52 protein-coding genes and 1 riboswitch (2 of these 53 running past the window's edge) are annotated in these 57,458 nt (G+C 68.6%); of the genes, 28 read left to right on the top strand and 24 right to left on the bottom strand.

The window, feature by feature from the left end:
- On the bottom strand, positions 1-296 hold the start of the coding sequence (locus tag ACIBG5_RS00780; protein ID WP_396389335.1) for a sugar transferase. Its footprint begins 1,195 nt before the window's first position; only the first 296 of its 1,491 coding nucleotides appear in the window; the start codon lies at positions 294-296; the stop codon falls past the left edge of the window.
- Between the two features lie 264 nt (positions 297-560).
- Between ACIBG5_RS00780 and ACIBG5_RS00775 the strand changes: the two genes are divergently transcribed.
- Positions 561-1,244, top strand: coding sequence for a phosphatase PAP2 family protein (locus tag ACIBG5_RS00775; RefSeq protein WP_396389334.1), 684 nt, complete (start codon positions 561-563; stop codon positions 1,242-1,244).
- 15 nt (positions 1,245-1,259) lie between these two features.
- On the opposite strand, the gene ACIBG5_RS00770 is transcribed toward ACIBG5_RS00775, so the two are convergent.
- Genes ACIBG5_RS00770 through ACIBG5_RS00720 form a run of 11 tightly spaced genes read right to left on the bottom strand, consistent with a single transcriptional unit; the run spans position 1,260 to position 12,621 of the window.
- Positions 1,260-2,153: a phytanoyl-CoA dioxygenase family protein gene (locus ACIBG5_RS00770; protein WP_396389333.1), complete on the bottom strand. Its 894-nt coding sequence runs from the start codon at positions 2,151-2,153 to the stop codon at positions 1,260-1,262.
- Positions 2,154-2,207: 54 nt separating this feature from the next.
- The gene (locus ACIBG5_RS00765) at positions 2,208-3,533 is read right to left on the bottom strand and encodes a glutamate-1-semialdehyde 2,1-aminomutase (RefSeq protein ID WP_396389332.1); all 1,326 of its coding nucleotides are present in this window, start codon (positions 3,531-3,533) and stop codon (positions 2,208-2,210) included.
- Positions 3,530-4,078: a dTDP-4-dehydrorhamnose 3,5-epimerase family protein gene (locus tag ACIBG5_RS00760; RefSeq protein WP_396389331.1), complete on the bottom strand. Its 549-nt coding sequence runs from the start codon at positions 4,076-4,078 to the stop codon at positions 3,530-3,532. The genes ACIBG5_RS00765 and ACIBG5_RS00760 overlap by 4 nt, the downstream gene beginning before the upstream one ends.
- Before the next feature lie 8 nt (positions 4,079-4,086).
- On the bottom strand, positions 4,087-5,340 hold the full coding sequence (locus ACIBG5_RS00755; protein WP_396389330.1) for a polysaccharide pyruvyl transferase family protein: 1,254 nt from the start codon (positions 5,338-5,340) through the stop codon (positions 4,087-4,089).
- The gene (locus tag ACIBG5_RS00750) at positions 5,337-6,287 is read right to left on the bottom strand and encodes a glycosyltransferase family 2 protein (protein WP_396389329.1); all 951 of its coding nucleotides are present in this window, start codon (positions 6,285-6,287) and stop codon (positions 5,337-5,339) included. The genes ACIBG5_RS00755 and ACIBG5_RS00750 overlap by 4 nt, the downstream gene beginning before the upstream one ends.
- On the bottom strand, positions 6,284-7,594 hold the full coding sequence (locus ACIBG5_RS00745; protein ID WP_396389328.1) for a hypothetical protein: 1,311 nt from the start codon (positions 7,592-7,594) through the stop codon (positions 6,284-6,286). The genes ACIBG5_RS00750 and ACIBG5_RS00745 overlap by 4 nt, the downstream gene beginning before the upstream one ends.
- A gap of 1 nt (position 7,595) precedes the next feature.
- On the bottom strand, positions 7,596-8,735 hold the full coding sequence (locus ACIBG5_RS00740) for a class I SAM-dependent methyltransferase (protein ID WP_396389327.1): 1,140 nt from the start codon (positions 8,733-8,735) through the stop codon (positions 7,596-7,598).
- Between the two features lie 14 nt (positions 8,736-8,749).
- On the bottom strand, positions 8,750-9,415 hold the full coding sequence (locus ACIBG5_RS00735) for a PIG-L family deacetylase (RefSeq protein ID WP_360456036.1): 666 nt from the start codon (positions 9,413-9,415) through the stop codon (positions 8,750-8,752).
- Positions 9,415-10,281: a glucose-1-phosphate cytidylyltransferase gene (locus ACIBG5_RS00730; RefSeq protein WP_360456039.1), complete on the bottom strand. Its 867-nt coding sequence runs from the start codon at positions 10,279-10,281 to the stop codon at positions 9,415-9,417. Before ACIBG5_RS00730 ends, ACIBG5_RS00735 begins: the two co-directional genes overlap by 1 nt.
- 31 nt (positions 10,282-10,312) lie before the next feature.
- Positions 10,313-11,545, bottom strand: a complete 1,233-nt coding sequence (locus ACIBG5_RS00725) for a class I SAM-dependent methyltransferase (protein ID WP_396389326.1) — start codon at positions 11,543-11,545, stop codon at positions 10,313-10,315.
- Complete coding sequence (locus ACIBG5_RS00720) at positions 11,545-12,621, bottom strand: NAD-dependent epimerase/dehydratase family protein (protein ID WP_396389325.1); 1,077 nt, start codon at positions 12,619-12,621, stop codon at positions 11,545-11,547. Before ACIBG5_RS00720 ends, ACIBG5_RS00725 begins: the two co-directional genes overlap by 1 nt.
- 174 nt (positions 12,622-12,795) lie before the next feature.
- On the opposite strand from ACIBG5_RS00720, the gene ACIBG5_RS00715 reads away from it, so the two are divergent.
- The 11 genes from ACIBG5_RS00715 (at position 12,796) to ACIBG5_RS00665 (ending at position 28,936) form a co-directional block, all read left to right on the top strand.
- On the top strand, positions 12,796-14,118 hold the full coding sequence (locus tag ACIBG5_RS00715; RefSeq protein WP_396389324.1) for a nucleotide sugar dehydrogenase: 1,323 nt from the start codon (positions 12,796-12,798) through the stop codon (positions 14,116-14,118).
- Positions 14,115-15,344, top strand: a complete 1,230-nt coding sequence (locus ACIBG5_RS00710) for a glycosyltransferase family 4 protein (RefSeq protein WP_360456052.1) — start codon at positions 14,115-14,117, stop codon at positions 15,342-15,344. The genes ACIBG5_RS00715 and ACIBG5_RS00710 overlap by 4 nt, the downstream gene beginning before the upstream one ends.
- Before the next feature lies 1 nt (position 15,345).
- Positions 15,346-17,265, top strand: a complete 1,920-nt coding sequence (asnB, locus tag ACIBG5_RS00705; protein WP_396389323.1) for an asparagine synthase (glutamine-hydrolyzing) — start codon at positions 15,346-15,348, stop codon at positions 17,263-17,265.
- A gap of 27 nt (positions 17,266-17,292) precedes the next feature.
- Positions 17,293-19,593: a bi-domain-containing oxidoreductase gene (locus ACIBG5_RS00700; protein ID WP_396389322.1), complete on the top strand. Its 2,301-nt coding sequence runs from the start codon at positions 17,293-17,295 to the stop codon at positions 19,591-19,593.
- Positions 19,590-21,551, top strand: a complete 1,962-nt coding sequence (locus ACIBG5_RS00695) for an alginate lyase family protein (RefSeq protein WP_396389321.1) — start codon at positions 19,590-19,592, stop codon at positions 21,549-21,551. The genes ACIBG5_RS00700 and ACIBG5_RS00695 overlap by 4 nt, the downstream gene beginning before the upstream one ends.
- Positions 21,552-21,628: 77 nt before the next feature.
- Positions 21,629-22,843 (top strand): hypothetical protein, encoded by a 1,215-nt coding sequence (locus ACIBG5_RS00690; RefSeq protein WP_396389320.1) that lies wholly within the window; start codon positions 21,629-21,631, stop codon positions 22,841-22,843.
- Entirely contained in the window at positions 22,840-24,474 is a 1,635-nt protein-coding gene (locus tag ACIBG5_RS00685; RefSeq protein ID WP_396389319.1) for a YveK family protein, read from the top strand. Before ACIBG5_RS00690 ends, ACIBG5_RS00685 begins: the two co-directional genes overlap by 4 nt.
- Positions 24,471-25,718, top strand: coding sequence for an O-antigen ligase family protein (locus tag ACIBG5_RS00680; RefSeq protein WP_396389318.1), 1,248 nt, complete (start codon positions 24,471-24,473; stop codon positions 25,716-25,718). Before ACIBG5_RS00685 ends, ACIBG5_RS00680 begins: the two co-directional genes overlap by 4 nt.
- Positions 25,715-26,917: a glycosyltransferase gene (locus ACIBG5_RS00675; protein WP_396389317.1), complete on the top strand. Its 1,203-nt coding sequence runs from the start codon at positions 25,715-25,717 to the stop codon at positions 26,915-26,917. Before ACIBG5_RS00680 ends, ACIBG5_RS00675 begins: the two co-directional genes overlap by 4 nt.
- Positions 26,918-26,951: 34 nt before the next feature.
- The gene (locus tag ACIBG5_RS00670; protein WP_396389316.1) at positions 26,952-28,562 is read left to right on the top strand and encodes a right-handed parallel beta-helix repeat-containing protein; all 1,611 of its coding nucleotides are present in this window, start codon (positions 26,952-26,954) and stop codon (positions 28,560-28,562) included.
- 5 nt (positions 28,563-28,567) lie between these two features.
- Positions 28,568-28,936 carry a hypothetical protein gene (locus ACIBG5_RS00665; RefSeq protein ID WP_131350811.1) on the top strand — a complete coding sequence of 123 codons (369 nt, stop codon included), beginning with the start codon at positions 28,568-28,570 and terminating at the stop codon, positions 28,934-28,936.
- Between the two features lie 41 nt (positions 28,937-28,977).
- Here the strand turns inward: ACIBG5_RS00665 and ACIBG5_RS00660 are convergent, their stop codons facing one another.
- The 4 genes from ACIBG5_RS00660 to ACIBG5_RS00645 all read right to left on the bottom strand — a co-directional run bounded on the left by ACIBG5_RS00660 (position 28,978) and on the right by ACIBG5_RS00645 (position 32,571).
- The gene (locus ACIBG5_RS00660) at positions 28,978-29,580 is read right to left on the bottom strand and encodes an RNA polymerase sigma factor (protein WP_396389315.1); all 603 of its coding nucleotides are present in this window, start codon (positions 29,578-29,580) and stop codon (positions 28,978-28,980) included.
- A 93-nt stretch (positions 29,581-29,673) separates the two neighbouring features.
- The gene (locus tag ACIBG5_RS00655; RefSeq protein ID WP_396389313.1) at positions 29,674-31,200 is read right to left on the bottom strand and encodes a sugar transferase; all 1,527 of its coding nucleotides are present in this window, start codon (positions 31,198-31,200) and stop codon (positions 29,674-29,676) included.
- A gap of 274 nt (positions 31,201-31,474) precedes the next feature.
- Positions 31,475-31,750, bottom strand: a complete 276-nt coding sequence (locus ACIBG5_RS00650; protein WP_396389312.1) for a hypothetical protein — start codon at positions 31,748-31,750, stop codon at positions 31,475-31,477.
- On the bottom strand, positions 31,747-32,571 hold the full coding sequence (locus ACIBG5_RS00645) for a PspA/IM30 family protein (RefSeq protein WP_396389311.1): 825 nt from the start codon (positions 32,569-32,571) through the stop codon (positions 31,747-31,749). Before ACIBG5_RS00645 ends, ACIBG5_RS00650 begins: the two co-directional genes overlap by 4 nt.
- Positions 32,572-32,736: 165 nt before the next feature.
- Here ACIBG5_RS00645 and ACIBG5_RS00640 point away from each other — a divergent pair, with 165 nt between their 5' ends.
- The 14 genes from ACIBG5_RS00640 (at position 32,737) to ACIBG5_RS00575 (ending at position 46,451) form a co-directional block, all read left to right on the top strand.
- A complete protein-coding gene (locus tag ACIBG5_RS00640) occupies positions 32,737-33,324 on the top strand; it encodes a DUF3043 domain-containing protein (protein WP_396389310.1) in 588 nt (195 codons plus the stop codon).
- A 24-nt stretch (positions 33,325-33,348) separates the two neighbouring features.
- On the top strand, positions 33,349-34,362 hold the full coding sequence (locus tag ACIBG5_RS00635; RefSeq protein WP_396389309.1) for an aldo/keto reductase family protein: 1,014 nt from the start codon (positions 33,349-33,351) through the stop codon (positions 34,360-34,362).
- Positions 34,359-34,568 carry a hypothetical protein gene (locus tag ACIBG5_RS00630; protein ID WP_360456095.1) on the top strand — a complete coding sequence of 70 codons (210 nt, stop codon included), beginning with the start codon at positions 34,359-34,361 and terminating at the stop codon, positions 34,566-34,568. Before ACIBG5_RS00635 ends, ACIBG5_RS00630 begins: the two co-directional genes overlap by 4 nt.
- A gap of 32 nt (positions 34,569-34,600) precedes the next feature.
- A riboswitch (cobalamin riboswitch) is annotated at positions 34,601-34,666 on the top strand.
- A gap of 115 nt (positions 34,667-34,781) precedes the next feature.
- Positions 34,782-35,492, top strand: a complete 711-nt coding sequence (locus ACIBG5_RS00625) for an SCO2322 family protein (protein WP_396389308.1) — start codon at positions 34,782-34,784, stop codon at positions 35,490-35,492.
- On the top strand, positions 35,492-36,580 hold the full coding sequence (locus ACIBG5_RS00620) for an energy-coupling factor transporter transmembrane component T (protein ID WP_396389307.1): 1,089 nt from the start codon (positions 35,492-35,494) through the stop codon (positions 36,578-36,580). Before ACIBG5_RS00625 ends, ACIBG5_RS00620 begins: the two co-directional genes overlap by 1 nt.
- Positions 36,577-38,187 carry an ABC transporter ATP-binding protein gene (locus ACIBG5_RS00615; protein WP_396389306.1) on the top strand — a complete coding sequence of 537 codons (1,611 nt, stop codon included), beginning with the start codon at positions 36,577-36,579 and terminating at the stop codon, positions 38,185-38,187. The genes ACIBG5_RS00620 and ACIBG5_RS00615 overlap by 4 nt, the downstream gene beginning before the upstream one ends.
- Positions 38,184-38,993: an ECF transporter S component gene (locus ACIBG5_RS00610; RefSeq protein WP_396389305.1), complete on the top strand. Its 810-nt coding sequence runs from the start codon at positions 38,184-38,186 to the stop codon at positions 38,991-38,993. Before ACIBG5_RS00615 ends, ACIBG5_RS00610 begins: the two co-directional genes overlap by 4 nt.
- Positions 38,986-39,516 (top strand): bifunctional adenosylcobinamide kinase/adenosylcobinamide-phosphate guanylyltransferase, encoded by a 531-nt coding sequence (locus ACIBG5_RS00605; protein WP_396389304.1) that lies wholly within the window; start codon positions 38,986-38,988, stop codon positions 39,514-39,516. The genes ACIBG5_RS00610 and ACIBG5_RS00605 overlap by 8 nt, the downstream gene beginning before the upstream one ends.
- Entirely contained in the window at positions 39,513-40,334 is an 822-nt protein-coding gene (locus ACIBG5_RS00600; protein WP_396389303.1) for an adenosylcobinamide-GDP ribazoletransferase, read from the top strand. The genes ACIBG5_RS00605 and ACIBG5_RS00600 overlap by 4 nt, the downstream gene beginning before the upstream one ends.
- A gap of 164 nt (positions 40,335-40,498) precedes the next feature.
- On the top strand, positions 40,499-41,686 hold the full coding sequence (locus tag ACIBG5_RS00595) for an ROK family protein (RefSeq protein ID WP_396389302.1): 1,188 nt from the start codon (positions 40,499-40,501) through the stop codon (positions 41,684-41,686).
- 162 nt (positions 41,687-41,848) lie between these two features.
- Complete coding sequence (locus ACIBG5_RS00590) at positions 41,849-42,922, top strand: substrate-binding domain-containing protein (RefSeq protein WP_360456116.1); 1,074 nt, start codon at positions 41,849-41,851, stop codon at positions 42,920-42,922.
- A gap of 111 nt (positions 42,923-43,033) precedes the next feature.
- On the top strand, positions 43,034-43,849 hold the full coding sequence (locus tag ACIBG5_RS00585; RefSeq protein ID WP_360447650.1) for an ATP-binding cassette domain-containing protein: 816 nt from the start codon (positions 43,034-43,036) through the stop codon (positions 43,847-43,849).
- Entirely contained in the window at positions 43,846-45,147 is a 1,302-nt protein-coding gene (locus tag ACIBG5_RS00580) for a sugar ABC transporter permease (RefSeq protein ID WP_396389301.1), read from the top strand. The genes ACIBG5_RS00585 and ACIBG5_RS00580 overlap by 4 nt, the downstream gene beginning before the upstream one ends.
- A 98-nt stretch (positions 45,148-45,245) precedes the next feature.
- The gene (locus ACIBG5_RS00575; protein WP_396389300.1) at positions 45,246-46,451 is read left to right on the top strand and encodes a low temperature requirement protein A; all 1,206 of its coding nucleotides are present in this window, start codon (positions 45,246-45,248) and stop codon (positions 46,449-46,451) included.
- Between the two features lie 44 nt (positions 46,452-46,495).
- On the opposite strand, the gene ACIBG5_RS00570 is transcribed toward ACIBG5_RS00575, so the two are convergent.
- From ACIBG5_RS00570 to gcvT, 6 genes are all read right to left on the bottom strand, one after another.
- Positions 46,496-47,578, bottom strand: a complete 1,083-nt coding sequence (locus ACIBG5_RS00570) for an ABC transporter ATP-binding protein (protein WP_396389299.1) — start codon at positions 47,576-47,578, stop codon at positions 46,496-46,498.
- 19 nt (positions 47,579-47,597) lie between these two features.
- Complete coding sequence (locus ACIBG5_RS00565) at positions 47,598-48,761, bottom strand: ABC transporter ATP-binding protein (RefSeq protein ID WP_396389298.1); 1,164 nt, start codon at positions 48,759-48,761, stop codon at positions 47,598-47,600.
- On the bottom strand, positions 48,758-49,750 hold the full coding sequence (locus tag ACIBG5_RS00560) for an ABC transporter permease (RefSeq protein WP_396389297.1): 993 nt from the start codon (positions 49,748-49,750) through the stop codon (positions 48,758-48,760). The genes ACIBG5_RS00565 and ACIBG5_RS00560 overlap by 4 nt, the downstream gene beginning before the upstream one ends.
- A 97-nt stretch (positions 49,751-49,847) precedes the next feature.
- Positions 49,848-51,608, bottom strand: a complete 1,761-nt coding sequence (locus ACIBG5_RS00555; RefSeq protein WP_396389296.1) for an ABC transporter substrate-binding protein — start codon at positions 51,606-51,608, stop codon at positions 49,848-49,850.
- A 41-nt stretch (positions 51,609-51,649) separates the two neighbouring features.
- A complete protein-coding gene (locus ACIBG5_RS00550; RefSeq protein ID WP_396389295.1) occupies positions 51,650-52,657 on the bottom strand; it encodes an ABC transporter permease in 1,008 nt (335 codons plus the stop codon).
- Positions 52,658-53,038: 381 nt separating this feature from the next.
- Positions 53,039-54,145, bottom strand: a complete 1,107-nt coding sequence (gene gcvT / locus ACIBG5_RS00545) for a glycine cleavage system aminomethyltransferase GcvT (RefSeq protein WP_396389294.1) — start codon at positions 54,143-54,145, stop codon at positions 53,039-53,041.
- Between the two features lie 99 nt (positions 54,146-54,244).
- On the opposite strand from gcvT, the gene ACIBG5_RS00540 reads away from it, so the two are divergent.
- Positions 54,245-55,738, top strand: a complete 1,494-nt coding sequence (locus ACIBG5_RS00540; protein WP_396389293.1) for a leucyl aminopeptidase — start codon at positions 54,245-54,247, stop codon at positions 55,736-55,738.
- Here the strand turns inward: ACIBG5_RS00540 and ACIBG5_RS00535 are convergent.
- Positions 55,727-56,059, bottom strand: a complete 333-nt coding sequence (locus tag ACIBG5_RS00535; protein WP_396389292.1) for a cupin domain-containing protein — start codon at positions 56,057-56,059, stop codon at positions 55,727-55,729. The genes ACIBG5_RS00540 and ACIBG5_RS00535 overlap by 12 nt on opposite strands.
- Before the next feature lie 37 nt (positions 56,060-56,096).
- Positions 56,097-56,414, bottom strand: a complete 318-nt coding sequence (locus tag ACIBG5_RS00530) for a hypothetical protein (protein ID WP_131350737.1) — start codon at positions 56,412-56,414, stop codon at positions 56,097-56,099.
- Positions 56,415-56,569: 155 nt separating this feature from the next.
- Here ACIBG5_RS00530 and lpdA point away from each other — a divergent pair, with 155 nt between their 5' ends.
- Positions 56,570-57,458: the 5' portion of a dihydrolipoyl dehydrogenase gene (gene lpdA, locus ACIBG5_RS00525; protein ID WP_396389291.1), read on the top strand. It continues 500 nt past the right edge of the window; 889 of the gene's 1,389 nt are visible here — the first part of the coding sequence; it begins with the start codon at positions 56,570-56,572; its stop codon lies off the right edge, out of view.

Genomic DNA, 57,458 nt, shown 5'->3' with positions numbered 1-57,458 from the left:
TAGCGAGGGTCGTACCCCTTGGACATGGCGACCGCGCCGACCCAGGCCAGCGGGAGTACGCTGCTGACAATCAGATAACCGCTGCCGACGTGGTAGCCGAACCGGGTCAGCAGAGCGATGGAGACACCGAGCATGGCCGCGAGCAGGTCACCGCCGACGGCGGCCCAGCGGTACACACCGATCCAGCGCGGCTCGGTCGATCGCGATGGGAGCGGGACGATCGCCGGCACCTCGTGCGGAAGCACCCACAGCGGACGGCGGCCGTCAACCGCGTCCGGCGCCTCTGCTCCGCTCACAACGGCCCCTTGCTCCAAGCTGCAAGTGGACGAACACGGTACGTGTCCGTCGCAGCGTGCAGTCTGCCATCAACACTGTCCAACGGAGATCGCCACCCACGGTGACGACAAAGCATGCGTGCCCCACATCCCCAGAAGTTCACCCGCCCGTCGGCGGCGCGACATCGCAGAGTACTACGACCGAGGGCCGTCGGCGACGGCGGCTCAGGAACCCTTGGATAGAATTTGCGTCGGGGTGCGGGACTGGTGGGGTGGGGGTAAGAAATGGCGTCGCAGGATGCTGCTCGGCCGCGTGCAGCCATGCGGCCGGCGTTGGTGCCGGCGGTCCGCGGGCCGGCCGTCGTACTGGCGGTCATCGGGGCGGTGCTGTGGATCGTCCCGGCCGTGCTGTACGCCGGCGACACCGGTCCGAGCCGGCTGGATGTCCGGGTGCAGAACCTGGTCGACGACTCGCCCGCCGGGGTGTGGAATCTCGTCCGCGTGATGGACTGGCTCGGGGAGCCTGCCGGCCGGGTCGTCCTGGTGCTCGTCACCGCCGCGCTCTGCCTGATCGCGGGACGCCAGGCTCTGGCAATCGCCGCCGTCCTCGGCATCGTGACGACCAGCGTGCTCACGACGGCGCTCAAACCGCTGGTGAATCGCCGGATCCACGACGACTTCCTGTCCTATCCCAGCGGACATGTCGCCGCGGCCACAGCGGCGGCGATGGTGATCGGCCTGCTCCTGGCCGACCTGCTGCGCACGGGCCGGATCGCGGGTACGGCGATCCTGCTCGCCGTCACCGTCATCGGCGGTGGTCTCAGCGCGTTTGCACAGATCCACCTGACCGCCCACTACCCCACCGACGCGCTCGGCGGCTTCGGCTGCGGGCTGTTCGTGATCCCGCCGACGGCGCTGGTGATGAACCGGCTCGCCCGGATGCGAGCGGCCCGGCCGGCGTCGGAGTGACGCCGGCCGGAGCAGTCAGGCGATCGCGTGGCTCGGCGTGTCGTACTCACTGACGATGTCGGCCGGGATGTGCTCCAGGTCGCTGACCCGAAGGTAGTCGCCCATCGTCGTACCGGTGCACTCCGAGTCGATGTTCGGCGCCGACCGGCGGTCCATCGCGTCGCCCAGGTGCACGGTCCGCAGGTCGATACTGAACCGCGTCCGGCCCGAGGTGTTCGGCACGCTGGAGTGCAACTGCGCACCGGAGAACAAGATGATGCCGCCCGGCTTGCAGATCGGCCGGATCTGCGGCACCAGTTCCACCTCTTCCTCCGGCACCGGCTGGACCCGGGTGTCGGTGCCGATCTGGGTCGCGGCGATCGTCCGGCTGGTCGCGTTCCACTCCGCGTAGTTGTAGACCCGGGAGCTGTTCTTGACCGGGGTCTGCCAGTACTTCGGATGGAAGGCGAGCCCGTTGTCCGCGGTGATCGGGAAGATCGGCAGCCACCAGTTGAGCTGGAAGTGCGGCGCCGAGTACCAGGTGTCGCGGTGCGGGTGGAAGGCGAACGCGATCCCGGTGGTCAGGTAGTCGTTCGACGTCGAACTCCGCATCCGCGGTACGTCGAAGTAGACCTGCTCGGTGTCGCAGCCGAAGTCGGCCAGCATCGCCTGGATCAGCCGCTTCGACTCCGGGTGATGGATGAAGCGCGGCTTGAGTTCGGCCAGCAGCGCCGCGTAGTCCTCGACGGCCATGTCGAACTGTGCCGTCTCCGGATCGAGCGGTGCGAACGCCGCCCGGGCCATCTCACCGGCGAACTCGGTGAGGGCCAGAGTGGACGGCCGTGGTGAGTAGACGAACAGGTCGCCGTCGTACAACTTCTGCCTGCGTTCGTCGTCACCGAACTCGGCGTCGACATAGATGGAATGCATGATGTAACCCCCCTCTTAGGGAACCGGCCCCGCGCCGGCTCTTCGCCGAACCGTCTACGCAAATCGGCGGAACACCGGCTGGACCGGACGTCCGCCCATCCACCCCCTCGGGTCGTCGGCGTCGAGCGCCTTGCGGTAGACGACACATGCCTGCGCGACCACCTCGACCGTGCGGGCGATGTCCTCGTCGGTCAGGGCCGCGCTCACGACGAACGACGGACCGACCACCCCACCGAGGATCAGCTCACGCAGGAACAGCGTCCGGTAGTCCTGGGACGGCTGCAGGTCCTGGTCGAGGGTCGCGAAGACCAAGTTGCTGGAGCGGCCGCGGGTCACCACGTGATCGCCGACACCGGCCGCCTCGGCCACCTCGCGGACGCCGCCGGCCAGCCGGTCGCCCAACGCGTGCAGCCTGGCTGCGATGCCTTCCTTCTCGTAGGTGTCCAGCACCGCCATCGCCGCGGCCAGCGAGTGGCTCTCGGCGCCGTGCGTGGTGGAGAGCAGGAAGACCCGTTCGCGGTCGTCGCGCAGGCCACCCCGCTCCATGAACTCGCGCTTCCCGGCCAGTGCCGAGATCGCGAAGCCGTTGCCGAGTGCCTTACCGAATGTCGAGAGGTCGGGCGTGACGCCGTACACGGCCTGCGCGCCGGCCTCCGACCAGCGGAAGCCGGTGATCATCTCGTCGAAGATCAGCAGGCAGCCGTGCCGGTGGGCCAGGTCCCGCAGGCCGGCCAGGTAGCCGTCCGGCGGGTCGTGCTGGGTGGCTGCCTCCAGGATCAGGCAGCTGACCTGTCCTTCGTGCTCCCGCAGCAGCCGCTCGGTCGCGGGCAGATCGCCGTACGGGAAGCGGACCGTCAGGTCGGCGGCCGAACCGGGGATGCCGGCCGACATCGCCGTGGTCGAGATGAACCAGTCGTCGATCGAGAAGAACGGCTGGTCCTGGCAGATCGCCACCAGCGGCCGGCCGGTGGCGGCCCTGGCCAGCTTGACGGCGGCGGTGGTGACGTCCGAGCCGTTCTTGGCGAACTTGACCATCTCGGCCGTCTGCACGGTCGCCAGGAAACGTTCGGCGGCATCGAGCTCGATCACACCCGGCCGGACGAAGTTCGTGCCCAGGCCGAGCTGGGTGCGGACCGCTTCCAGCACCGCCGGGTGGGCGTGCCCGAGGCTGACCGCGCGCAGGCCGGATCCGTACTCGACGTATTCGTTGCCGTCGGCATCCCAGACGTGGGCGCCGCGACCATGCGTCATCACCGGCGCCATGTTCTCCGGGTACTGGTCCACCCCCTTGGCGTAGGTGTGCGCGCCACCGGGTACGACGTCCTGCAATCGTGCGTTCAGCTCGACCGAACGGCCGAACGACTTCTCCGTCGGTGTCATATCAGCCTCCTGCTGGCCTCCGCCAGCGACGGTGCGGCCTTGTCCCGCTCGGACATCAGCGTTGCCGGCAGCGGCCACTCGATGCCCAGACCCGGGTCGTCGTACCGGATCGACACGTCCTCCCTCGGGTCGTGGGCCCGGTCGATCCGGTACGACACGTCGGCCGGATCGGTCAGAGCCTGGAAGCCGTGCGCGCAGCCGGCCGGGACGTACACCGTGACCTGGTTCTCGCCGGTCAGATCGAAGTACTCCGTGTTCCGGTAGGTCGGTGAGTCCGGCCGCAGGTCGACCACCACGTCGAGCACGGCACCGGACGAGCAGCGCACCAGCTTGGCCTCGCCGGCCCCGGACCGCACGTGCATTCCACGGACGACACCCTTGACCGAGCGGGAGATGCTGTCCTGCTCGAACGCGTCGGGATCGAGCCCGGCCGCGGCGACCACCGCACGGTCGAAGGTGCGGCAGAAGAAGCCGCGCTCGTCCACGTAGGGCTCAGGCAGGAACAGCAGCGCGCCGGCGATCCTCGGAACCTGAATGACGTCCATCGATCCTCCTACTGGCCGCTGCCTGTCGCCATCGGCCGTCCGGCGCCGAAGAACCGGTCGGACAGTACGGCGAACTGCTGCTCGAGCTGCTCGGCGTACTCGGCGTTCTTCTCCTGCATCACGGCCTCGAGGCCGCCCGCACGCGCCTCGAGCGCCCGCAGCTGGTCCATCAGCCGGGTCACGTCGAGGTCCTTGATCGGCTGCCGGAACTCGGCCAGCCGCATCCCCTCCATCAGGATGTCGTTCTTGACCGCGTAGCTGACCGAGATGGTCGGCTTCGACAGCTTCAGCGCCGACTGCACGTTGTGGTAGCGAGAGGCAACGACCAGGTCGACACTGGCCAGCTGCTCCATCAGTTCGCCGAGCGAGTCCGCGGGTTCCCGGACCAGTCGCTCGTCGACCAGGTCCGGCCGGGTCCGGCGCAGGTCGTCGGAGATGGCGGTGACGACGGCCTCGTCGGCCGGGTCGCCGGTGACGAGCCGGATCCGGTAGCCCTCGTCGACGACCTGGCGAGCGAACTCGACGATCTTGCCGACGTACTCGGTGTAGATCTCGTTCGACCGGGACCGGTCGGTCGATGCGCCGTGGTACTCCATCACGCCGAGGCCGATGGTCCGGCGCGGATCGCGCGACTCCGGCTCCTTGGGTTCCGGCAGCGCGAACGCGAGGTCCGGGTAGACCGCGTCGTTGCTGGTGTCCAGTCCCATCTGCCGCATCGCGTCGCGCGAATAGCTGTCGCGATAGGACCGGTACGTCGCCATCCGCGCGGCGTTGGTGAACAGGTAGCGGATCGACCGTTCGCGCGCGAAGTTCGCGCCGATGCTGACGAACGCGACCTGCGCTCCCACGATCCGGGCCGACAGGCACATCAGGAACAAGGCGTACGGAAATCCCCACGGGTTCAGCTCGAGCGTCGTCTCCAGCACGCCCATGCCCGGCACGATGATCAGGTCGTAGCGGCGCAGCAGCAACGGCATCCGGACCAGGTCGGCGAACTTGCCGAAGATCTTGCGGGCGATCGTGGTCACCCGGGACCGGCCGGGACCGTGGGCCTGGAACCAGGTCATCGCCGTCGCCGGGATGCCGTACTGGCGCTCCAGCGTCTCCGGGCCGGAGCAGACGCAGCTGATCTCCGCCTCCGGGTGGTCGCGCCGGAGGAACCACAGCATCGCGTCGAGCGACCCGTGGTTGCCGAGGTTGCCCGATCCCAGCAGGCCGAAGATGGCGATCCGCGGCGGCCTGCCCGCAACGGCGACGCTCATCCCTGTGCGACCCTCCTCGGACCGGCCACCGCCGAGCTGTCCGGAATCGGCATCGGGGCGCTCGGCGGCGCGCTGTCCTCGATCCGCTGCTTCGATCCGGGTTTGGCCCGGCTGGCCATCCAGCGGATCAGCTGCGCGTAGCACCCGCGCCGCTGCGCGGACGACAACGGCGCCCGGCGGATCGCGCCGACGAAGCCACCGATGTACTCGGCCAGCAGCCGGACGGTGGGATGCCGCAGCCGGCTGGCCCGCCGCGGCTCCATGTTCGCCGAGCGGGACCGGATGGTCGGCTTGGCCCGCTCGGCCCGGTCCGGGTGGTCCCGGCGGAAGAACAGGAGTTCGGGGACCTGGTAGAACCGGCCGTGCAACGCCAGTTCGGCGATGATCGTCCGGTCCGAGTGGTGGTAGCTCGCGTTCAGCGGCGTACGGCGCAACACGTCGGAGCGCATCACGCCGTAGAAGTCGTCGCCGCCGACCGCGGACAGCTGGCTGCGGAACCGCTCGACCGGGTTCGGGTCGTCGGTGGCCAGCGGGTAGTCGACCTTCAGCACGATGTCGCCGTTGCCGTCGATGATCGCCTGGTGGGCGTGCGCCAGCACGATTCCGGGGTCGGCATCCAGCGCTTCGACGCACCGCAGCAGCAGGTCCTGGCCGTACAGGTCGTCGTACGACGCCCACTTGAACAGCTCACCGCGGGACTGTTCGAAGGTCCAGTTGTGATTCGGTGTGGCGCCGATGTTCACCGGCTGCCGGAAGTAGCTGATCCGCGAGTCTCTCGCCAGGTAGTCGCGGCAGATCTCCGCGGTCCGATCGGTCGACGCGTTGTCCGAGATGATCAGCTCGAAGTCGGTATAGGTCTGTCCCAGCAGGGCGTCCAGGGACTCGGCCAGATACTTCTCCCCGTTGTAGACCGGGAGGCCGACGCTCAGCCGTGGTACAGCGTTCATGTGCTCCTCATTTCTGGCATCTCCTGTATCTCTGCGGCCTCGGGAGGCTGGACGACCTCGACCGGTTCGGCAGCCTCGGCTTCCAGCTGCGCCCACCGCTCGCGGATCCCCACCCCGAAGCTCCACCACCACACGATCGCGCCGACGAACGTCGCACAGGCCGCACCCCAGGACGACCCGAGCGCACCGGCGATCGCAGCACCGCCGACACCGCCGATCAGGTACGCCGCCGACGCCCACAACTGGGCGCGGAGGCTCCTCCTGGCCACGCCGAGTGCACGCAGCCCGGCCGACGCACCGGTGTAGAAGCTTGCGAACATCACCGACAAAGTTGCCGGTAGCAACAGTGCGGACGAGGTCAGCCACACCTCACCCAGCAGCGCGTGGCCCCATCCGTCCGGCAGGGCGAACAACAGCGCCAGGCCCCACGCCAACGCGGCGAAGGCCTGTGCCCCACCGAGCAGCAGGCAGAACCACGGCAGCGCCCGTGGCCGCCGGCGAAGGACCCTGGCGGCTTCCGGAACCGCCACCAGACCGATCCCGGACAGCACGATGAAGAACGGGCCCAGCATCATCTCGGCGCCGCGGACGGTACCGACCGCAGCGATCCCGGCGAGGGCACCGAGACCGTACATCTTGAACTGGTAGGCACCGCTGATGGTCAGGTTCTCCGCCAGGTAGCGCAGCCCGAGATCCCGGTGCTGCCGCAACCAGTCGAGCGCCCTGAACAACCGCGGTGCGACGCCTGCCTGCAGACCACTGACCAGCGCGGCGAACGCCCCGGCCACTCCCCAGGCCAGCACGAACCGGGTGACACTGGGGTCCCGCGACGCCAGGTAGAGCAGCGGGACGAGCGCGGTGGCCCAGGTGATGTCGGCGACGAACGCCTTGCCACCCTGGCCGGACGAGAAGAATGCGAACCGCCAGCTGTCCTGCAGCATCAGGCCCGGGAGCACGATCCCCAGCGCGACGAACGCCGCACCCGGCCTGCCGCCGAGCGCGACACCAACGAGGACACAGATCGTGCCCATGATCAGACCGACCGCGATCGCCATCCCGGTCGAACTTGCCACTGCCTTCCGCCACACCGGCCTGGGCACTCCACTGAACCGCACCGCCAACGGGTCGGTGGCGAGGCCGCGGGAAATGTTCACCACGACCCCGTACGTCACCCACGCGAGGCTGAAGGCGCCGAACTCCACGGCACCCAGCGATCGCGCGACGACGATACCGACCACGAAGCTGACCAGGCTGGTCACAGCCTGGTCAGCGAGTCCCCAGGTGAGGCGGCGCAGAACACCTTTCATGTCAGCCCACGACTTCGTGCGGTTCGGGCAGCGGGACCAGGTACGTGGCACCCCAGCCGCCACCGGCTTCGAGTTGGGAGATGACCTCGTCGGCGATGTCCCAGGTCAGTACCAGGACGACATCCGGCTGTGCGGCCCGCAGTTCGTCGATCGGCCGGATCGGGACACCACAGCCGCCGGGGATCCGGCGTCCGTGCTTGCCCGGTGCGGCGTCGACAGTGAACTCCAGCAGGTCGGTCCCGATCCTGCTCAGGTCGAGCAACACCGGCGCCTTCGACGGAGCGCCGTACCCGAGCACTGTGCGCCCGGCGGCCTTGTGCCGGACCAGTTCGTCGTGCAACGCGCCGGCGGCGTGCCACGCGGCCTCCTGCAGGCTGGCCAACTGGACTTCCTCGGCGATGCCGGCCGCGTCCTCGTCCTCCAGCAGTACGTCGACCGATGCGTCCGGCTTGGCATCGTCCGCGTGCCGCAGCATCACCATCAGGCTGCCGCCGAACATGTCGACCTGGCGCACCGACTCGACCGCGAGCCCGTGCAGGGCGGACAGCCGCTTCACCGCTCCGAGAGACAGGTACGACCAGTGGCCGTGCCGGATGGTGTCGAACTGGTTGCCGATGAACAGCGGCAGCAGGTGGTGGAATTCCAGCACCAGCAGACCGCCCGGTGCGAGCCGTTCGGCGCGCAGCCGCAGCATCTCGCCGACCGACGGCTCGTGCGCGATGCCATGCACGTCCACGACCAGGTCGGCTCGTTCGCCGTCATCGGCCAGCCGGCAACCGGCGGCGTACAGGTGCTCGAGCCAGGAGCCACCGTGGTGGCTGGCGAACTCGAAGACCACTCCACCGGTGAGCTCCGGGTAGTCTCTCAGCAGTTCCTTCACCGACGATTCGGCGTGCGCGATGCTCGTCGCCGACTCGACCGCCAGCGGCGGTTCGGGCAGCTGCGGCTCGACCGGGCCGAGCTGCACCAGCGTGCAGTCGCGGCACAGCCACAGCTCCAGCGGCCAGCGCGGATCGGGCCCCGGCGTGTCCGCCGTCGGGAAGTAGTCGGCACACGGCTGTGCACCGAGATCCACCACGGGTACGACGTTCTCCCCCGCGCACCCACGACACTTGAAGCTCGCCTCTTCTTGATCTCGCACTGCATCCCCTCCGGTCACCATGTCAACGTCGCCTTGGCCGTGGTGAACGCTTCGGCGTACCGCGCGCGGCACTCCATCCCGCGCAGCCGGGCCAGTCCGGCGAAGACTTCTTCGTCGAACCAGTCGTGCGGGACCTGGGACGGGTAGGCCTTGCGCAGCAGGGCGATCTTGTCGCGCAGCTGCTCCTCGGTCAGTTCGACGTACAGCCACGGCCGGCTGATGTCGCCGTCCCACTTGGGGATCTCGTAGTGCAGCACCAGTTGGTCCCGCCAGACCGTCGGCGCCAGCTCGGCGATCAGGCGGTGGTCCTGGTGCGCGTCGGTGCGGCTCGGCGCCAGCACCAGGTCCGGGCGCCGGGACGAACCGGTCTGCGCGGCCCGAGCCGTTGCCTCGAGCAACTCCTTGGTCTCGTTCCAGTACGACGGCAGCCGGCCGTCCGGCAGCTCGGCCGAGGTGACGGTCACCTCGCACTCGGGCAGGAACAGCTCCGCCGCGCGGCGGGCCTCCTCCAGCCGGAGTGCGGACCCGGTCGCGATGACGAACTCGGCGGTCAGCTCCGGCACCGACTCGGCCAGCTTCAGCAGCGTGCCGCCGCAGCCGATCTCGATGTCGTCCGGGTGGGCGCCGAGGGCAACCAGATGAACCGGTCCGTCGATCAGGCCGAGCTGGAACGGCAGCATCAGATCGCCACCACTACAGGGTCGTCGCCGACGGATCCGGCCGGAGCGTCGAAGCCCTTGTCCATCACCTGACCACGCTGCGCGCGGGCCTCGTGGCTCCACAGTGCCCACGGCTTCTTGCCGGACCGGTACAGCTCCTCGAGCTGACTGCGCTCCTTGAGGGTGTCCATCGGCGCCCAGAACCCGTGGTGCGGGATGGCCTCGAGCCTGCGCATCGCGGCCAGCCGCGGGAACGCGTCGCCGACCAGATCCTCGTCCTCGTGCAGGACGTCGAAGATCTCCTTCTTGATGACGAAGTAACCGCCGTTGATCCACGCGTTCAGGTCGGCCGCCGACCGCAGCCCGGTGACCCGGGCGTCGGTGCCGAACTCGACCACGTGGAAGGACGCCTGCGGCGGCACCGCGAGCAGGCTGGCGGTGATGTCACTGGTCATCACGTGGTCGACGATCTTGTCCATCGGAGCGTCGGTCAGCACGTCGCCGTAGTTGGCCAGGAACGCGTCGTCGTCCTCGAGGTACGGCCGGACCCGGCGCAACCGCTCACCGATGCTGGTGTCGATCCCGGTGTCGACGAAGGTGATCTTCCACTCGCTGATGTCGGAGTCGAGCAGCTGGATCCGTTGCCCGCCCTTCGACATCACGAAGTCGTTGGAGACCGTCTCCTCGTACCGCAGGAAGTACTCCTTGACCGCGGACCCCCCGAAGCCCAGGCACAGGATGAACTCGGTGTGGCCGAAGTGTGCGTAGTAGCGCATCACGTGCCACAGGACCGGCCGGTCGCCGATCGTCATCATCGGTTTCGGCGCGGAGTCCACTCCACTGCGCATCCGCAGCCCGAACCCCCCACAGAAGATCACGACCTTCATCGCGCTGTTCCTTCCCCCCACTGAGTGCTTGTCAGATCACTTCGAGACGCGGGATGGGTACGACGAACTTCGCGCCCCACTCCCGTGCGTAGCCGAGCTGGTGGACGATCTCCTCCCGCAGGTTCCACGGCAGGATCACGATGTAGTCGGGGCGCGTCTCGGCGAGGCGCTCCGGGGCGAAGATCGGGATGTGTGTGCCCGGCAGGTACATGCCGTGTTTGTGCGGGCTGCGGTCGACCGTGTACGGCAGCAGGTCCTCGCGGATGCCGCAGTGGTTCAGCAGCGTGTTGCCCTTGCCGGGTGCGCCGTAGCCGGCGACCGACTTGCCGTCGCGCTGGGCCTGGATCAGGAACTCCAGCAGGTCGGACTTGATCGTGAAGACCTCGGTCGCGAAGCCCAGGTGGCCCTCGACCGTGTGCAGGCCGGCGTCCGCCTCGTCCTGCAGGACCTTCCCGACCAGCTCGGTCGGTTCGCCCGCGGTCTCGATCGGCGTCGACATGACCCGCAGCGAACCGCCGTGGCTGGCCAGTTCCTGCACGTCGACGACCTTCAGGCCGGCCTTCTCCAGCGCCAGCGCGGCGGTCTTCAGGCTCAGGTACGAGTAGTGCTCGTGGTAGATCGTGTCGTACTGGCGACGCTCGATCAGCCGGAGCAGGTGCGGGAACTCCAGCGACACCAGGCCGTCGTCCTTCACCAGCGCGCGCAGGCCCTTGGCGAAGTCGACGATGTCCGGCACGTGCGCGAACACGTTGTTGCCGACGACAAGGTCTGCCTGTCCGTGCCGGGCCGCCGCGTCCTTGCCGGTCTCCTCGCCGAGGAAGTAGCTCTCGGTCCGGATGCCCTTCTCTCCTGCGATCGCGGCGATGTTCGCGGCCGGCTCGATGCCGAGCACCGGGATGCCGAGCGCCGTCGCGTGCTGCAGCAGGTAGCCGTCGTTGCTGGCCGCCTCGACGATCAGGCTCTCCGCGCCGAGGTCGAGCCGCTCCTGCATGTCCACGACGAACCGGCGGGCGTGCTCCACCCAGCTGGTCGAGTACGACGAGAAGTACAGGTAGTCGCTGAACACGTCGTCGGCCGCGACGTACGCCGGGAGCTGGACCAGCAGGCAGTTGTCGCAGATCCGGACGTTCAGCGGGTAGAAGGTCTCACCGCTGTCGATCTGGTCGGCGCGCAGGAAGCTCTCGCACGGCGGGGACATGCCCAGGTCGACGAACGTCCGCGTCAGTGTCTCGCCACAGAGGCGGCAGGCGACTGATTCCCCCATCAGTGCTTCTCCTTGAATAGTGCGTCCCCGGGACCGGGGAACTGCTCGTCGGTCTGGCGGCGCAGCTGGTCGTCGACCAGGCCGGCACCGAGCAGCTGCTGGATCCGGCGCAGCCGGACGAACTGCGCGGAGTTGAAGTCCTCGAGCGTCAGGCCGTGCCGCTCGTACGCGGCGGCCAGTTCGTCCGCGCCCCTGCGCACCGTCCACGCCAGCTTCAGGTTCGGGAAGGTGTCCTTGAGCTTGCTGAAGTCGACCTTGTAGTTGCGCAGGTCCGGTCCGGCGCCGTCGGCGATCGACAGGGTCGAGCCGGGCACCGCCTCGCGGACCATCTCGGCGATGTCGCGGACCTGGACCACGTCCTCGGACCGGCCGACGTTGAACGCCTGGTCGTGGATCACCTCGCGTGGCGACTCGAGCACCGTCAGGAACGCCCGGCTGATGTCCTCGATGTGCACCAGCGGCCGCCACGGCGTCCCGTCGCTCTCCAGCCGCACCTGCCCGGTCGTCATCGCGATCGCGGTCAGGTTGTTCACCACGATGTCGAGCCGTAGCCGGGTGGACACGCCGTACGCGGTCGCGTTGCGTAGGTAGGTCGGGCTGAAGGTGTCATCGGCAAGCTTCGACAGTTCCTTCTCGGCCAGCGCCTTGGTCTCGCCGTACGGCGTGACCGGGTACATGTCCGCGTCCTCACCGACCGCCTCGGAGCCGGCCGCGCCGTACAGGCTGCAGGAGGAGGCGAACAGGAACCGCTCGATGCCGGCGTCCTTGGCCGCCTGGGCCACCTTGAGCGTCCCGTCCAGGTTCACCGAGTACGTCGCGTCGCGGTTCAGATGACCGAGCGGATCGTTCGACAACGCGGCCAGACACACCACGGCGTCGTACCCCTCGAGCTCGGCCGCGGTGACGTCCCGCATGTCGCGCGGTCTCCGGTTCCCGATCGGATCCGGTCCTCCCAGCAGGTCGCACCCCTCGTACAACCCGGTGTCCAGCCCGTCCACCTGATGCCCGGCATCGCGCAGGAACGGCACCATCACAGCGCCGATATATCCCCGGTCCCCGGTGACCAGAACCCTCATCCGTCGCTCCCTCACCCCAGCACTGGTCTGTCGCCCAATACAGATCGGCGACCGGGCCGCCTGATACACGCAATTTCTTCCGGCGGTGTGTATCAGGGGGCGGCCGCGGCTGCTCTTCTCTGCGCTGCTGCCGTACGTGGGGGATGCCCGCGTCATGAGCCTGTGGGGGGCGTTATGAAGGTTGCCGTATTCGGCTTGGGCTATGTGGGGTCAGTGACGGCTGCGTGCCTGGCTGCCAACGGCCACGACGTCTGGGGCGTCGATGTCGATACTGCGAAGGTCGGTCCGATCACCGGGGGACACAGCCCGGTGGTCGAACCGGGCCTGGACGAACTGGTGGCGGACGGAGTCACCGCGGGAAGACTGCATGCGACCACCGATCCGCGACTCGTGCTGGAACGCGCCGACGTCTCGCTGATCTGTGTTGGGACGCCGTCGACCGCGGCGGGCAGTACCGACCTGACCTACATCCGGCGGGCGGTCCGCGACATCGCCGAGGCGGCGCATGTCGCCGAACCGCCGGAATCCGGGTTCCACAGCATCGTGGTCCGGAGCACGGTCCCGCCGGGAACCGTGGACGAGGTCGTCGCGCAGGTGCTGGCCGACGTACCGGTCGCCGAGGGTTTCACCTTCGGTACGGCGATGTGCCCGGAGTTCCTGCGGGAAGGATCCGGGCTGGCCGACTTCTACGATCCACCCTTCGTCGTCGTCGGGACACGCAACGCGAAGGTCGGCACCGCCCTGACCGACCTGTTCGGGTTCCTCGGCGTCGACGTTCAGGTTGTCGACGTCCGGACCGCTGAGGCGCTCAAGTACGCCTGCAACGCGTTCCACGCGACCAAGGTGTCGTTCGCCAACGAAATGGGCCGGATCTTTCGGTACTACGGCGTGGACTCGCGCGAGGTCATGCGGATCTTCGTCCAGGACACCAGCCTCAACATCTCGCCGTACTACCTGCGGCCTGGGTTCGCGTTCGGCGGCTCGTGCCTGCCGAAGGACCTGCGCTCGGTCCTGCACCTGGCCCGGGTCAACGACACAGACCTGCCGCTGCTCGCCGGAACGCTGGCGACCAACGAGCTGACTGTCCGTGACGTCGTCGATCGGGTCGTGGCCGGCCCGGGACGCGAGATCGCACTGCTCGGCCTCAGTTTCAAGCACGCGACCGACGATCTGCGCGAGAGCCCGAGCGTCGAGCTGGCCGAACGGCTGATCGGTAAGGGCTACAACCTGCGTATCTACGACGCGATCGTGAACCCGAGCCGCCTGGTCGGCGCGAACCTACGGCACGTGACGTCGAAGCTGCCGCACCTGCAACGGGTGCTGACCGACGACCCGACCGCGGCGCTCGCCGGCGCGGACCTGGCGATCGTGTCGGCGACCGACACCGCCGCGATCGACGCCCTGCTGAGCACTCCGCCTTCCCGGACCATCGACCTCAGCGGCCGGCTCGGCAACGCCGTCGAGGCGCTGCCCGGATACGAAGGAGTCGGCTGGTGAGCGGTCCGCGCGTACTGATCATCATCCAGAACCTGTGGGTGCCGTTCGACCGCCGGGTCTGGCTGGAGTGCCAGGCCCTGGTGGCGTCCGGGTACGAGGTGACCGTCGTTTGCCCGAAGGGCCCGGGCGACCCGTCGTACCAGGTCATCGACGGGGTGACCGTGCACCAGTACAAGGCCTACTCCCCCGGCGGCAGCAAGATCGGGTTCGTCGCGGAGTACGCGTACTCGTTCCTGGCGACGCTGCGGCTGGTGCTGCGGGCGCGCAAGGCCGGCACGTTCGACGTACTGCAGGCGTGCAACCCGCCGGACATCTTCTGGCCGATCGCGATGCTGCTGCGCCGGCTGGACCGGACCAAGTTCGTCTTCGACCACCACGACCTGTGCCCGGAGCTGTTCCAGTCCCGCTTCGGCGGTACGACGAGCCTGCCGTACAAGGGACTGCGGTTCCTGGAGCGGATGACGCACCGCAAGGCCGACCACGTGACCTCGACCAACGATTCCTACCGCCGGATCGCGATCACGCGCAGCGGCAAGGCGAACCACGACGTGACAGTGGTCCGCACCGGGCCCGACCCGGACAAGTTGCGCCGCGGCGGGGTGGACGAGTCGCTGCGCCGTGGTCACCGCTACCTGGTCACCTACATCGGCGTGATGGGACCGCAGGACGGGGTCGACATCGTGGTCCGCGCGGCGGATCACATTGTCAACAATCTCGGCCGGACCGACATCGCGTTCACGCTGATGGGTGGCGGTGACTCCTTCGACGACGTGGTCGCACTGCGGGACGAGCTCGGCCTCGCCGAGCACGTCGAGTTCACCGGCCGGGTGCCGGACGAGACGGTACGCGCGGTCATGTCGACCGCGGACGCCGGCCTGTCGCCGGACCCGAAGAATCCGCTCAACGACGTGTCCACGATGAACAAGACGATGGAGTACATGGCCTTCGAGCTCCCGGTCGTCGCCTTCGACCTGATCGAGACCAAGGTCTCCGCCGAGGACGCCGCGGTGTACGTCGAGCCCAACGACGTCGCGAAGTACGGGCAGGCGATCGTCGACCTGCTCGACGACGAGGTCCGGCGCCGCCGGATGGGCCGGCTGGGCCGCGAACGGGTCGAGCAGGTGCTCGCCTGGAAGCACCAGCAGAAGGCCTACCTCGAGGTGTACGACGGCCTGACCGGTCACGTCAGCGAGGTCGGCGACGTGGCCCGGGCCACGGGGTCCTGAGGTGTGCGGCATCGCCGGCTGCTACCAGCAGCACGACGGCTTCGCGCTGGCCGAGACGATGAGCGACCGGATCGCGCACCGCGGTCCGGACGCCGACCATGTCTACCGGTTCGAGGACGGTGACGTGCGGGCGCACCTCGCCCATCGTCGATTGTCGATCATCGACCTGTCGTCGGGCGCGGACCAGCCGTTCACCAAGCGCGGCCTGACGATCTGCTACAACGGCGAGCTCTACAACTACAAGGAACTGCGCGCCGAGCTGTCCAGGTCGGGCGTCGCGTTCCGGACCAGCTCGGACACCGAAGTGGTGCTCGAGGCGTGGCGGCGCTGGGGTCCGGCCGCACTGTCGCGGTTCCGCGGCATGTTCGCGTTCGCGATGCTGGACGAGGACAGCGGCAGCATGTACCTGGCCCGCGACCCGCTCGGCATCAAGCCGCTGTACTTCCTGCGCCGCGAGGGCGGCGTGGTCTTCGCATCCGAGCTGAAGGCGCTGGTCGCCGCGGTCGGATCGGAGCTCCGCACCGAGCCCGGCGCGTTGATCGCGTCGATGCTCTATTACTGGCTGCCCGAGCAGTGCTGCGCGATCGACGGCGTGGAGAAGTTGCCGCCGGGTTCGTGGGCCGAGTTCCGGCCGGACGGCAGCAGCCGGCACGAGACGTACTGGCGCGTGACCGACATCGCGACCCAGGCAGCCGCCGGGCCGCGGGCTGATCTGCGGACGGTGATCGAGGAGTCGGTCGCCGCGCACATGGTTGCCGACGTGCCGGTGTCGACGTTCCTGAGTGGCGGCCTCGACTCGAGCCTCGTCACCGTGCTGGCGAAGCGGCTCGATCCGGGTGTCGACTCGTACACGATCACGTTCCGCGCGCAGGACCAGCGGCTCGAGGCGATGCCCGACGACGCGATCTACGCGCGCAAGGTGGCGCAGCAGTTCGGCATCGACCTTCACGAGATCGAGATCGCTCCGGACGTGGTCGACCTGCTTCCGCGGATTGTCGACACGCTCGACGAGCCGATCGGTGACCCGGCCGCGATCAACACCCTGCTGATGTGCGACGCCGCGCGCGCCGCCGGTGTCAAGGTGCTGCTGTCCGGGATGGGCGCCGACGAACTGTTCGGTGGCTACCGCAAACACCTCGCCTGTGTGATGGGAGCGCAGTACCAGCGGCTCCCCGGCGTACTGCGGAACGGTCTGATCGGCCCGGCAGTACGGCGGATGCCGGTCACCGTGAACGGTCGCGGACTGCGATACGCCCGCTGGGCGAAGCGGTTCCTGACATTCGCGGACCTGCCGGAGGAGACGGCGTTCCGGCGCAGCTACACGATGTACGACGGTGACCAGCTGACCGGACTGCTGAGCCCGGACCTGGAGCCGTACGTCGGGAAGCTGCTGTCGGAGCACAGCGACATCTATCACGACACGACGCTCGACGATCACGTGAACCGGATGTGCCTGGCGGACTCGCGGATGTTCCTCCCCGGCCTCAACCTGGCCTACACCGACCGGTCCAGCATGGCCGCATCGACCGAGGTCCGGACGCCGTTCGTCGACCCGATCGTCGCCGCGGCGGCGTTCTCGATCCCGGGCAGCGAGAAGATCCACCGCCGGCAGGGCAAGCTCGCGCTGAAGAAGGCGGCCGAGGCCTGGCTGCCGAAGGAGATCATCTACCGGCCGAAGGCGTCGTTCAGTGCGCCGCTGCGGGCCTGGGTCCGCAACGACCTGCGGGAACTGGTCGACGACACCTTGCTCCGCGGCGAACTCGTCGGCAGCGGCTTCCTCCAGCAGGCCGCCGTACAGCGGCTGGTCGACGACGAGCGCGCCGGTCGCGAGGACTACTCGAAGCAGATCTGGCAGCTGCTGACGCTGGAGACCTGGACCCGCCACATGCGCTCCCTGGGCGTGACTATCACCTCACTCTGAAGGCTCCACACTCTCTGAAGGACTGGCATGAAACAGGTTGCACAGAACTACAAGTCCGGCGAGCTCGCGGTCCTGGACGTGCCTCCGCCCACCTGTGCGCCGGGCGGCGTGCTGGTCCGCTCGTTGTACTCGCTGATCTCCACCGGCACCGAGCTGATGAAGGTCGGCGAGGCCAAGCTGTCCATGCTCGGCAAGGCGCGGGCGCGGCCGGACCAGGTCCGCAAGGTGCTGGACTCGGTCGCCCAGCAGGGCGCGGTCAACACCTACAAGAAGGTGATGAACAAGCTCGACTCGTACACGCCGCTGGGCTACTCGCTGTGTGGTGTGGTGGTCGAGGTCGGCGCCGGCGCCGAGGAGTTCAGCGTCGGGCAACTGGTCGCTGCCGCGGGCAACGAGTTCGCGCTGCACGCGGAGTACAACTGGATCCCGGTCAACCTGTGCGTGCCGGTGCCGGACGGCGTACCGCCGGAGCAGGCCGCGTTCTCGACGGTCGGTGCGATCGCGATGCACGGCGTACGGCAGTCGGAGGTGCAGCTCGGCGACACCGCGGTGGTGATCGGTCTCGGGCTGGTCGGTCAGCTCGTTGTGCGGCTGCTGGTTGCGGCCGGAGTACGGGTGTTCGGGATCGACACCGTCGACGACCGGTGCCGGATGGCGGAGAAGGCCGGCGCGCTGCAATGCTCTTCCGCGGACGAGGCGGGGATCGCGTCGCTGGAACGGTCGATCCTCGAGGCTTCCAGCGGACTGGGTGCCGACCACATCCTGCTGGCCGCCGGTGGTCACTCGAACGGTCCGGTGGAGACCGCGGCCCGGCTGGCGCGAGACCGCGCTCGGGTCGTCGACATCGGCAAGACCAGGCTGGACCTGCCGTGGAACGCGTACTACGACAAGGAACTCGACGTCCGGTTCTCCCGCTCCTACGGCCCCGGCCGGTACGACGACCGCTACGAACTCCAAGGCATCGACTACCCCGCCGGCTACGTCCGCTGGACCGAACGCCGCAACCTCGCCTGCTTCGTAGACCTGATAGCCCGCGAACAGATGGACATCGGTTCCCTGATTGCCGGCACCTTCCCGATCGCCGACGCGACAGATGTCTACCAGCAACTCAGCACAGGAGCCCTCCCCGGAGTCGGCTTCCTCTTCGAATACCCGAAGGATGCCGCGGAAACGGCGGAAGGCAATAGAGCGGCGCACAACGCCGGAGCCGCCGCGGCGCAGAACACCGGAGCCAGCGCAGCGCAGAACACCGGACCCGGCGCGGCGCAGAACACCGGAGCCGGCGCGGGAATTGCGGGAACCGCGCCCGGGTCCACGGGTGCTGCGACTACTACCCGCCGGCGGGAGCCGGCCGGGAGGCCGGCTTCCGCCGGCGGAGCACGGCTGGGGTTCATCGGGGCGGGCAACTACGCATCGAGCATGCTTCTGCCGCACCTGCAGAAGAACGAGGATGCGGTCCTGGCTCGCGTCGCGACCAACAAGTCGCTGTCCGCCGCCAACGCCCAGCGCAGGTTCGGATTCGAGAACATCTCGACCGAGGCGAACGCCGTACTGTCCGACGAGAGCCTGGACGCGGTGTTCGTGGTGACTCGGCACAGTAGTCATGCGGAGTTGGCGTGCCGGGCGCTGGAGACCGGGAAGGCGGTCTTCGTGGAGAAGCCGCTGGCGCTGACCACCGAGGACGTGGACCGGATCGTCGCCACGGTCGATGCGACCGGCAACGACCGGCTGATGGTCGGGTTCAACCGCCGGTTCGCTCCCCTGCTCACCGACCTGCGCGACCGGTTCGGCGACCCGGGCGGCAACTACTCGCTGCGCTACCTGGTCAACGCCGGCCGGCTGGACCCGTCCAGCTGGTACCTCGACCAGGACAAGGAGGGCAGCCGGTTCGGCGGCGAGGGCGGTCACTTCATCGACACCCTGGCCTGGTGGCTGAACAGCCCGCCAACCGAGGTGTACGCCGTACCCGGACCGGACGCCGGCGACGTCATCGTCACCCTGCGGTTCGCGAACGGTTCGGCCGGCCAGATCACGTACGTCGGCGGCGGCAACGCACGGTTCCCGAAGGAGACGCTGGACATCACCGGCGGCGGCCGCAACGGCCGGCTGGACAACTTCCAGAGCGCCTCGGTCTGGGCCGGCCGGAAGCCGTCGACCCGGAAGGCCCGCGGCACCGACAAGGGCCAGCGTGCCGAACTCGAACGCTTCGTCGCCGCGGTCAAGTCCGGCGGCCCGATGCCGATCTCGTTCGACTCACTGATCGCCACCACGCGCGCGACCATCGCCGTCGACCGGAGCCTGGCCAGCGGCCGTCCGGAGATGGTGTGAGCCGCCAGCCCTTGGGCTGGTACGTCCGCCGCCTGCGCCGGATGTCCCCCACCGAGCTGGCCTGGCGAACGCGCGACCACGTACGTCGTACCACCTGGGCCTATCAGCAGGTCAAGCCCGGGCAGGACGTGCAGGTGCATCCGCCTGTACGCAAGGAGCTGACCTTCGGTAGGACGCTGCCGTCGCATGCGGCGGACGCCGTACCGGAGGAAGCGCGCAAGGCGATCATCGCGACCGCGGACGCGATCATGGCCGGAAAGCTCGAGGTGCTCGGCGCCGACCGGACGGACCTGCGCTCGCCGGACTGGTTCCGCGACCCGACCACCGGCCGGCGGTCCGACCCGGCGCAGTACACCTTCCGGCTGAACCACCGCAACGAGGAACTGGTCGGGAACGTCAAGCAGGTCTGGGAATTGTCCCGGCACCACCACCTCACCCAGCTGGCCGCGGCCTGGTACCTGACCCTCGACGACGCGTACGCCGAGCGTGTCGCCGAGCACCTGAACGACTGGTGGCGGTCCAACCCGTTCCTGTCCGGTGTGCACTGGGCGAGCGGGATCGAGATCGGCATCCGGCTGATCAGCTGGACCTGGATCCGGCGACTGCTGAACGACTGGCCAGAGGTCACCGACCTGTTCGACCACAACGAACTCGCGCTCCGGCAGATCTACTGGCACCAGCGCTATCTGGCCGCGTTCCGCAGCCGTGGTTCGTCGGCGAACAATCATGTGATCGCCGAGGCCGCCGGGCAGCTCGTGGGTGCTTGCGCGTTCCCGTGGTTCAGCCAGAGCTCGCGCTGGCGCGACGATGCGGCCGCGCTCCTCGAGAGCGAACTGGACGCCAACACCTTCCCGTCCGGCGTGAACCGCGAACTCGCGACCGACTACCACCGCTTCGTCTCCGAGCTCGGCCTGTACGCCGCTCTTGAGGCGGACAAGGCCGGTCATCCGCTGACCGAGAAGACCTGGGCCCTGCTGACGCGCACGATCGACGTGGCCGCGGCGATTGTCGACAACACGCTGCGGCCGCCACGTCAGGGCGACGACGACGAGGGCATGGTGCTGGTCCTGGATCCGCCGAATGTCAGCAATTGGTCGGCGTACCTGTCTCTCGGCGCCGCCGTCGTCGGCCGCGCGCCGTGGTGGCCGGAGGTCCCGGTCACGGCGACCGCGGCCCTCGTCGGTTCACTGGTAGATGGTCGACAATCCGATCGTCCAGCCGAACGACCAGAGCATTTCGAGGATGCGGGCCTCACGATCCTGCGCAGCCGCGACGCAGGGCCGGAGATCTGGTGCCGCGCCGACGCAGGCCCGCACGGCTTCCTGTCCATCGCCGCGCACGCGCACTGCGACGCACTCTCGCTCGAAGTCCGGGTCGGCGGCGTCGACGTCCTGGCGGATCCAGGCACGTACTGCTACCACGGTGAAGAAGCCTGGCGGAACTACTTCCGCTCGACCATCGCCCACAACACCGTCGAGATATCCGGCACCGAGCAGTCCGTCCAAGGCGGCCCGTTCCTCTGGTTGCGCGGGGCAACAGGCCGGGTACGCCGGTACGCCGCTGATGGTGATGTGGCGACGTGGGACGCCGAACACGACGGCTACCAATCCGGCGACAATCCGGTGATACACCGGCGGACCGCCGTACTGGATCACGGAGTACTGCGGGTCGAGGACCGGCTCGACACGGCAGCCGGCGTACGGATCGCGTGGCATCTCGGGCCGGAAGTGACCGTCGACCTGGACGGAGCGACCGGACGGCTGGAGTGGCCGAACGGCTCGGCGGTCGTCGAGTTGCCGGCCGGCCTGAGCTGGTCCGCGCACCGTGGTGACGACGATCCGTTGCTGGGCTGGTACTCACCGCGATTCGGGCACAAGGTCCCGATCACGACGCTCGTCGGTACCGGGAACCTCACGGCGGAGGACCCGGCGGTCAGCACCTTTCGATTCCGGTCTTGACCGGAGATCGGCTGTATCAGCCCTCGGTCACCGCCCTCTATTACAGGACACATTGTGGCGTTCGACTGGAGGGGACTGTGAGCGCACAGCAGCTCGACGTCAAGAAGTCCTGGCGGGCCATTCGTAGGTACCGCCTGATCGTGGCTGCCGTGGCAGCGGTCGGCCTGCTCGGCGGTATTGTCGCCGGGTTCTTGGTGCCGCCACTGCACACCGCCACTTCGCTCGTGGTGCTGCCGCCACCACTGGCAGCCGATCCGGAGAAGGCGACCGGCACGCAGAGCATCGAGACGCAGGTCTTCATCGCGGAGAGCGAGCCGGTGCTGAGGAGCGCGGGGCAGAACCTGTCGCCCGCGCTGTCCTCCGAAGTGGTCAAGGGCAGGGTCAAGGTCACCGCCGTCACCGACGACGTCATCCAGATCGACGCCAAGGGAACGACGGCCGGTCAGTCGATGCGACTGGCGAATGCTGTCGCCGAGGTCTACCTGGTCTTCGTCACCACGGACCAGAAGCTGCCCGGCGACCTGGGGAAGAAAACGGGGGCACGGGTCTTGGAGCAGGCGACTACCGCACGCGGCGGGAATCTCGCGATTCACTTGGGAATCTTCGGGTTGCTCGGCGCACTGATCGGCGCCGTGGCCGGCTCGATCGGCGTACTGGCGAAGGTCCGCGGCGACCGGCGGCTGCGGCTGCGGGACGAGATCGCGGACGCGGTCGGACTTCCGGTGCTGGCGTCGGTTTCGTCGTACCAGGCCACCGATGTGTCCGACTGGGCCTATCTGCTCGAGCACTATTCACCGACGGCCGTCGAGGCCTGGAGTCTGCGCAAGACGCTGCACCACCTCGGCCTGGACGTGAAGGGCGGCGGGCCTGTCTCGCTGACCGTCATCTCGTTCGCGGGTGACGACAAGGCGCTGCCGCTCGGCCCGCAACTGGCCGCGCTCGCCACGTCGATCGGCATCACCACCTCGATCGTGGTCGACTCGCACCGGGAGCCGGCCGGCACCACGGCGTTGAGCATCCACCTGGTCGTCGTCGATCGGGACGCGCCGCACCTGGTCGGCGCCGAGCGCACCACCAACACGATCGTCGCCCTGTCGGCCGGCACCGTGACGGCCGAGGAACTGGCCCGGCTGGCTGTCGCGGCCGCGGCCGACGGCCGGAACATCGACGGCCTGGTCGTCACCGATCCCGACCCGACGGACCGCACCATCGGCCGCGTCTCGCAGTCGATGCGCCGGTCGAGTTCCCGGCTGCCGACCCTCCTCACCGGTACCGCGAGGAGAGGCAAATGAGTAACCAGCCGTACACCGAGCCCGTGGTGAGCCAGCCGGCCTGGACCGACGACGACGGCCTGTTCGCCGACGACGGACCGTCGACCGCGTACCCGCCGGACGCGCTGGTCACCTTTCGGTTTCTCCGCGACGCAGTCCGCCGGCACCTGCGGATCTGGCTGATCGTCGCCATCGTCGGGCTGGCCGGTGGCCTGGCGTCGACCGTCGTAGTGCCGACGACGAACGCTTCGTCGACCCGCTTGCTGCTCACCCATCGCGATGGTGAGGACCCGGCCAAGGCGATGGCCACGGATGTCAGCCTGGCGACCACACACACGGTGGCACAGCGGGTCATCGACCTGCTCAAGCTGCCCGAGACCCAGGACGACCTGCTCAAGGAGTACACCGTGGGCGCCAAGACCGACCGGGTGCTCGAGATCACGGCCTCAGCGAAGACTCCTGACCAGGCGAACAAGCTGGCGACCGTCGTCGCACAGGTGTTTCTGGTCTACCGCAAGGAGCAGATCGCGCTGCAGGACGCGCCGCTGCGTCGCGACAAGACCGCGGCCGAGAGCGACGTGACCGTGGCCGAGCAGGCGGTCCGCGCCGCCGGCGACGATCCGGACGAGCTGAAGCGCCCGACCAGCCCGGAGGCGACCCGGCTCGGTGCCGCTCGCGACCGGGCGCAGTACGTCGGACAGCAACTGCTCGACCAGCAGGTCCAGGCTTCGCGGATGAACAGCAGCCGGATGCTCGACGCGGCCGCGCCGGTGCCGGTCTCGGCCAAGCGGACGATCGCGATCAACGCGGCCACCGGGCTGCTCGCCGGGCTGTTCATCGGTCTCGGCTTCGTCATCGTTCGTGCGTTGATCTCTGACCGGCTGTGGAAGCGGCAGGACATCGCCCGTGCGCTGGGTACCCGGGTCCGGCTGAGCAGCGAACGGCCGCCGCGCTGGCAACTGCTGCCCTATCCCCGGTACCTGAGCGACTCGCAGCGACGGCAGCCGGAGGTCCGGCTGATGGTGCAGCACCTCGACCAGCGCATCTTCTGGGGCGAGCGTCCCACGCCAGGCATGACCGTGGTCAGTGTCGACGACGTGAATACCTGTGCCCTGGTGGTGGCGTCGCTGGCGGTGGCGCTGGCCGAGGAGGGCAAGCACGTGCTGGTGGCCGACCTCACCGAGACCGGCAGGCTCGCGGGGATGCTCGGCGTCAAGACTCCCGGCACCCACGAGTCACGGTTCAGCGAACCGGGCCTTCGGATCGACGTCCATCGCCCCGACCCGGACCGCGGACCGGCGCAAGGCTGCTATCTGCACCTGAGCGACTCCAACCGGCCGTCGAGCTCCGGTGACGTCGCACTCGACTCGGCCTGGGAGGTCTCGGACATCGTTCTCACCCTGACCACCCTGAGGCCGGAGATCGGCGCCGATCACCTGGGCACCTGGGCGTCGCACGCCGCCGTCGTGGTGACCGCGGGCCAGTCGACCACCACCAAGATCCAAGCCACCGGCGAGATGCTGCGGCTGGCCGGAATCGAGCTGGACACCGCTGTCGTCCTCCGTCCGGATCAGACCGACGAGGGTGTCGGCGTCGCCGAAGCCGAGGCCGGTACGCCGAGGACGGTGGACGTCGAGATGTTCGGCCGATGACCACGATCACCACCCGGTGGAGCACGCAGCTGGCCACGCGGCTCGGCCACCGCCCGACCAGGCGGGTGGTCGCGCCCGAGGTCCGGCGGCGCCGGCGGGTCCAGCTCACCTGGGCACTCCTCGTGCTGAACGTGATGACGTTCTTCCCGGGCGCGCCGCACCTGCTGCCGATCCCGGGATCCGTCGGCAAGCTCATCGCCCAGGGAGCCCTGGTCGGCGCACTGATGATGGCGCTGTCGGTGAACCGGCCGGTCCGGATCCGGCCGAGTGTGTTCATCTTCCTGCTGCTGATGCTGGCGGCCGAGGGCCTGCTCGCCAGCGTCCGGGCCGAGTTCCTGTTCGGTGCGCTGTTCCGCGCCGGCCGCCTGTTCACCTTCGCGATGGTGCTGTGGCTGCTGACCCCGTGGTGGACCCGCCGGGACCTGCTGCTCGTCCGGACGCACCTCCTGGTCCTGTGGACCATCCTCGGATCGGTCGTCCTCGGTCTGCTGGTCGCGCCCGGGTTGGCGCTCACCGAAGACCGGCTCGGCGGCGCCCTCTGGCCGATTCCACCGACGCAGGTCGGGCACTACGCCGCGGTGGCGGCCGGCCTCACGATCGTGCTGTGGCTGTCCGGGCTGCTCCGGCGCGGAGTCGCGCTCACCAGCGTGCTGGTCGCTATTCCTGTGCTGCTGCTGACGCATACCCGTACCGCATTGGTCGCGATGCTGGCCGGCGTACTGATCGCCGGGCTGAGCCTGTTCACCGCACGGTCGCGGGTCCGCAAGTCGTTCGCGATCGGCTTCGCCGTCTTCTCCGTCGGGGCGCTCACCCTCGGCTCGGTGGTAGCGACCTGGCTGGCTCGTGGCCAGGACGCCGAAGAGGTGACCGCGCTGACCGGCCGCCGGGAAGTCTGGGACTCGATCCTGGCCCAGCCGCGGTCGGCCTTCGAGACCCTGTTCGGCTTCGGCCTGTCCAACAAGTCCTTCAACGGCCTGCCGATCGACAGCAACTGGCTCGGCACGTACTACGACGTCGGGCTGGTCGGGGTCGCGATCACGATCATGCTGGTGCTGTTCGTCCTGACCGCCGCCTGGTTCCGCCCGCAGGGCCCGCATCGCGCGCTCGCGTTGTTCCTGGTCGCGTACTGCGTGGTCGCGTCGTTCACCGAGAGCGGCCTCAGCGAAGCGTCGCCGTACCTGCTCGAGCTGACGCTGGCGGCGTCACTCGTGTACTCCACATCCACCCGTGAAGGAGTGCGATGAAGATCCTGCTGGTACACAACCGGTACCGGTCGACCGCGCCGAGCGGGGAGAACCGGGTGGTCGACCAGGAGAGCGAGGCGCTGACCGCCCTCGGCCACGAGGTCCGGCACTTCGAGCGGCACAGTGACGCCATCGAGGACTGGCCCGCATGGCAGAAGGCGACGCTGCCCGCCCGCGTGGTCTGGAACCCGGCGAGCCGGCGGGACCTCGCCGCTGCTCTCGCCGAGGACCGGCCTGACGTCGTTCACATCCACAACACGTTCCCGCTGCTGAGCCCGTCCGTGCTGTACGCGTGCCGCAAGGCGGGCGTCCCGGTCGTGATCACTCTGCACAACTACAAGCTGCTGTGCGCCAGCGGCGACTTCTTCCGCAACGGCGAGGTCTGCCACGACTGCGCCGGTGGTAACCCGGCACCCGCGGTGATCCACCGATGCTACCGGGGATCCGCGCTGGCGACCTCGACCACGGTGCTGAACGCCCGGAGCCACCGGCGCAGCTGGCGCCGCCTGGTATCGGCGTACATCTTCATCTCCGAATCCCAGCGACAGCTGATGGCCGCGATGGACTTCGATCCGGACCGGACGTTCGTCAAACACAACGTGGTCCCGTACGACGGCCCCGTCGGCGGACCGAAGGAGCGCCAGGTCACGTACGTCGGACGCCTGGACGCGGCCAAGGGCGCTCCCCTGCTGATGAAGGGCTGGGACGCGTACCGCGCGATCGCCGGCGACGACGCGCTCCGGCTCGTGATCGCCGGCGGCGGTCCGATGCTGGACGAGGTCACCGCCTGGGCGGCCACCCGGCCGTCCGTCGAGCTGCGCGGGATGATGACCAAGCCGGAGGTGTTCGAGCTGATCCGCTCGTCCCGGGCGGTGGTCCTGCCGTCGGAGTGGGAGGAGACGTTCGGCCTGGTGGTCGTCGAGGCGATGGCAGTCGGAGTACCACTGCTGGCGTCCGGCCACGGGTCGTTCCCGGACCTGATCACCGACGGCGTCGACGGCGCACTGTTCGAGCCGGGACGTCCGGACGCGCTCGCCAAATTGCTGCTCGACGTCGACACATCCCCCGACCGGTACGACGATCTCGGCCGGCAGGCCCGGACGACGTACGAGAAGAAGCACCAGCCACACCAGAGCATCGATCAGTTGCTCGACATCTACCGGTACGCGATCGAGCACCCGGTAACCGCCACCGCCTGAGTCCGAGGCCCAGATGCCCCCCGAAGGAAACGCCATGGAACAACGCGACCCGTCTACGGGACACGCGTGGTACCGCCGCCCGCCGTTCCTCATCGCCGCGGTGTCGGTCGTGGTCGCCGCGCTGGTCGTGGTCGGGATCACCGTGCTCGACGGCGAGGGATCGAAGGCTCAGTCCACTCCGTCCGCTTCACCCGCGGCCACGGAAACCAACGTCACCGCACCGACAGCGCCGCCGGCGCGGGTCTGCGGGAACGAGAAGGCCCTGGCCGGTCCGGCCAAGGCTCCGTCCGGTGCGGTCGTGGTCGGCACGGGCCAGAACCTCAACGATCTCACCACCTCGCATCCGGCCGGTACGACGTTCTGGCTGTCGCCGGGCACGCACCGGGTCGGGACCGGGCCGTACGCCCAGGTCATCCCGAAGGACGGCAACGTCTACGTCGGCGCGCCCGGCGCGGTCCTCGACGGCGGGAAGAGCAACCGGTACGCCTTCACCGGGTACGCCGCCGGGGTCACGGTGAAGAACCTGACCATCCAGAACTTCGGCGCACCCCGGACCAACAACGACGAGGGCGTCGTGAACCACGACGCCGGCTCGCGCTGGACGATCCAGGCCAACACGATCCGGCTCAACGCCGGCGCCGGGCTGATGATCGGCGACCACAACGTTGTCCGCGGCAACTGTTTGGAGAAGAACGGCCAGTACGGCTTCAACGCCTACAACCCGGGCAAGGTCAAGGGCATCACGATCGAGAAGAACGAGATCGCCGGCAACAACACCGACGACTGGGAGAAGCTCAAGAAGGGCTGCGGCTGTACCGGCGGCGGCAAGTTCTGGGAGGTCACCGGCGCGGTGGTGCGCGGCAACTGGGTGCACGACAACCTCAGCGCGGGGCTGTGGGCCGACACCAACAACACCGGGTTCGTGATCGAGGGCAACTACATCTCCAACAATTTCGCCGAGGGCCTCGTCTACGAGACCAGCTACAACGCCGGCATCCGGGGCAACACCTTCACCCGCAACGGTCTCGAGAAAGGCCTGCAGAACAAGGGCTTCCCGACCCCGGCGGTGTACATCTCCGAGTCCGGCAGCGACTCCCGGGTGACAGGCGTCTACAACAAGACCTTCGAGATCAGTGGGAACGTCTTCACCGACAACTGGTCCGGCGTCGTCCTGTGGGAGAACGCCGACCGGTTCGCCGGGTCGCCGGCCAACACCAGCACCGGATCGGGCACGCTGGTCAACCCGTCGGTGGTCACCGCCAAGACCTGCAACAAGAACACCATCGACAAGGAGCCGTACAAGAGCGACTGCCGGTGGAAGACGCAGAACGTGCAGGTGCACGACAACGTCTTCAGCCTCGACCCGGACAAGATCGGGAAGACCTGCGCGTTCCGTAGCGGCTGCGGCTTCAACGGCCTGTTCTCCAACTGGGGTACGTTCCCGACCTGGTCGCCGTACCAGAAGGCGAAGGTGCAGGACGCGATCACGTTCGACCAGGGCAACCGGTTCTTCGACAACACCTACGCCGGTCCGTGGAACTTCGTCGTGCACGAGCAGGGCAGCCGGGTGAACTGGGCCGCCTGGCAGGGCGCGCCGTACGGGCAGGACCAGGACAGCGTGATCAAGGTGCAAGGGGAGCGCTGAGCACGGTGATCGGGCCTCCTGAGCGTGCCGCCGGCGAGCAGATCGCACTGCTCCGCTCGGTCGGGTACGCCGCGTTCGGACGGCACGAGCGGGATCTCGATGTCCTCGACGTGGTCTTCGACAGCCTCGTCGACGCCCCGGACAGCGGCGACGTACGGCGGCTGCGGTTCGCCGGGTACGGCATCACCCTGGACGTCGACGTGCACGGACAGACCGACCTGACCGTCGAACTGCGGGTCTCCCCGTCGGGACCGGTGATGGTCGAGTCCCGCGGTGCCGACGACGGACCGACCGCGGCCCGGCTGGTCAGCTTCCTGCTCAGGTGGCCGGGCAGCACACAACGGCCGGTCCGGACCGCCTGGATCATGCTCTGATCAGACGGATCCGGACCAGCCGCCGGATACAGGCTCCTGCTTCAGGAGGCAAGCAGCAGTCTGAGCTTCTCCAGGCACCGGCCGCGGATCGGGCCGATGCTGCCGATCGGGATCCCGATCGTCGCCGAGATCTCCGCGTACGGCGCGGGCGGGTCGGCCATCAGCATGCCGAGCAGCTGCTGCCACCGGTCCGGCAGGCTCTCCAGAGCCCGCCGTACGTCGACCGCCCGCTCGTCGGCGAGTAGATCCGCGTCCAGCTCCGGCAGGTCGCCGGGCACCCCCTCGAACGCGGCCGACTCGTAGGTGAGCAGGACCCGCTTGCGGAACGCCAGCACCCGCAGGCATTCCCGGCGGGTGGTGACGACCAGCCACGCGCCGACCCGTTCGGGGTCGACGCGGTGGATGTGCTCGAGCAACCGCAGCCAGACCATCTGGGATACGTCCGCGGCGTCGCTGTCGCTGAGCCGGAAGCTGCGGGTAACGGCCCAGACGAGCCGCGCATAGTGGTCGACCAACCGGCTCCAGGAGCCCTGGTCCCCGGACGCGGCCTGGATCACCAGGGTCGCGGCCTCGGACCGGACGACGACAGCGTCGTCGGCCGTTTCCTGATCAGTACCGGGCTCGGCACTGAGGTGTTGCATCATGAATTCCCCCCTCGGGAATGCACCGCGTGTTCTGACGTCCCCCGACGTAGTGGTGCGGTTGACTCCGCCCGGCCGGCAGATGGCCGGGCGGGTTCAATAGGCGCCGTCGCTTCCCAGGACGGCGCGAGCGGTCTTCCACAAAATGAGCAGGTCCAGCGCGATCGACCAGTTGTCGGCGTACCGCAGGTCGAGCCGCATGGACTCCTCCCAGGTCAGATCGCTGCGACCGCTGACCTGCCACAGGCCGGTCAGGCCGGGCTTCACGAGCATCCGCCGCGCGTCGTCGATCTGGTACTTCGCGACCTCGGCGGGCAGCGGTGGCCGTGGGCCGACCAGTGACATGTCCCCCCGGAGCACGTTCACCAGTTGCGGCAGCTCGTCGATCGAGAACCGGCGCAGGTACTTGCCGACCCTGGTCACCCGTGGATCGTCGCGGAGCTTGAACAGCACCCCGTTGCCCTCGTTCAGCTTCTGCAGGTCGGCCTTGCGTTCCTCGGCGTCGGCCACCATCGTGCGGAACTTCAGCATCGAGAACTGCTCACCGCCGCGGCCGACCCGGGTCTGCCGGAACAGCACCGGCCCCCGGCTGGTCGCCTTCACCATGACCGCGGTCACGATCAGGATCGGCGAGACCGCCAGCAGCAGCAGACAGCCCAGCACCCGATCGAAGATGGTCTTCAGCAGGTGCGGCCCGCCGCTGACCGACGGCCGCTCCAGGTGCAGCAGCGAGAGTCCGGCGACCGGTCGGATCGAGATCCGCGGACCGGCGACCTCGACGATGCCCGGCGAGACGATCAGTTCGACACCGCGCTGTTCGAGCGCCCACGACAACTTCCGCAGCGTGTACCCCGCCAGCTCAGGATCCGCGGCCACTGCCACGACCTCGACGTCGTACTGGTCGACCGCGGCCAGGATGTTCATCTCGGTCCGGCCCAGCCGTTCGGGCTCCGGTTCCTCGAAGACGTCGCCGCGCGGCAGGCAGCTCGCGACCACGATGTAGCCGTCGGCCGGCCGCTCCTCCAGGTGCCGCCGCAGCGTGGTCACCTGGTCGTTGCGTCCGACAACGAGCACCCGGCGCATGCACCGCCCGGCGAACCGTCGCCAGGAGATGCTGCGGTGCAGCACCCATCGGCCGAACATCGCCGCCAGGCACGTCATCGGCACCGCCAGGATGACGAAACCACGCGCGACCTCGCTCTTGGTCGCGTACGACGTGATGGCGACCAGGGCGGTCAGTGCGACCGCGGCCCGGATGATCGAGCGGAACTCCTCCGGCCCGGTGCCGAAGTACCGGGTCTCATAGCCCCGCTGCAGCGCCACACAGGCCAGCCAGGCGATCGGCAGCAGCGCGCCCACCAGGATGTAGCCAAGGTTGATCTGGGCCCCGAAGCGGGCCACCAGCGCGAGCGAGCCGCCGGTCACGGCCGCGGCCAGGTCGGCCCCCAGCGCGGCTCGGCGGTACCTGCCCACCCAACGCGCCTCGGTGAACCGGGCCGACAGCGGCACGATCGCCGGAATCTCGTCCGGTACCACCCAGACCGGCCGACGACGCTCCCCCGACGGCGCCGGCCGTAGATCAGCCGAATCGGCCAACCCCTCGGACATGACGAATTCAGTCACGCACAGTCACCCCCCACAGGTGAAAAGCGATGCCCGCGACCAACCCACTCCCCGTCACGGACCTCGATGAAATGCCGCCCCCACAACGGCATTGACCCAGAGAGTACTACGGGAATGCCCTGGTCGGACAGTACCCGGAGCGAGTGTTTACCCGTGCGAAATCCAGCACCCAGACGAAGACCCCCGGAGCCTGTTTTCCAGGCTCAGGGGGTCTCGTGTCGACTACAGCACGTGATCGGCCGCCGGGTCGGGACGGCGATCGCCGGCAGTGTGTTCAGCCGGCGATCAGGCCGTCACCGCTGATCAGCTCGCGCATCTCGCCCAGCGTGCTGTCGCCCGGCGGCAGGATCGCGTCGGAGTCGTGCAGCTCGTCGTCCGGCAGCTTGTCGCCGGCCCGGACGAACTCCAGCAGCGCGGCGAAGGCAGTCTTGAAGCCCGCCTCGTCACTGGCGGAGACAGCCTTCTCCAGATCGGTGTCGACCGCATTCAGCTGGTCCAGCTTGTCGTCGGCCAGTCGCCACTGACCTTCGCCCATGATGCGAACGATCATCGAACATCACCGTCCTGCGGCCGGGCCGGCTCGGCGGCCGGCTGCTGCGCCGGCTGCTGGGCAGGCGCCTGCGCCTGGGCCGGCCCAGGGGTCTCACCGGACAGCTCCTTGGGCGCACTGCCGCCGGAGAGCTGCGCCTTCATCGCGGCCAGCTCGCTCTCCACGTCGGAGCCGGACGACATCCGCTCCAGCTCCAGCGTGATGTTGTCCTTCGCCGTACCGCTGGCGTCGTCGAGCGCGCCGGAGGCGAGCAGCTCGTCGATCGCGCCGGCCCGGGCCTGCATCTGCTGGGTCTTGTCCTCAGCCCGCTGGACTGCCAGACCGACGTCGCTCATCTCCTCGGAGATGCCCGAGAACGCCTCGTTGATCCGGGTCTGCGCCTCGGCCGCGGTGTAGGTGGCCTTGATGGTCTCCTTGCGGGTCCGGAACGACTCGACCTTGGCCTGCAGCCGCTGGGAGGCGAGCGTCAGCTTCTCCTCCTCACCCTGCAACTGGGCGTGCTGGGTCTGCAGATCGTCGATCTGGCCCTGCAGCCCGGACTTGCGGGTCAGGGCCTCCCGGGCCAGGTCCTCGCGGCCCATCGAGAGCGCCTTCTGCGCCTGGTCCTGGAGCTTGCTGGACTGGGACTGCAGCTGGGAGGCCTGCAGCTCCACCCGCTTGCGGCTGGTGGCCACGTCGGCCACACCTCGCCGCACCTTCTGCAGCAGCTCCAGCTGCCTCTGATACGAGTAGTCAAGGGTTTCGCGAGGATCCTCGGCCTTGTCCAGGGCGGAATTCGCCTTGGCCTTGAAGATCGTCGACATCCGCCTGAAGATGCTCATCGATATCCGTACCCCTTCTGTGCCGGCGTGACGACCCGGCGTGCCTTGTCCACCCTATGTCCCCACGGGTCACCACACCATCAGGACCGGCCCCGATAAAGTGGGTGTCAGGTCCGGGGACCACCCCGAGTCGCGACCTGCCCTGCCGAATGAGGTTCAGACCCCGTGTTCCGTCGTACCAAGTCTGAGACAGATACCACCGTACCCGCCGAGCCCCAGGCCAAGCCGGGCGGGAAGGGACGCCCCACCCCGACCCGCAAGGAGGCGGAGGCGGCCCGCAAGGCCGCGCTGCGCAAGCCGCGCAACCGCAAGGAGGCGTCGGCGTACCGGCGGGAGAAGGTCCGGACCGAGCGGGCCAAGATGCAGGACGCGATGCGTACGGGCGACGACCGGTACCTGCCGGCCGCAGACAAGGGGCCGGTCCGGCGGTTCGCCCGGGACTACGTGGACGCCCGCTACTCGGTGATGGAGTTCGCGCTGCCGGTGCTCCTGGTGGTGTCTCTGGTCGGCGTGGTGTTCTCGGCGCAGTTCCCCTGGCTGGCCGGCATCGTCAACCTGCTCTTCCTGGTGATGATCGTGCTGATCGCGCTGGACTGGTTCCTGCTCTCGGCCGGCCTGCGGAAGGCGGTCACGGCGAAGTTCCCGAAGGAGCCGACCAAGGGCATCGGGTTCTACGCGGTCCGGCGGACCATGCAGATGCGCCGCTGGCGGATGCCCAAGCCGATGGTGAAGCGCGGCGAGAAGCCGAGCTGATCCGGGCCCAGTAGGGTCGGGGGTATGGACTTCCGCTATCTCGGCAACAGTGGTTTGAAGGTCAGCGAGATCTCGTACGGGAACTGGCTCACGCATGGCTCCCAGGTGGAGAACGAACAGGCCAAGGCGTGTGTGCGGGCGGCCCTGGAGGCCGGCATCACCACGTTCGACACGGCCGACGTGTACGCCAACACCAAGGCCGAGTCGGTTCTCGGCGAGGCGCTGGAGGGTCAGCGGCGCGAGTCGCTGGAGATCTTCACGAAGGTCTACTGGCCGACCGGCCCGGGCGGACCGAACGACACCGGCCTGTCCCGCAAGCACATCCACGAGTCGATCAACGGGTCGCTGAAGCGGCTCAAGACCGACTACGTCGACCTCTACCAGGCGCACCGGTACGACACCGAGACGCCGCTGGAGGAGACGATGGAGGCCTTCGCCGACGTCGTCCGCTCCGGCAAGGCGCTCTACATCGGTGTGTCCGAGTGGACCGCCGAGCAGCTGCAGGAGGGCCACCGGCGGGCCCGTGAGCTGCGCATCCCGTTCGTCTCGAACCAGCCGCAGTACAGCATGCTCTGGCGGGTGATCGAGGCCGAGGTGGTGCCGGCTTCCGAGGAGCTGGGCATCGGCCAGGTCGTGTTCTCCCCGATCGCGCAGGGTGTGCTGACCGGCAAGTACGTGCCGGGCCAGCAGCCGCCGGAGGGCTCCCGGGCCACCGACGACAAGGGCGGCGCGAACATGATCCGGCGTTTCCTCAACGACGACGTGCTCACCCGGGTGCAGGAGCTGAAGCCGCTCGCCGACGAGGCCGGCCTGTCGCTGTCCCAGCTGGCCGTCGCCTGGGTGCTGCAGAACCCGAACGTCTCGTCGGCCATCGTCGGCGCCTCCCGGCCCGAGCAGGTGGTCGAGAACGTGAAGGCGTCCGGCGTCAAGCTCGAGGACGGCCTGCTCAAGCGCATCGACGAGGTCCTGGGCGGCATCGTCGAGCGCGACCCGGCCAAGACCGTGCAGAACTCGCCGCAGACCCGGCCGGGCTCATGAGCTGGAGCTGGCGGTTCGAGACCGCGAGCGGCGCCCTGGTCGATCCCGGTGAGGTCGGCGGGGCCGACTTCTCCGCGCAGGGCGACGCGGAGAGCTGGCTGGGTGAGACCTGGCGGGACCTGTCCGAGCGTGGCGTCGGGCAGGTCTACCTGCTGGAGGACGGCCGTGAGGTCTACGGCCCGATGAGTCTCGCCGCGCCAGAGTAGGCTTCGGTCCGAACCAAACGCCTGCGTCACAGGGAAGCCGGTCCAAGTCCGGCGCTGACCCGCAACCGTAGGCCACCTCAGGTGGCGAGCCGGAACACTGTGACGCAGGCAGACAGGCTCAGCTACCCGCCGTGGTCCGCGGGTGGAGCCCCTACCCTGCCTGCGCAGGCGGGACCTCCTCCATCGGGCCGCGGCCTGACCGAGGACAATCAGATGACTGCACAACGGACGCTACGACTGGTCCTCAGCCTGCTGGCGGGTCTCCTGCTCGCGGGGACCGTCGCCACCACAGCACAGGCCGAGGACGGTTACCGCTTCTGGGGCTACTACCAGTGGACGGCGGGCAAGTGGGCCTTCGCCCAGAAGGGCGCGGACGTCGTCGTACCGGCCGATGGCGCCGTGGAGGGCTGGCGGTTCGCCGTCGGCGGCGCGGCGCCCCGGATGCCGCGCGCGGCTGGTGACTTCGAGGCGATCTGCGGAAAGACCCCGGCCGAGACCGGGAAGAAGCGGGTGGCCCTGGTGGTCGACCCGGGTACGCCGGAAGACGCGCTCAGCGGTGAGACGCCGAAGCCGGCCACCGGCACCTGCGTGGTGACGGATCCGAAGTCGACCGGGGCGAAGATCCTGGCCGCGGTCGGCCCGGTCCGGATCGAGAAGGGCCTGACCTGTGGGATCGACGGGTACCCGTCCAAGGGCTGTGGCGACCAGCTGAAGAACATCAAGGTGCCGGCCACGGATACGCCGGTGACGCTGGAGATCGGTGCCGCGGTCGGCTCCACCGCTGCCCCCGCACCGACCACCGCCGACTCGTCCTCGTCCGACGACGGTGCACCGTGGACCGGCATCATCATCGCCGCGGTGGTCGTCCTCGTACTGGCAGGCGGCGGTCTGGTCCTCAGCCGCCGGCGCTCCTCGAGTCAGTAGTGCGTACTGTCCACCACCTGACGCTCCCCCGGGCCCTGCACCCGGGGGCATGGTGGCTGTGGTCCCTGGGGATGGCCGTGGCCGCCAGCAGGACGCGTAACCCGGTGCTGCTCCTGCTGATCCTCGCAGTGACCGGTTTCGTCGTGGCGGCCCGCCGGAGCGACGCTCCCTGGGCCCACAGCTACGCTGCGTTCCTCAAGCTCGGGCTGGTGGTCATCGGTCTCCGAGTAGTCCTGCAGGCGCTGCTGTCCACGCGCTCGCAGGGCAACACAGTGCTGTTCACGCTGCCCCAGATCCCGTTGCCGGAGTGGGCCAGCGGGGTCAAGCTCGGCGGCGAGGTCACCGCCGAGGCCTTGATCACCGCTCTGTACGACGGCCTCCAGTTGGCGGTCATGCTCTGCTGCATTGGTGCCGCCAACGCACTGGCCAGTCCGCGGCGACTGCTGAAGTCATTGCCTGGCGCCCTCTACGAGATGGGCGTGGCCTGTGTGGTGGCGTTGACCTTCGCACCGCAACTGGTGACGGACTCCCGCCGCATCCGCGCCGCCCGCCGCCTGCGCGGCCGCACCCGAGGTTCATTCCGTACGACGGCCATGCCGGTGCTGGAAGGTGCGTTGGACAGGTCCGTGGAGCTCGCGGCCGCGATGGACTCCCGCGGCTACGGCCGTACGGCGCAGGTCCCTAAGCACCAGCGCCGCCTCACCGGACTGTGCGTGCTGCTGGGTTTGCTAGGCATCCTGCTCGGCGTCTACGCGCTCCTGACCGACTCCATGGCGTTCCCGTTCGCTGCGGCCGCTCTCGGCGTCGGACTGCTCATGGCCGTCGGTGCGATGGCGGTCGGGCGGCAGCGGGTGACACGGACGCAGTACAGGCCCGATCCGTGGGCTCTCCCCGAGTGGCTGGTCGTCGGCTCCGGTGCGATCGCCGCCGCGGCCATGGTGACCGCAGCGTCGCGTGGCGTGGCCGGTCTGGTGTTGCCGGGGCCGATGGTGGTCCCACCTGCTCCGCTGCTGCCGATTCTCGGCATCCTCGTGGGCCTGACTCCGGCGCTGGCCGCGCCGCCACTGGTGAGGCGGGTGGTCGCATGATCGAGTTCGACCGGGTGACGGTCACCTACGACGGCGCCACAGAACCAGCCCTGCGGGACGTGAGTTTCACCGTGCCCGAGGGCGAACTGGCGCTCGTCATCGGCCGGACCGGTTCCGGCAAGTCGACGTTGCTGAGGGCAATCAATGGGCTGGTGCCGCATTTCACCGGTGGGACGCTGTCCGGGCGCGTCCTGATCGCCGGGCGGGACACCGGCGAGTTCCGGCCCCGCGACCTGGCCGATGTCGTCGGCATGGTCGGGCAGGACCCGATGGCGGGGTTCGTCACCGACACAGTGGAGGACGAACTCGCGTACAGCATGGAGTCACTCGGAGTCGCGCCGGACGTCATGCGGCGCCGGGTCGAAGAGACGCTCGACCTGCTGGGACTGGCCGACGTACGCGACCGTGCGCTGACGTCGCTGTCCGGCGGACAGCGACAGCGGACCGCCATCGGCGCGGCCCTCACCTCTCACCCGGCTGTGCTCGTTCTGGACGAGCCGACCTCCGCTCTGGACCCACAGGCGGCGGAGGAGGTGCTGGCCGCGCTGCAGCGGCTCGTGCACGACCTCAGTGTCACTGTGGTGATGGCCGAACACCGGCTCGAGCGCGTCATCCAGTACGCCGACCGCGTGATCGAAGTACCCGGTGGTTCTGCTGCTGTGTCGACCGGGCTGCCGGCGGACCAGATGGTGACCGCACCGGTCGCACCGCCTGTGGTGGAGCTCGGACGACTGGCCGGCTGGTCTCCCCTGCCGCTGTCGGTGCGGGACGCCCGGCGGGCTGCTGTCGCGTTGCGCAGCCGGTTGGACTCGGCTGCGCCGGTCAGACCCAACGCGTCACTTGGCTCTGAGCTCGCGCGGTGCACCGACCTCGTTGCTGGCTACGGCAGCGTCATGGCGCTGCGTGGAGTGTCCCTGAGCATCAAGGCAGGCGAGGTCGTCGCTCTGATGGGCCGCAACGGCGCCGGTAAGTCGACGCTCCTGAACGCGCTGGTCGGCATCGTCCCGGCCCGATCCGGTACGGCGGTCGCCGGCGGCGCGGATCCACGTCGCACCAGGCCTGACAAGCTCGTGAAGGCGGTCGGACTGGTGCCGCAGGAGCCTGCGGACCTGCTGTACGCCGCCACCGTCACCGACGAGTGCGCCAGCGCCGACTCCGACTTCAGAGTGCCGTCCGGTAGTTGCCGAGCGCTACTGAACCGGCTGGCGCCCGACATCGACGACCGGATGCATCCGCGGGACCTGTCCGAGGGTCAGCGGCTCTGTCTGGCGTTGGCCGTCGTACTGTGTAGTGCCCCGCCGCTCCTGCTGCTCGACGAGCCGACGCGTGGGCTGGACTACGGCGCCAAGCGGCGGCTCGTGGAGATCCTGCGTGAGCTCGCTGCTGCTGGACATGCGGTGGTGCTGTCGACGCATGACGTGGAGATGGTCGCCGAGGTCGCCAGCCGGGTCCTGGTGCTCGCAGAGGGCGAGTTGGTGAGTGACGGCGAGACTGCGGCGGTGATCGCCGGGTCGCCGGCGTTCGCGCCGCAGGTGGCGAAGATCCTTGCTCCGTTGCCGTTCCTGACCGTCGGCGAGGTCGCCACCGCACTGGACCGTGCGTCGTGAATCTCGTCCGGCTGAAGCCTCGCAGTACGGCGGCTCTCATGGTCGCCTCGTTGGCCGGGCTGCTGGCCTTCGGTTGGCCGTTGTTCTTGCACACGGATCAGGCGGGTGCGTCCGCGATCGGCCACACCACCGACGCACCGTGGCTCTTCGTCCTGCTGCTGCCGTTGCTGGTCGCCGTCGTACTCGCGGAGCTGTCGGAGTCGGGGATCGACGCGAAGGTGATCTCACTGCTCGGCATGCTGGCGGCTGTCGGCGCGGCGCTGCGGGCGCTGGGTCCTGGTACGGCGGGGCTGGAGCCGGGGTTCTTCCTGCTGGTGCTGGCCGGGCGGGCGTTCGGGGCAGGTTTCGGGTTCGTGCTGGGGGCTGTATCGCTGCTGGGTGGGGCGTTGATCAGTGGCGGGGTCGGTCCGTGGATGCCGTTCCAGATGTTCGCGTGCGCGTGGGTGGGGTGCCTGGCCGGGCTGTTGCCACGGGCGGGTGGACGGCTGGAGTTGTTGCTGCTGGCGGCGTACTCGCTGGTCTCCGGCGTGCTGTACGGCGTGGTGATGAACCTGTGGTTCTGGCCGTACGCGACCTTCGGCAGCGACTTCTCGTTCATCCCGGGTGACGCGCTGGCCGGGAACCTGCATCGGTACCTCCTGTTCGTGGTGGCGACGTCGTTGGGCTGGGACATCCCGCGCGGGATCCTCAGCGCGGTCCTGGTGCTGCTCGTCGGGGGGCCGGTGTTGAAGGCCTTCCGCCGTACGGCGCGGAAGGCGGCCTTCGACGTACCAGTGGTGTTCGATTCCGGGAGGGCGGATGGCTGAGCAGCGCACGTTGATCCTCGGCGGGGCGCGATCCGGCAAGTCGATCGCAGCCGAACGCCGCCTGGCCTCAGAGCCCGAGGTGTTGTACGTCGCGACTGGCGGCGACGACTCCGGTGACGCGGAATGGGCGGAGCGGGTCGCAAAGCATCAGGCCCGACGCCCAGCCAGTTGGGGTCTGGCGGAGACGATCGATCTGGTCCCGCTGCTCGAGTCGTCCGGGCCGCCGATGCTGATCGACTGCCTGACGCTGTGGCTCTCCCGCACCATGGACTCCCTCGACGTCTGGTCGGATCTGAGTCGCTCGGACCTGGTCGACGAACGCATCGCGGAGCTCGCCGGCGCCTGGTCGGAAACATCCCGGGTCGTGGTTGCCGTCAGCAACGACATCGGCTCCGGCGTGGTCCCCGCCGATGCCGGCACCCGCCTCTTCCGCGACCTGATGGGCCGCCTCAACACCACCATCTCCCTGGCCTCCGACCAGGTCCTCTGGACCATCGCCGGCCGAACCCTCCCCCTGACATGACGGAGAACGAGGGGCAGTCCGACCGGGGCGGTGGTGGATGGTTGGACGGGGCCTGGTTGAGTTTGGGCACGTTGTCGGTACTTCCTGCTCCGATGCCGTCGACGGTGGACCGTCCGGTCGGTGGGCGGGCGATGGTGCTCGCGCCCGCCGTCGGCTTGGTGATCGGCTCTGTCGCTGCCGGCGTCGTGGCGCTGGTCCAACTGGTGCGGCCGGATGCGGAGCTGCTCACCGCGGTGCTTGCCGTGCTTGTGGTGGCGGGCCTGTCCGGCGCACTGCACCTGGACGGCTTGGCGGATTTCGCGGACGCGCTCGGCAGCCGCCGCGACCGCGAGACCATGCTCCGGATCATGAAGCAGAGCGATATCGGGCCATTCGGTGTCGTCAGCATCATCGGCGTACTCCTGGTCGATGTCGCGGCCCTCACCACCTGCATCCAGGCAGGCTTCGGTTGGCAGGCAGCCCTGATCGCCACCACAGCCAGTCGCCTGACTCTGCCGTGGTCCTGCCGCACCACAGCACCCGCAGCCCGCCCGGACGGCCTCGGCGCCGTCGTTGCCGCCACCGTCCGCCCCCTGACAGCAGCCGCGGCCACAGTCGTCGTACTGGCCGCTGCCCTGGTCCTCACCTGGCTGACCACCGCGCCCGACTTCCTCCGACTCGCAGGCACCGCCGCCGCAGTCCTGCTGGCCGTAGCCACCGCGTTCGCCACCACCCGCCGCGCCCACGCTGCACTCGGCGGCACCACCGGCGACGTACTCGGCGCCACCGTCGAACTGGCGCTCCCGGTCGCTCTGCTGTCCCTCGCCCTGACCACCTAGCGCATGACGTACCGAGTGTGTCTTCTGTAGGCGGCGGGCAGGCGTGCATTAATGTCGCCGGTGAACGGCGAACGTGGGGTAGTGACGGCGAGGACAGATGTGATGTTGGCGGTTTACGGCCGGTACAGGGCCGGGTACACCTCGCGATCCGTTATGTTTATGTAATGAACGCAACCCGCCCCGCACCTGGGTCGCAGGCTTCGCTGCGCGAAGCCAACCGCGAACGCGTTCTGGGAGTCGTCCGGCAACACGGCCCCCTGACCCAGGTCGAGATCGCCACCGCCTCCGGACTGTCGGCCGCCACCGTGTCGAACATGGTCCGCGAACTGGACCAGGCCGGCATGGTCGGTCTGTCCCGCAGCATCCGCAACGGCCGCCGCGCGGTCCTGGTCTCGCTCGCGTCGGGCGGCGGTCTCCTCGCGGGCGTCGCCTTCGGCGAGCGCGACGTCCGGGTCGCGATCGCGAACGAGTCCCGTGAGGTCCTCGCCCAGCAGTTGATGCCGCTGCAGGCCGACCACGTCGCCGACGACGGGATGGAGCGCGCCGCCCGGCTGCTCGCCGACCTGGCCGAGACGGTCAGCTCCGGCGTCGAGGACATCAGCGCGATCGGCTTCGGCCTGCCCGCGCCGGTCGACTCGGTCAGCGGCGAGGCGGGGTCCGACGCGGTCCTGCCCGGCTGGCGCGGCGTGAACGTCGCCGAGGCGATGGCCGGCCACCTGCGGGCGCCGGTCGCGCTCGACAACACCGCCAACCTGGCCGCCCTCGGCGAGTTGCGCAACGGCGCGCTCCGCGGCGTCCGGCACGGCTGCTACCTCAAGTTTTCCTACGGTGTCGGCGCCGGCATCGTGCTGAGCGGCGAGGTGTTCCGCGGCTCAGCCGGTACGGCGGGCGAGATCGGTCACGTCACCATCGACGAGAACGGCCCGATCTGCCGCTGCGGCAACCGGGGCTGCCTGGACACGTTCGTTGGATCCCGCGCCCTGATCAGCAGCCTTGCCGCGTCGCACGGCCCGCTCCGGCTGAAGGACATCATCAGCCGGGCCCTGCAGGACGACCTCGGCTGCCGACGGGTGATCGAGGATGCCGGCCGCCGGGTCGGCGTCGCGGTGGCCGGACTGGTGAACCTGTTCAACCCCGAGGTGATCGTGGTCGGCGGCCTGATGGCGGAGGCCGGCGACCTGATCCTGCACCCGCTCCGCGAAGCTCTCGACCGCTGCGCGATCCCCAGCGCCGCCGCGACCGTGGATCTGCGACGCGCCGAACTCGGCGACGAGGCCGACATCATCGGCGCCATCCACCTGGCCTCCGCGCTCAGCCACGCTCAGGCCACCAAGTCGCTCAGCATCTCCTGACGCCACCTCGCCATCCGGAGTACGACGGGGGCTTCCGCCTGCCCTGCGACGGTCACGTTGCAGGAATATGTCTATTTCTTGAATTCAAGTCTTGACGTCAAGGCTACCGGGAGCTTGACTTCCGTCAGGCCTACCCGGGCCTTCACGTCAAGGAGCCGCCATATGTCCGTGTCAGCATCCCGTCTCGTCGGCCTCGGCCTCGCCGTCTCGGCCCTCGCCGTCTCCCTCGTCGCCTGTGGCTCCGACGACGGTGACTCCGGTTCGGGCGGCGCCAAGAAGATCGCGCTGCTGCTGCCGGAGTCGAAGACGACCCGCTACGAGGCGCTCGACCGGCCGCTGTTCACCGAGGCGCTGAAGGCCGCCTGCGCCGACTGCGAACTGATCTACAGCAACGCCGACCAGGACGCGGCCAAGCAGCAACAGCAGGCCGAGGCGGCGCTGACCCAGGGCGCGAACGTGCTCGTGCTCGACCCGGTCGACGGCAAGGCCGCCGCCGCGGTCGTCGCCTCCGCGAAGAGCCAGAGCGTCCCCGTGGTCGCGTACGACCGGTTCATCGAGAACGCCGACTACTACGTGTCGTTCGAGAACGAGGCGGTCGGGAAGCTGCAGGCCCAGACCCTGGTCGACACCCTCAAGGCGGCCGGCAAGACCTCCGGCAACCTGGCCATGATCAACGGCGCGCCGACGGACCCGAACGCGGCCGACTTCAAGAAGGGCGCGCACAGCGTGCTGGACGGCAGCGGCTTCAAGGTCGCCGCCGAGTTCGACACCCCGGACTGGAGCCCGGACAAGGCGCAGGCCTGGATGGAAGGCCAGCTGAGCGCGATCAAGAACGGCCTGGTCGGTGTGTACGCCGCCAACGACGGTACGGCGGGCGGCGCGATCGCAGCGCTGAAGGGTGGCGGCGTCACCCCGCTGCCGCCGGTCACCGGGCAGGACTCCGAACTGGCTGCGATCCAGCGGATTGTCGCCGGGGACCAGGCGATGACGATCTACAAGGCGGTCAAGCCGCAGGCCGAGGCCGCAGCGAAGGGCGCGCTGGCACTGGCGAACGGCAGCAAGCCCGAGTCGACCACCGAGAAGAGCGGCATCCCGTCGACGATCCTCGACCCGGTCGCGGTGACCAAGGCCAACATCAAGGACACCGTGGTCAAGGACAACATCTACAAGGTGAGCGACATCTGCACCGCGTCGTTCGCCGCCGCCTGCACCGCGGCCGGCCTGACCAGCAACTGACCCGCCCCTTCGGCGTTGCCCCGCAGTGAGGTGCGGGGCAACGCCGGGTCTGTCCCGGCAAACGGATCGCCGCGATCATGGCCTGAACGCAAAGCCCAGGAGGCTGATCGAGTGACTGTCACCCCCACACCTGTCCCCGTCGGCACCGGTACGGTGCTGACGCTGCGGGGCGTCTCCAAACGCTTCGGAGCGGTCCAGGCCCTGAAGAACATCGAGCTGGACGTCCGGACCGGTGAGGTGCTGGCCCTGGTCGGCGACAACGGCGCCGGCAAGTCGACGCTGGTAAAGACGATCGCCGGCGTCTACACCGCCGACGACGGCACGATGGTGTTCGACGGCCGGGAGGTGCGGGTCGGCAGCCCGGCCGAGGCGCAGCAGCTCGGCATCGCCACCGTGTTCCAGGACCTGGCCCTGTGCGACAACCTCGACGTGGTCGCGAACCTGTACCTCGGCCGTGAGCTGCGCCGGGGCCGGGTGCTCGACGAGGTCGAGATGGAGCGGTCGTCGTGGGAACTGCTCCGGCAGCTGTCCGCGAAGATCCCGTCGGTCCGGATCCCGGTCGCCAGTCTGTCCGGCGGCCAGCGGCAGACCGTCGCGATCGCGCGCAGCCTGCTCGGTCAGCCGAAGGTCGTGATGCTGGACGAGCCCACCGCGGCTCTCGGCGTGGCGCAGACGGCCGAGGTGCTCAACCTGGTCGAGCGGCTGCGCGAACGCGGCCTGGCCGTCATCCTGATCAGCCACAACATGGCCGACGTGATGGCGGTCGCGGACCGGGTCGCCGTACTGCGGCTCGGCCGGAACAACGGCGTCTTCGTGGTCAGCGAGACCAGGACGCAGGACATCATCGCCGCCATCACCGGCGCGACGGACAACGCCGTCTCCGAGCGCGCCGCACGCCGGACACAGCAGGAGGGCTCGGCATCATGACGTTGCACGGATCAGAGATCCGGCCGCAGGACACGCCGCCCCCCGGCACCCCGTCCACGAACGGCACCGACCAACTGCCCGCCGACCTGCAGGACGAGCGGCTGATCGCGAGCCACGGCATCAGCGGCGCCGTCTCGGCGTTCACCGCCCGGCTCCGCTCGGGTGACCTCGGCTCGGTCCCGGTGGCGGTCGGCCTGATCATCATCTGGGCGGTCTTCCAGATCGCGAACGGCTCGTTCCTGTCCAGCCGCAACCTGGTGAACCTCACCCTGCAGACCACCTCGGTCGGCGTCATCGCGCTGGGCATCGTGCTGGTGCTGCTGCTCGGCGAGATCGACCTGTCCGTCGGCTCGGTCAGCGGCCTGTCCGCCGCCGTCCTCGGCGTCACCTTCGTCAACCTGGACTGGCCCTGGGTGCTTTCGCTCCTGGTCAGCATCGCCCTGGGGCTCGTGATCGGGTTGTTCTACGGGGCGCTCTACACCCGGTTCGGCGTACCGAGCTTCGTGATCACGCTGGCCGGTCTGCTCGGCTTCCTCGGTCTCCAACTGCTTGTGCTCGGCAAGGAGGGCACGCTCAACCTGCCGTACGACTCCGCGCTGGTCGGATTCGCCGCGCGCAGCTTCCTCTCCCCCGCCGTCGCCTACGGACTGATCGTGGTGGTGGTCGCGCTGTACGTGCTGACTCGGCTGCGCGGCCGAGGTGCCCGCGCGGCCGCCGGACTGTCGGCCGCCCCCACATCGGTCATCGCCATCAAGGCAGGCGCCCTGGCCGTGGCGCTGGTCGTCCCGGTCTTCGTGCTGAACGGCGATCGCGGTGTCTCGTCGATGTTCCTGTTCTTTCTCGCGCTGGTGGTCGGCACCGATCTCGTCGTCCGGCGGACCCGCTGGGGCCGCTCGGTGTTCGCGGTCGGCGGCAACGTCGAGGCCGCCCGGCGGGCAGGTATCAACGTCCGGATGATCTACCTGTCCGTCTTCGCGGCCTGCTCGACCTTCGCCGCCGTCGGCGGCATCCTCGCGGCGGCCCGGCTGGTCGCGGTGGGTCAGAGCAGCGGCGGCACCGACACCAACCTGAATGCGATCGCCGCCGCCGTGATCGGCGGCACGAGCCTCTTCGGTGGCCGTGGATCGGCGTACTCCGCTTTGCTCGGAGCTCTCGTGATCATGTCGATCTCGAACGGTCTGGCCCTGCTCAGCCTCGATTCCAGCGTCCGCTACATCGTGACTGCCGTGGTGCTTCTGATCGCTGTCACCATCGACTCGCTCAGCCGTCGCAGCCGGCAGGCGCACGGCCGCGCCTAGAGACCGGTGGGCTCCCTCCTGACCCTGACCAGCGGGAGCCCACCGTTCCAATCGGCGATCGAGGGAAACAGCGCGGGCCGGATGGCAGGATGTGCGCCATGGCGGCATCCAGGAGATCCATCCGGGCGTTGGAGACCAGTGCGGACCAGTCGGTCACCACACTGGAACTGTTCTTCGATCTCGTCTTCGTCTTCGCGCTGACGCAGATCACGGCGCTGATGGCGCACGACCTGAGCTGGCACGGACTGCTCCGCGGGATCCTCCTGGTCGGGCTGCTCTGGTGGAGCTGGATCGGCTTCTCCTGGCTGTGCAACCTCGTCAAGGCCGACGAGGGCTCGGTCGCCGGCGTCCTGCTGCTGTCGATGGCGGCGATGTTCCTGATCGCACTCGCGATTCCCGAGGCCTTCCATGACCTGCCCGGCGGTCTGCCCGGCCCGGTGGTCATCGCCTGTGCGTACTTCGCCTTCCGGGCGCTGCACCTGGTCCTGTTCTGGCTGATCGCCGATGGCGACCCGGTGCTGCGGCGTACGCTGCTCCGGTTCGCGCCGTCGATGCTCGCCGCTACGGCGCTCCTGCTGATCGCCTCGCAGTACCACGGGAGGACCCAGACGTTGCTGTGGGCAGCGGCTCTGGCAGCGGACTACGGCGGCACCTACCTGATCGACGCACGCGGCTGGCGGTTCCGGTCGGCGGCGCACTTCGCCGAGCGGCACGGCCTCATCGTGATCATCGCGCTCGGCGAGTCGATCGTCGCGATCGGCGTCGGCGTCACCGACCTGCCGATCTCCTGGCCGATCCTGCTCGCGTCCCTCCTCGGCCTGGTGGTGTCCGCCGCGCTCTGGTGGATCTACTTCGACGCTGCCGTGCGGTACGGCGAGCGCGCGCTGGAGAAGGAGCCACCCGAGACCCGTCCCAAGCTGGCCCGCGACGCGTACACGTTCCTGCACCTGCCGATGGTGATCGGGATCGTCCTGCTCGCCCTCGGCCTCAAGAAGGTCCTGGAGTACGTCGGCGACACCGAGCACCATCACCTGGACGATCCGCTGAAGGGCGTCGGTCTCTATGCGCTCTTCGTCGGCGTCGCCCTCTACCTGCTCGGCCATGTCGGGTTCAAGCGCCGGACCATGCACCAGTGGAGCGTGTCCCGGCTGATCACAGCCGCTCTCGTGCTGATCGCCATACCGCTGGTCACGAACGTGCCGGCGCTCGGGCAGCTCGCCGTACTCGCTGCTCTACTGACGGTGCTGGTCGCGTTCGAGACGGTCCGGTTCGCCCAGGAGCGGGACGAGCTCAAGCACGGATGAAGAAGGGCCCCCGCCGGAGCGGGGGCCCTTCTGTGCAACGGGTTTCAGGCTGAGACCTCGGCGGTGAGGTCGACCTTCGGCTCCGCGAAGTGGCACGCCGCGGCGTGGCCGGCGGTGGACTGGGCCTTCGCCTCGAGCGGAGGCTCCTGCGTCGCGCAGATGTCCTCGGCCTTCCAGCAGCGGGTCCGGAACCGGCATCCGCTCGGCGGGTCGATCGGCGAAGGTACGTCGCCGACCAGCCGGATCCGCTCCTTCGGCGGCACACCACGGATGGTGCCCAGGTCCGGAGCCGCGGACAGCAGCGCCTGCGTGTACGGGTGCTGCGGAGCACCGTAGATCTGATCGCGACTGCCCTGCTCGACGATCTTGCCCAGGTACATCACCGCGACCCGGTCACAGAAGTGCCGGACCACGCCCAGGTCATGAGCGATGAACACGAACGCGATGCCGAGGTCGCGGCGCAGGTCCTCCAGCAGGTTCATCACCTGGGCCTGGATGGACACGTCCAGCGCGGACACCGGCTCGTCGGCGATGATCACCTCCGGCTCCACCGCGAGCGCCCGGGCGATGCCGATGCGCTGGCGCTGACCGCCGGAGAACTCGTTCGGGTACCGGTTGTGGTGCTCGGGGTTCAGACCGACCCGCTCCAGCAGTTCCTGGACCCGGTCGAGCTCCTTGCCCTTCTTCACCAGGTTGTGCACGCGCAGCGGCGTACTGATGATGTTGCTGACCGTCTGGCGCGGGTTCAGCGAGCTGTACGGGTCCTGGAAGACGATCTGCAGCTGCCGCCGGAACGGGCGCAGTTCCCGCTCCTTCAGGTGGGCGATGTTCGTGCCCTTGAACAGGATCTCGCCCGCGGTCGGGGTGAGCAGCCGGGTGATCATCCGGCCGGTCGTCGACTTGCCACAGCCGGACTCGCCGACCAGGCCCATGCTCCCGCCGGCGTTGAGCTCGAAGCTCACGCCGTCGACGGCCTGGACGACCTTCTTGGTCCGGCCGAGTCCGGCCGCTTCCTTGATCGGGAAGTGCATCTTGAGGTCCCGGACCTGCAGCAGCGGCGTGCCGGAGTCCTTCGCCGTGCTGCCGGACGGAACGCCGTCGACCTTGTGCACTGTGTTGTCGCTCATCTCTCTCCTCAGCCCCCTGTCAGCCCAGTCTCGGCGCGACCTCGGCCGCGTAGATCGTGGCCTTGTCGTGCAGGTGACAACGGGCTGTGTGGGCACCGGCGCCGTCCACCGGCAGCAGCTCCGGCAGGTCGGTGATGCAACGCTCGCCCTTCACCCGGTCCTGGTACGGACAGCGCGGGCTGAAGGAACAGCCGTCGGGCAGGTTCAGCAGGCTCGGCGGCAGACCCTTGATCGGGCGCAGCCGCTCGCTCGCCGCCGACACCGTCGGGATCGACTCGAGCAGACCCCAGGTGTAGGGCATCCGCGGGTTGGCCAGCACGTCCTCGGCGGTGCCGTACTCGACGCAACGCCCGGCGTACATCACCAGCACGTCGTCGGCCATCTCGGCCACCACACCCAGGTCGTGGGTGATCAGCACGATCGCGGAGCCGAACTCCTTCTGCAGGTTGTTCAGCAGGTCCAGGATCTGCGCCTGCACCGTCACGTCCAGAGCGGTCGTCGGCTCGTCGGCGATGACCAGCTTCGGGTCGTTGACCAGACCCATCGCGATCATCGCGCGCTGCCGCATACCGCCGGAGAACTCGTGCGGGTACTGCGAGAACCGGCGCTGCGGGTTCGGAATGCCGACCAGGTCGAGCATCTCCAGAGCGCGCTTCTTCGCCTTGTCCCTGGACACCTTGTGGTGCACCCGGTAGGCCTCGGTGATCTGGTTGCCGACCGTATAGAGCGGGTGCAGCGAGGACTGCGGGTCCTGGAACACCATCGCCACCGCGTCACCGCGGATCTTCATCAGCTCGTGCTCGGACAGGCCGACGATCTCGTCGCCGCCGAGCCGGATCGAGCCGGTGATCCGGGTGCGTTTGCGGTCGTGCAGGCCCATCACGGCCATGCTGGACACGGACTTGCCGGAGCCGGACTCGCCGACGATCGCCAGCGTCCGGCCGAGCGGGACCGAGTAGCTCAGCCCGTTCACCGCGCTGACCAGACCGTCCGCGGTCGGGAACTTGACCGTCAGGTCCTCGACCACCAGGTACGGCGTCTCGCCGCTGGGGTTGATCGAAGCCTGCCGACGCTCACGGGTGGCGACCGACGGGCCACGCTTGGCCGCCGCGGTCGACTGTGACTCGCCAGCTGCGCTCTCGACCATGCTGTCCTTCCGGTCTTCAGGGGCAGGTGTGCTCACGAAAGCCTCACCCGCGGGTCGATCAGGCTGTAGCCGATGTCCACGAGGAAATTCATCGCGACCAGCACGACCGAGGCCACCAGTACGGTGCCCATGATCACCGGCAAGTCGTAACTGTTCAAGCTGTCCAGCACCAGTACGCCGAGGCCGGGCAGACCGAAGATCTTCTCGGTGAAGATCGCGCCGCCGAGGCTGCCCGCGACGTCGAGGCCGAAGATCGTGATCACCGGGATCAGGCCGGACCGCAGCGCGTGCTTGTAGGTGACCACCCGGTCGGACAGGCCCTTGGCCCGCGCGGTCCGGATGAAGTCCTCGCTCAGCGTCTCGACCATGGATCCGCGGGAGTACCGAGCGTAGGAAGTGCAGTTGTAGATACCGAGCACCAGCCACGGGGTGAGCAGGCCGGCAAACCATTTCCCGACGCTCTCCGACGGTGGGGTCCATTCCCCTCGTGGAAGGATCGGATACAAGATGGTCAGGTACAGCGCGATCATCAGCGCCACGATGTAGTAGGGCACCGAACTGACCACCAGCGTGCTGGTCATCAGGGCGCGGTCGCCCAGGGTCCCGCGTCTCTTCGCCGCCATCGATCCGACGAAGACGCCGATGGTGAGTACCAGGACGGCGTAGCCGGCGACCAGAGACACCGTCACCGGGAGGCGGGACTTGAGCATCTCGGTGACCGGGCGGTCGTTCTTGAACGAGAAGCCCAGGCACGGCGCGGCGCAGTGCTGGCTGACGCCGGAGGTGGTGAATTCACGGCCGGTGAAGATGCCTGCGGTGTACTCCGCGAACTGCTGAACCTTCGGCCTGTCCAGGTGAAGGTTCGCCTTGATCTCGTTGTAGCGCTGCGTGGTGCAGTTGCGCTCGCCGCAGATCGCGCCGGCTGGGTCCGTGGGCGCGACGAAGAACAGCGCGAAGGTCGCGATCAGCGTGACCAACACGACACTGAGCGCGCTGACCAGACGGCGCGCCACGAAGTAGAGCACGGGATTGTCTCCTCACCGATCGGAGTGGTGCCCGGACCGTGATCCGGGCACCACTCCACCGTTCATTGAATGACTACTGCTTCAGAACGGGCCTCGATCAGGGCTGCTTCAGGTAGATCGAGGTGAACTCCGGCAGACCCTGTGTCGGGTCGTTGATCGCGTGCCCGATGTTCTTGCCCATCGGAGCCTCGGTGTTGGAGTAGTACAGCGGCAAGGCCGGGAGGTAATTCTCCAGGATGTCCTTGTCGATCTTCGTCCACTCCGTCAGCTGCTCATCCGGAGTCTTCGCCGAGACCGCGTCGATCTTGGCGTCCAGCGCCTTGTCCTCCAGCTGACCGATGCTGTTGCCCAGGGCGATCGCGTCGGAGCGGAAGAGGACCGGGAACCAGCTGGTGCCGGACGGCCAGTCGGAGCACCAACCGGTCGGCGTCTTGCCGATGTTGACCGGAGCGTCCTGGTTGCCGACGTAGGTACGCAGCTTGGCCTTCGGAACACCGATCGTCTTGACCTTGAAGCCGGCCTTCTCGAACACCTGCTGACGCAGCTGGCTGCTCTGGGTCGAGATCGGGTCGTCGATCGAGAAGTACCAGCTGAGCTCGAAGTTCGCCTTGCCCAGCTTGCCCAGCTCGGACTTGACCTCGGCGGCCACCGCGTCGTCCTCGGCGCCCTTACCGGTGCCGTTCAGACCCGGCAGTTCGTACTTCACGAAGCCCGGGACGGCCGGCGGCAGGATCGTCGACGCCGGCGGGTCGGTGGCCGGGTTCAGACCGGCGACCTTACGCCACGAGTCGTACGGGTAGGCCTTGGCGATCAGCTTGCGCACCTCGAGCGGGATCTTCCGCGTGTCCATCGGGTACGTGATGGTGCACGGGGACGGGCCCTTGACGAGCTGCGACTGGTCCTTGACCTCGGCGAGCAGGGTGCTGTCCAGGTTGGAGTAGTTCAGCGCGTTGGCGTCCGGGCCGGAGCTGGCCAGGACCTGACGCTGAGCCTTGATGGTGTCCTGGGCGAACTTGAAGTCCCAGGCGTCGACGTACTGGTGCCGCACCGGGTCGGTGTTCGGGTCCCAGCTCGGGTTCTTCGACAGCTTGAGCTCGGTGCCCGGAACGTAGGAGTCGACCTTGTAGGGGCCGGTCGACATCGGGCGCTGCTCGTAGTTCTTCTGCGTGTCCTTCGCCTGCGGGATCGGCGTGAACATCGGGAACGCCACGTAGAACGGCAGGTCGTCGAACTTCTTCGCCAGCTTGATGACCAGCGTGCTCTCGTCCGGCGTCTCGACACCCGCGTAGTTCGCGCCACCGGCGCCGTACGGGCCCTTGTACTTGTCGCCGTCCTTGAAGAACTGCAGCTGGTACGTCGGTCCGGCGTCGTACAGGTCGTGAGCGAAGGAGCGCTTGATCGCGTACGCGTAGTCGGCGGCCTTCACCTCCGTGCCGTCCTGGTACTTGATGCCCTTCTTCAGCTTGAAGGTCCAGGTCAGGCCGTCGGCCGACTTCGTACCCAGGTCCTCGGCGAGGTCCGGGACGAGGACCGGCTTGTGGCTGTCCCCGTCCAATCGGTACTGGGTCAGCGTCCGGAACATCAGCTTGCTGATCTGGTTGCCGTCGGTGTAATAGATGTTCGTCGGGTCGAAGGTGTCCGGCGTGACGTCGGACAGCACCGTGACGGTGCCACCCTTCTTCGCTCCGTCGACTTCCGCGGCCGGGCCCTTCGCAGTGGCGTCAGTCGCCTTTTCCTGGGCCCCACCCAGGTCGCCCTGCCCACCACTGTTAGTTCCGCTGTTCGAGGACGGGCTGCCACAGGCCACGGCGGCCAACATGACCGTCGCCGCGACTGCGGTGATCCGTTTCCACTGCATGGTCGGGTTTCTCCTTTTCTGCCGCTGGGGCAATCGCCGAACTACCGGCGAGTCTTGGGGTCGAAGGCGTCCCGGATCGCATCTCCGAGCAGGGCCAGGGACAACACCAAAGTGGTGATCCCGACCACTGGCAACCAGAGGTAGAGCGGGTCGGCCTTGAACCAGTTGGTGGCGACGGCGATCGTCTGACCCCACGAGGGGATCGGCTCGACCAGTCCGACACCGAGGAACGACAGGCCGGCCTCTGCGGTCACGTACGCGGGCAACGACAGCGAGGCCGAGATGACGATCGGTGCGACCAGGTTGGGCAGCAGTTCCTTGAACAGGACCTGCCGGGTCGGGACACCGATCGCCTTGGCGGCGAGCACGAACTCACGCTCGCGAAGCGACAGGACTTCACCACGGATGATCCGGGCCAGTCCTGCCCAGCCGAAGAACGACAAGACGAAGATCAGAACGTAGAAGCGGATCTGCGCCTGCTCCTGCGGGGTCAGGTTGAACGAACCGCCGCGCATCGACTCGACGATCGGCACCAGCGCGATCGCGAAGAGCAGGTACGGAAGGCTCAGCACGAAGTCGACCAGCCACGAGATGACCCGGTCCACCCAGCCGCCGAGGAAGCCGGCCAGCAGACCCATCACGACACCGACGACGGTGCCGAACAGGGTTGCGAGGAAGGCGATGATCAGCGACGGACGGGCGCCGTACACCCAGCGGGCGAAGCTGTCGCGGCCCGTCTTCGGCTCGACCCCGAACCAGTGGTCGGGACTGAAGGAGATCGTCGGATAGCCGAACTCGTCGACGAGGTCGGTGTGGAAGGTGCTGTAGTTCTGCCCCTCCAGCTTGGTCAGCAGCGGTGCGAACACCGCAATGAGGATGAAGAACACCACGACCGACGCACACGCCACAGCGACCCGGTCCTTGCGCAGCCGGTCGAACGCGATCCGGCTCGGCGACTTGCCGTGCGGCGTCGCAGTGGTCCGTACCGGTTCCGCCGACGCCGGGTGGTCCTCGACACCTACGGTCGAGTCGGGTGACCCAATACTCATTCGCGCTCCGTCAGCTCTGTCAACCGGATTCGGTCTGGTGATCCGGCACATATCGGTGGATATCGTGCCGAGCCTTTGTTCTGTGGGCGGCTCCGTCAAATCCCCTTGACAGCACCGATTCCCCCACAACCGGGCGCAAGCCTGCCTGACACTGTGACACCAAACCAGCGGTGCCCGGCACCAGTGCACAAATCGTTACCGGAACGGGTACCGGAACGGAACATTTGCCCCGTGACGTCACCCTCTGCAGTCATTCGTTCGCAAAATGCGTCGGCACAGCACCGACAGTGTCCAATTTGTGCCAACTTATAACACTCGGTGACGACAGAACACATTCAGTGTCCGGTTGCTCACCGTAGTCACATCTTGGCCCGAGGACCTTCAGCTCTCCCGTACGTGGACGGTGACGAAGGGTGGCTTGACCACATCGAAGGTCTCCTGCCGGCCACGGATGTCGACGACCACCTGGTCGCCTTCCTTCACCGTCGCGTCGAGCAGCGCCAGCGCGATGCCCTTCTTCAGCGTCGGTGAGAACGTTCCGGACGTGACCTCGCCGAGAGTGGTGCCGGACTGGTCCAGCACGGTCATGTGCGGCCGCGGGATCCCTCGTCCGGCGGCACGCAGTCCGCGCAGGATCCGGGCCGGTCCACGCTCCTTCTCCGCGCGCAGCGCCTCGTCTCCCCAGAAGTGCTCCTTCTTCCACCCCACGGCCCAGCCGGACCGCGCCTGCACAGGGGTGATGTCCGGAGTGATGTCCTGACCGTGCAGCGGGTACCCCATCTCGGTCCGCAGCGTGTCCCGCGCACCCAGTCCGGCCGGCACGATCCCGTACGGCGCTCCGGCCGCCAGCAACGCGTCGAACACCGCAACCGCGGCCTGGTTCGGTACGACGAGCTCGTATCCGCGCTCACCCGTGTAACCGGTGCGGCAGACCACGACCGGCGTACCGGCGAACTCGGCCGTCGTGAAAGACATGTAGTCGTGGCCGATCGGCAGACCGATGGCGGACACCACGTCGTCGCTGTTGGTCCCCTGCACCGCGAGAATCGCGTAGTCGTCGTGGGTGTTGGTCACCACGACGCCCTCCGGCGCGTCCGCCTGCAGCAGCCGGACCACCTCGGCGGTGTTGGCCGCGTTCGGGATCAGGAACACGTCGTCGTCGGCATGCAGGTAGGCGATCAGGTCGTCGACCACTCCCCCGCGCTCGTTACAGCACAGTGTGTACTGCGCCTGTCCCGGCGCGATCTTGCCCAGGTCGTTGGTCAGGCAGGAGTTCACGTACGCCGCTGCCCCCGGCCCCTTCACTGTCGCCTTGCCCAGATGGCTCACGTCGAAGACCCCTACAGAGGTACGCACCGCGGTGTGCTCGGCGACGACACCGCCGTACTCCAGCGGCATCTCCCAGCCGCCGAACTCGGCGAACTTGGCGCCGAGCGCGACGTGGCGCTCGTGCAACTGGGACTTCTTCAATTCGGCTGACGCGGTCATGGAGCGGAACTTACCCGACGCGTAGCATGCGGAGGCAGCATTCACGTACCGTCACGGCCGGCCGTCTGCCCGGCGCGGTCAAGGAGGACTGAGGATTTCGTGAGCACCATCACCCTGAGCAAGTCGGATGCGGCCGGTGTCAAGACCGACGCCGTGGTCATCGGCGTGGTCAAACTCGGCGGCGGCGTCACCCTGCCCGCCGGCACCGAGTCGCTGAACGCCGCGTACGGCGGGAAGCTGGTGGAGGTGCTGTCCGACCTCGGCGCCACCGGCAAATCCGGTGAGGTCACCAAGGTGCCCGGACCGAAGCCGGGCAAGTCGGCCGGCCTGATCGCGGTCGGTCTCGGCGCGGCCCCCGACGGCGAACTGAAGACCGAGGACCTGCGGGCCGCGGCCGGCACCGGCGTACGCGCCGCGAAGACGGCCCAGTCCGTCGCGCTCGCGCTGCCGACGCCGGACGTCGAGTGCATCCGCGCGGTCGCCGAGGGCGCACTACTCGGCCGCTACTCGTTCACCGCGTACAAATCGGACAGCCCGTCCGACGTCCCCGGCAACCTCGTCGTGCTCACCGACCTGGCCCGGACGAAGGAGGCCAAGGCCGCGCTCGAGCGGGCCGAGGTCACCGCCGACGCGGTGCACCAGGTGCGCGACTGGGTCAACACCCCGCCGTCGGACCTGCACCCGGTCGAGTTCGCCGCGCAGGCGCTGAAGCTCGGCAAGGAGTACGGCGTCAAGGTCGAGGTGCTGGACGAGAAGGCTCTGGCCAAGGGCGGGTACGGCGGCATCCTCGGCGTCGGCCAGGGCTCGACGAATCCCCCGCGGCTGGTCCGGCTGAGCTACACGCCGAAGAAGCCGGTGACGCACCTGGCCTTCGTCGGCAAGGGCATCACCTTCGACTCCGGCGGCCTGTCGCTGAAGACCTCCACCGGCATGGTCAGCATGAAGTCCGACATGGCCGGCGCCGCCGCGGTGCTCGGTGCGACCGTCGCGATCGCGCGCCTCGGGCTGCCGGTCCAGGTGACCGCGTACGCCGCGATGGCCGAGAACATGCCGTCCGGGTCCGCGGCACGCCCGTCCGACGTCCTGACCATGTACGGCGGCAAGACCGTCGAGGTGCTGAACACCGACGCCGAGGGCCGGCTCGTGCTCGGCGACGCACTGGTCCGCGCGTCCGAGGACGAGCCTGACCTGATCATCGACGTGGCCACCTTGACCGGCGCCTGCGTCGTTGCCCTGGGCACCAAGGTGGCAGGCGCGTTCGCGAACACCGACACCGCGCGGGACCGGGTGGTCGACGCCGCGCTCACCGCCGGCGAGGCGATGTGGCCGCTGCCGATCCCGGCCGAGATGCTGGACAAGCTGAAGTCGCACTCCAAGGTCGCCGACCTGGCCAACATCACCGGTGAGCCGTGGGGCGGCGCGCTGGCCGCAGCCGCGTTCCTCGGCGACTTCGTTGCTGAGGGCATCGACTGGGTGCATCTCGATGTGGCCGGCCCGGCCTTCAACGACGGCGGGCCGTCCGGCTACACCCCCACCGGCGGCACCGGGTACGCCGTTCGCACCCTGGTGGAGCTGGCCGCCTCAGCGAGCTGAGTAGCGGATTTCGAGCATGGTGCAGCCGTCGGCCGTCGTGTACGGGCCGTGCGGCATCCCCGGCGGCCGGCAGGCGTAGTCGCCGGGGCCGAAGGTCTGCTCGAGGGTGAGATCGGTCAGCGAGCCCTCGAGCAGATAGACCTCTTCGACGTACTCGTGCCTGATGACGCCGGCGCCCGACGTGGTGCCGGGAGCCCATCGGGCCAGCCGGGTCAGGTCGCCGTTCTCGTTGTCGCGGCTGAGCACCTTCTCGGCGATGCCTCCACCCGCGTCCGTCCACGCGAGGTTGCCGGTCGCGAAGAACTCGTGCTGATCCTTCATCTGCACCCACCGGCGCCGTCCGCGGCAGCGGGACGGCTCAGCTCAGCCCGTTCTTCTTCATCCGGGCGTTGTATTCGCGCATGCGAGGCGGGTAGCCGACCACCGCGGCGTCGTACGACGGGATCCCCAGCTTGTTGGCGAAGTTGTGCGCCCACTGGACCGACGGCACCCGGCGCCGCGTCCACTCGCCGTCGATGGCGACCAGCAGCAGGGTGTATTCGGTCACCGCCGTACGCGGCTCGACGAACCCCTCGACGCCCTGGCGGGTCTGAGCGAACTCCCGAAGGTGCGCCTGATCCGGATTCTCCGACCGGCGCATCGTGCCCGGCTTCTGCCGGCGACCGAACCACTTCATAGGCAAAGTATCCCTAACACCACAACCCAGGCACCCAGCGGCACGCCCTGCGACCGGCCCGGCGGAGGCGCCCGGCCGCGGCGGTGAAAAGATGTCGCCGGGCCGAAACCGCGATCCGGGGCCGGCCCGCCGACCAGACGCCCACGGAGGAACCTGTGACGAACACGGCAGACAGCAGTACGACGTACGACCTGGTGATTCTTGGTGGAGGCAGCGGTGGCTACGCCGCCGGACTGCGGGCCGCCACGCTCGGCCTGTCCGTCGCTGTAGTGGAGAAGGACAAGGTGGGCGGGACCTGTCTGCACCGTGGGTGCATCCCGACCAAGGCCCTCCTGCACGCCGCCGAGGTGGCCGATTCGGCCCGCGAAGGTGAACAGTTCGGTGTCCGCACCACGCTCGAGGGCGTGGACATGGGCGGGGTGAACAAGTACAAGGACGGCGTCGTCGACCGGCTGTTCAAGGGCCTGCAGGGCCAGTTGAAGGCCCGCGGCATCACCGTGATCGAGGGCGAAGGCCGCCTCACCTCCCCCACCACCGTCCAGGTCGGCGACACGACGTACACCGGTAAGAACGTCATCCTTGCCTCCGGCTCGTACTCGCGGTCTCTGCCTGGCCTGGAGCTCGACGGCGACCGGGTGATCGCCAGCGAGCACGCGCTGACGCTGGACCGGGTCCCGGAATCCGCCGTCGTGCTGGGTGGCGGTGTGATCGGCGTCGAGTTCGCCTCCGCCTGGACCTCGTTCGGTACCAAGGTCACGATCGTCGAGGCACTGCCCCGGCTCGTCCCGGCGGAGGATGCCGACGCGAGCAAGGCCCTGGAGCGGGCGTTCCGCAAGCGCAAGATCGCCTTCAAGACCGGCACCGCGTTCGAGTCTGTCGCCGTGACCGATACCGGCGTCAAGGTCAGCGTCGCGGGCGGCGAGGTGATCGAGGCGGAGGTGCTGCTGGTCGCGGTCGGCCGCGGACCGAACACGGCCGGTCTCGGCTACGAGGAGGTCGGTGTCGCGCTCGACCGTGGCTTCGTCACCGTCGACCAGACGCTGC

The sequence above is a fragment of the Kribbella sp. NPDC050241 genome, assembly GCF_044459685.1.
Lineage (GTDB): Bacteria > Actinomycetota > Actinomycetes > Propionibacteriales > Kribbellaceae > Kribbella.
This window is presented reverse-complemented; position numbering and strand designations above follow the sequence as displayed.

Bases quoted from the DNA above. Each gene is read 5' to 3' on its own strand.
- ACIBG5_RS00775 (WP_396389334.1), top strand. From the start codon at position 561: ATGGCGTCGCAGGATGCTGCTCGGCCGCGTGCAGCCATGCGGCCGGCG.
- ACIBG5_RS00770 (WP_396389333.1), bottom strand. From the start codon at position 2,153: ATGCATTCCATCTATGTCGACGCCGAGTTCGGTGACGACGAACGCAGG.
- ACIBG5_RS00765 (WP_396389332.1), bottom strand. From the start codon at position 3,533: ATGACACCGACGGAGAAGTCGTTCGGCCGTTCGGTCGAGCTGAACGCA.
- ACIBG5_RS00760 (WP_396389331.1), bottom strand. From the start codon at position 4,078: ATGGACGTCATTCAGGTTCCGAGGATCGCCGGCGCGCTGCTGTTCCTG.
- ACIBG5_RS00755 (WP_396389330.1), bottom strand. From the start codon at position 5,340: ATGAGCGTCGCCGTTGCGGGCAGGCCGCCGCGGATCGCCATCTTCGGC.
- ACIBG5_RS00750 (WP_396389329.1), bottom strand. From the start codon at position 6,287: ATGAACGCTGTACCACGGCTGAGCGTCGGCCTCCCGGTCTACAACGGG.
- ACIBG5_RS00745 (WP_396389328.1), bottom strand. From the start codon at position 7,594: ATGAAAGGTGTTCTGCGCCGCCTCACCTGGGGACTCGCTGACCAGGCT.
- ACIBG5_RS00735 (WP_360456036.1), bottom strand. From the start codon at position 9,415: ATGCTGCCGTTCCAGCTCGGCCTGATCGACGGACCGGTTCATCTGGTT.
- ACIBG5_RS00730 (WP_360456039.1), bottom strand. From the start codon at position 10,281: ATGAAGGTCGTGATCTTCTGTGGGGGGTTCGGGCTGCGGATGCGCAGT.
- ACIBG5_RS00725 (WP_396389326.1), bottom strand. From the start codon at position 11,545: ATGGGGGAATCAGTCGCCTGCCGCCTCTGTGGCGAGACACTGACGCGG.
- ACIBG5_RS00720 (WP_396389325.1), bottom strand. From the start codon at position 12,621: ATGAGGGTTCTGGTCACCGGGGACCGGGGATATATCGGCGCTGTGATG.
- ACIBG5_RS00715 (WP_396389324.1), top strand. From the start codon at position 12,796: ATGAAGGTTGCCGTATTCGGCTTGGGCTATGTGGGGTCAGTGACGGCT.
- ACIBG5_RS00700 (WP_396389322.1), top strand. From the start codon at position 17,293: ATGAAACAGGTTGCACAGAACTACAAGTCCGGCGAGCTCGCGGTCCTG.
- ACIBG5_RS00685 (WP_396389319.1), top strand. From the start codon at position 22,840: ATGAGTAACCAGCCGTACACCGAGCCCGTGGTGAGCCAGCCGGCCTGG.
- ACIBG5_RS00680 (WP_396389318.1), top strand. From the start codon at position 24,471: ATGACCACGATCACCACCCGGTGGAGCACGCAGCTGGCCACGCGGCTC.
- ACIBG5_RS00675 (WP_396389317.1), top strand. From the start codon at position 25,715: ATGAAGATCCTGCTGGTACACAACCGGTACCGGTCGACCGCGCCGAGC.
- ACIBG5_RS00670 (WP_396389316.1), top strand. From the start codon at position 26,952: ATGGAACAACGCGACCCGTCTACGGGACACGCGTGGTACCGCCGCCCG.
- ACIBG5_RS00660 (WP_396389315.1), bottom strand. From the start codon at position 29,580: ATGATGCAACACCTCAGTGCCGAGCCCGGTACTGATCAGGAAACGGCC.
- ACIBG5_RS00650 (WP_396389312.1), bottom strand. From the start codon at position 31,750: ATGATCGTTCGCATCATGGGCGAAGGTCAGTGGCGACTGGCCGACGAC.
- ACIBG5_RS00645 (WP_396389311.1), bottom strand. From the start codon at position 32,571: ATGAGCATCTTCAGGCGGATGTCGACGATCTTCAAGGCCAAGGCGAAT.
- ACIBG5_RS00635 (WP_396389309.1), top strand. From the start codon at position 33,349: ATGGACTTCCGCTATCTCGGCAACAGTGGTTTGAAGGTCAGCGAGATC.
- ACIBG5_RS00630 (WP_360456095.1), top strand. From the start codon at position 34,359: ATGAGCTGGAGCTGGCGGTTCGAGACCGCGAGCGGCGCCCTGGTCGAT.
- ACIBG5_RS00625 (WP_396389308.1), top strand. From the start codon at position 34,782: ATGACTGCACAACGGACGCTACGACTGGTCCTCAGCCTGCTGGCGGGT.
- ACIBG5_RS00615 (WP_396389306.1), top strand. From the start codon at position 36,577: ATGATCGAGTTCGACCGGGTGACGGTCACCTACGACGGCGCCACAGAA.
- ACIBG5_RS00605 (WP_396389304.1), top strand. From the start codon at position 38,986: ATGGCTGAGCAGCGCACGTTGATCCTCGGCGGGGCGCGATCCGGCAAG.
- ACIBG5_RS00600 (WP_396389303.1), top strand. From the start codon at position 39,513: ATGACGGAGAACGAGGGGCAGTCCGACCGGGGCGGTGGTGGATGGTTG.
- ACIBG5_RS00595 (WP_396389302.1), top strand. From the start codon at position 40,499: ATGAACGCAACCCGCCCCGCACCTGGGTCGCAGGCTTCGCTGCGCGAA.
- ACIBG5_RS00590 (WP_360456116.1), top strand. From the start codon at position 41,849: ATGTCCGTGTCAGCATCCCGTCTCGTCGGCCTCGGCCTCGCCGTCTCG.
- ACIBG5_RS00580 (WP_396389301.1), top strand. From the start codon at position 43,846: ATGACGTTGCACGGATCAGAGATCCGGCCGCAGGACACGCCGCCCCCC.
- ACIBG5_RS00575 (WP_396389300.1), top strand. From the start codon at position 45,246: ATGGCGGCATCCAGGAGATCCATCCGGGCGTTGGAGACCAGTGCGGAC.
- ACIBG5_RS00570 (WP_396389299.1), bottom strand. From the start codon at position 47,578: ATGAGCGACAACACAGTGCACAAGGTCGACGGCGTTCCGTCCGGCAGC.
- ACIBG5_RS00555 (WP_396389296.1), bottom strand. From the start codon at position 51,608: ATGCAGTGGAAACGGATCACCGCAGTCGCGGCGACGGTCATGTTGGCC.
- ACIBG5_RS00550 (WP_396389295.1), bottom strand. From the start codon at position 52,657: ATGAGTATTGGGTCACCCGACTCGACCGTAGGTGTCGAGGACCACCCG.
- gcvT (WP_396389294.1), bottom strand. From the start codon at position 54,145: ATGACCGCGTCAGCCGAATTGAAGAAGTCCCAGTTGCACGAGCGCCAC.
- ACIBG5_RS00535 (WP_396389292.1), bottom strand. From the start codon at position 56,059: ATGAAGGATCAGCACGAGTTCTTCGCGACCGGCAACCTCGCGTGGACG.
- ACIBG5_RS00530 (WP_131350737.1), bottom strand. From the start codon at position 56,414: ATGAAGTGGTTCGGTCGCCGGCAGAAGCCGGGCACGATGCGCCGGTCG.